50 protein-coding genes (1 of these 50 cut by a window edge) are annotated in these 57427 nt (G+C 70.7%); 14 read left to right on the top strand and 36 right to left on the bottom strand.

Going from position 1 to position 57427, the window contains the following annotated elements; genetic code table 11:
• The 8 genes from AB0B98_RS20565 to AB0B98_RS20530 all read right to left on the bottom strand — a co-directional run.
• Window positions 1–181 carry the beginning of a methyltransferase gene (locus AB0B98_RS20565; protein ID WP_357364549.1) on the bottom strand. The gene continues 827 nt to the left of window position 1, outside the view, so 181 of the gene's 1008 nt are visible here — the first part of the coding sequence; the start codon lies at window positions 179–181; its stop codon lies off the left edge, out of view.
• Window positions 178–519, bottom strand: coding sequence for a TcmI family type II polyketide cyclase (locus AB0B98_RS20560; protein WP_238671245.1), 342 nt, complete (start codon window positions 517–519; stop codon window positions 178–180). Before AB0B98_RS20560 ends, AB0B98_RS20565 begins: the two co-directional genes overlap by 4 nt.
• A 4-nt stretch (window positions 520–523) precedes the next feature.
• Window positions 524–2146, bottom strand: a complete 1623-nt coding sequence (locus AB0B98_RS20555; protein ID WP_357364548.1) for an FAD-dependent oxidoreductase — start codon at window positions 2144–2146, stop codon at window positions 524–526.
• Window positions 2139–2465: an antibiotic biosynthesis monooxygenase family protein gene (locus AB0B98_RS20550; RefSeq protein ID WP_130406888.1), complete on the bottom strand. Its 327-nt coding sequence runs from the start codon at window positions 2463–2465 to the stop codon at window positions 2139–2141. Before AB0B98_RS20550 ends, AB0B98_RS20555 begins: the two co-directional genes overlap by 8 nt.
• Window positions 2466–2480: 15 nt before the next feature.
• The gene (locus AB0B98_RS20545) at window positions 2481–3539 is read right to left on the bottom strand and encodes a methyltransferase (protein ID WP_357364545.1); all 1059 of its coding nucleotides are present in this window, start codon (window positions 3537–3539) and stop codon (window positions 2481–2483) included.
• Window positions 3536–4756, bottom strand: a complete 1221-nt coding sequence (locus tag AB0B98_RS20540; RefSeq protein WP_357364543.1) for a ketosynthase chain-length factor — start codon at window positions 4754–4756, stop codon at window positions 3536–3538. The genes AB0B98_RS20545 and AB0B98_RS20540 overlap by 4 nt, the downstream gene beginning before the upstream one ends.
• Entirely contained in the window at window positions 4753–6015 is a 1263-nt protein-coding gene (locus AB0B98_RS20535; protein ID WP_238671250.1) for a beta-ketoacyl-[acyl-carrier-protein] synthase family protein, read from the bottom strand. Before AB0B98_RS20535 ends, AB0B98_RS20540 begins: the two co-directional genes overlap by 4 nt.
• A gap of 81 nt (window positions 6016–6096) precedes the next feature.
• The gene (locus AB0B98_RS20530; RefSeq protein WP_091397314.1) at window positions 6097–6885 is read right to left on the bottom strand and encodes an AfsR/SARP family transcriptional regulator; all 789 of its coding nucleotides are present in this window, start codon (window positions 6883–6885) and stop codon (window positions 6097–6099) included.
• 231 nt (window positions 6886–7116) lie between these two features.
• Here AB0B98_RS20530 and metK point away from each other — a divergent pair, with 231 nt between their 5' ends.
• Complete coding sequence (gene metK, locus AB0B98_RS20525; protein ID WP_091394940.1) at window positions 7117–8304, top strand: methionine adenosyltransferase; 1188 nt, start codon at window positions 7117–7119, stop codon at window positions 8302–8304.
• A 16-nt stretch (window positions 8305–8320) separates the two neighbouring features.
• Here metK and AB0B98_RS20520 read toward each other — a convergent pair whose 3' ends face one another.
• The 6 genes from AB0B98_RS20520 to AB0B98_RS20495 all read right to left on the bottom strand — a co-directional run bounded on the left by AB0B98_RS20520 (window position 8321) and on the right by AB0B98_RS20495 (window position 15422).
• Window positions 8321–9019: a response regulator transcription factor gene (locus AB0B98_RS20520; RefSeq protein ID WP_181539555.1), complete on the bottom strand. Its 699-nt coding sequence runs from the start codon at window positions 9017–9019 to the stop codon at window positions 8321–8323.
• Window positions 9020–9148: 129 nt separating this feature from the next.
• Window positions 9149–10270 (bottom strand): ScyD/ScyE family protein, encoded by a 1122-nt coding sequence (locus tag AB0B98_RS20515; RefSeq protein ID WP_238671252.1) that lies wholly within the window; start codon window positions 10268–10270, stop codon window positions 9149–9151.
• Between the two features lie 88 nt (window positions 10271–10358).
• A complete protein-coding gene (locus tag AB0B98_RS20510) occupies window positions 10359–12434 on the bottom strand; it encodes a multicopper oxidase family protein (protein WP_238671253.1) in 2076 nt (691 codons plus the stop codon).
• A 105-nt stretch (window positions 12435–12539) separates the two neighbouring features.
• Complete coding sequence (locus tag AB0B98_RS20505; protein WP_238671254.1) at window positions 12540–13199, bottom strand: response regulator transcription factor; 660 nt, start codon at window positions 13197–13199, stop codon at window positions 12540–12542.
• Window positions 13196–14314, bottom strand: coding sequence for a sensor histidine kinase (locus AB0B98_RS20500; protein ID WP_238671255.1), 1119 nt, complete (start codon window positions 14312–14314; stop codon window positions 13196–13198). Before AB0B98_RS20500 ends, AB0B98_RS20505 begins: the two co-directional genes overlap by 4 nt.
• An 82-nt stretch (window positions 14315–14396) precedes the next feature.
• Window positions 14397–15422 carry a methyltransferase gene (locus AB0B98_RS20495; protein WP_238671256.1) on the bottom strand — a complete coding sequence of 342 codons (1026 nt, stop codon included), beginning with the start codon at window positions 15420–15422 and terminating at the stop codon, window positions 14397–14399.
• 127 nt (window positions 15423–15549) lie between these two features.
• On the opposite strand from AB0B98_RS20495, the gene AB0B98_RS20490 reads away from it, so the two are divergent.
• Both AB0B98_RS20490 and AB0B98_RS20485 read left to right on the top strand, forming a co-directional pair.
• Window positions 15550–17088, top strand: coding sequence for an aminotransferase class III-fold pyridoxal phosphate-dependent enzyme (locus AB0B98_RS20490; protein ID WP_357364539.1), 1539 nt, complete (start codon window positions 15550–15552; stop codon window positions 17086–17088).
• A gap of 162 nt (window positions 17089–17250) precedes the next feature.
• Entirely contained in the window at window positions 17251–18948 is a 1698-nt protein-coding gene (locus tag AB0B98_RS20485) for an MFS transporter (RefSeq protein WP_357364537.1), read from the top strand.
• 52 nt (window positions 18949–19000) lie between these two features.
• On the opposite strand, the gene AB0B98_RS20480 is transcribed toward AB0B98_RS20485, so the two are convergent.
• From AB0B98_RS20480 to AB0B98_RS20470, 3 genes are all read right to left on the bottom strand, one after another.
• Entirely contained in the window at window positions 19001–19567 is a 567-nt protein-coding gene (locus AB0B98_RS20480; RefSeq protein ID WP_112581719.1) for a PadR family transcriptional regulator, read from the bottom strand.
• Window positions 19568–19632: 65 nt separating this feature from the next.
• Window positions 19633–20307 (bottom strand): response regulator transcription factor, encoded by a 675-nt coding sequence (locus tag AB0B98_RS20475; protein ID WP_238671259.1) that lies wholly within the window; start codon window positions 20305–20307, stop codon window positions 19633–19635.
• Complete coding sequence (locus tag AB0B98_RS20470; protein ID WP_357364535.1) at window positions 20304–21380, bottom strand: histidine kinase; 1077 nt, start codon at window positions 21378–21380, stop codon at window positions 20304–20306. Before AB0B98_RS20470 ends, AB0B98_RS20475 begins: the two co-directional genes overlap by 4 nt.
• Before the next feature lie 334 nt (window positions 21381–21714).
• On the opposite strand from AB0B98_RS20470, the gene AB0B98_RS20465 reads away from it, so the two are divergent.
• Both AB0B98_RS20465 and AB0B98_RS20460 read left to right on the top strand, forming a co-directional pair.
• Window positions 21715–23178: a multicopper oxidase domain-containing protein gene (locus AB0B98_RS20465; protein ID WP_357364534.1), complete on the top strand. Its 1464-nt coding sequence runs from the start codon at window positions 21715–21717 to the stop codon at window positions 23176–23178.
• 19 nt (window positions 23179–23197) lie between these two features.
• Entirely contained in the window at window positions 23198–23632 is a 435-nt protein-coding gene (locus tag AB0B98_RS20460) for an SRPBCC family protein (RefSeq protein WP_238671262.1), read from the top strand.
• Window positions 23633–23729: 97 nt separating this feature from the next.
• Here the strand turns inward: AB0B98_RS20460 and AB0B98_RS20455 are convergent, their stop codons facing one another.
• The 8 genes from AB0B98_RS20455 to AB0B98_RS20420 all read right to left on the bottom strand — a co-directional run bounded on the left by AB0B98_RS20455 (window position 23730) and on the right by AB0B98_RS20420 (window position 34287).
• Window positions 23730–25019, bottom strand: a complete 1290-nt coding sequence (locus AB0B98_RS20455) for a cellulose binding domain-containing protein (protein WP_357364532.1) — start codon at window positions 25017–25019, stop codon at window positions 23730–23732.
• Between the two features lie 211 nt (window positions 25020–25230).
• The gene (locus AB0B98_RS20450; protein ID WP_357364530.1) at window positions 25231–26376 is read right to left on the bottom strand and encodes an alanine racemase; all 1146 of its coding nucleotides are present in this window, start codon (window positions 26374–26376) and stop codon (window positions 25231–25233) included.
• Complete coding sequence (locus AB0B98_RS20445; protein ID WP_357364528.1) at window positions 26373–27971, bottom strand: IucA/IucC family protein; 1599 nt, start codon at window positions 27969–27971, stop codon at window positions 26373–26375. The genes AB0B98_RS20450 and AB0B98_RS20445 overlap by 4 nt, the downstream gene beginning before the upstream one ends.
• On the bottom strand, window positions 27968–29596 hold the full coding sequence (locus AB0B98_RS20440) for an IucA/IucC family protein (RefSeq protein WP_357364526.1): 1629 nt from the start codon (window positions 29594–29596) through the stop codon (window positions 27968–27970). Before AB0B98_RS20440 ends, AB0B98_RS20445 begins: the two co-directional genes overlap by 4 nt.
• Window positions 29593–30762, bottom strand: a complete 1170-nt coding sequence (locus AB0B98_RS20435; RefSeq protein ID WP_357364524.1) for a siderophore biosynthesis protein — start codon at window positions 30760–30762, stop codon at window positions 29593–29595. Before AB0B98_RS20435 ends, AB0B98_RS20440 begins: the two co-directional genes overlap by 4 nt.
• A gap of 50 nt (window positions 30763–30812) precedes the next feature.
• Window positions 30813–32312 carry an MFS transporter gene (locus AB0B98_RS20430; protein WP_357364522.1) on the bottom strand — a complete coding sequence of 500 codons (1500 nt, stop codon included), beginning with the start codon at window positions 32310–32312 and terminating at the stop codon, window positions 30813–30815.
• Window positions 32309–33580: an MFS transporter gene (locus AB0B98_RS20425; RefSeq protein WP_357364521.1), complete on the bottom strand. Its 1272-nt coding sequence runs from the start codon at window positions 33578–33580 to the stop codon at window positions 32309–32311. The genes AB0B98_RS20430 and AB0B98_RS20425 overlap by 4 nt, the downstream gene beginning before the upstream one ends.
• The gene (locus tag AB0B98_RS20420; protein ID WP_357364519.1) at window positions 33577–34287 is read right to left on the bottom strand and encodes a siderophore-interacting protein; all 711 of its coding nucleotides are present in this window, start codon (window positions 34285–34287) and stop codon (window positions 33577–33579) included. Before AB0B98_RS20420 ends, AB0B98_RS20425 begins: the two co-directional genes overlap by 4 nt.
• 81 nt (window positions 34288–34368) lie before the next feature.
• Here AB0B98_RS20420 and AB0B98_RS20415 point away from each other — a divergent pair, with 81 nt between their 5' ends.
• Window positions 34369–34929, top strand: coding sequence for a GNAT family N-acetyltransferase (locus tag AB0B98_RS20415; protein WP_357364517.1), 561 nt, complete (start codon window positions 34369–34371; stop codon window positions 34927–34929).
• Between the two features lie 53 nt (window positions 34930–34982).
• On the opposite strand, the gene AB0B98_RS20410 is transcribed toward AB0B98_RS20415, so the two are convergent.
• Window positions 34983–35663: a DUF305 domain-containing protein gene (locus tag AB0B98_RS20410; protein WP_357364514.1), complete on the bottom strand. Its 681-nt coding sequence runs from the start codon at window positions 35661–35663 to the stop codon at window positions 34983–34985.
• Window positions 35660–37540 carry a sigma-70 family RNA polymerase sigma factor gene (locus AB0B98_RS20405; RefSeq protein ID WP_357364512.1) on the bottom strand — a complete coding sequence of 627 codons (1881 nt, stop codon included), beginning with the start codon at window positions 37538–37540 and terminating at the stop codon, window positions 35660–35662. The genes AB0B98_RS20410 and AB0B98_RS20405 overlap by 4 nt, the downstream gene beginning before the upstream one ends.
• A gap of 319 nt (window positions 37541–37859) precedes the next feature.
• On the opposite strand from AB0B98_RS20405, the gene AB0B98_RS20400 reads away from it, so the two are divergent.
• A complete protein-coding gene (locus AB0B98_RS20400; RefSeq protein WP_357364510.1) occupies window positions 37860–38045 on the top strand; it encodes a hypothetical protein in 186 nt (61 codons plus the stop codon).
• A 231-nt stretch (window positions 38046–38276) separates the two neighbouring features.
• Window positions 38277–39083 (top strand): SigB/SigF/SigG family RNA polymerase sigma factor, encoded by an 807-nt coding sequence (locus AB0B98_RS20395; RefSeq protein WP_357364508.1) that lies wholly within the window; start codon window positions 38277–38279, stop codon window positions 39081–39083.
• A gap of 6 nt (window positions 39084–39089) precedes the next feature.
• On the opposite strand, the gene AB0B98_RS20390 is transcribed toward AB0B98_RS20395, so the two are convergent.
• The 6 genes from AB0B98_RS20390 to AB0B98_RS20365 form a co-directional block, all read right to left on the bottom strand.
• Window positions 39090–40157: a DUF2855 family protein gene (locus AB0B98_RS20390; protein WP_357364506.1), complete on the bottom strand. Its 1068-nt coding sequence runs from the start codon at window positions 40155–40157 to the stop codon at window positions 39090–39092.
• A gap of 97 nt (window positions 40158–40254) precedes the next feature.
• The gene (locus AB0B98_RS20385) at window positions 40255–41469 is read right to left on the bottom strand and encodes a PP2C family protein-serine/threonine phosphatase (RefSeq protein ID WP_357364505.1); all 1215 of its coding nucleotides are present in this window, start codon (window positions 41467–41469) and stop codon (window positions 40255–40257) included.
• Window positions 41470–41626: 157 nt separating this feature from the next.
• Complete coding sequence (locus AB0B98_RS20380) at window positions 41627–41800, bottom strand: hypothetical protein (protein ID WP_238671278.1); 174 nt, start codon at window positions 41798–41800, stop codon at window positions 41627–41629.
• A 288-nt stretch (window positions 41801–42088) separates the two neighbouring features.
• Complete coding sequence (locus AB0B98_RS20375) at window positions 42089–43117, bottom strand: medium chain dehydrogenase/reductase family protein (RefSeq protein WP_357364504.1); 1029 nt, start codon at window positions 43115–43117, stop codon at window positions 42089–42091.
• Between the two features lie 87 nt (window positions 43118–43204).
• Complete coding sequence (locus AB0B98_RS20370; RefSeq protein WP_238671280.1) at window positions 43205–43747, bottom strand: TetR family transcriptional regulator; 543 nt, start codon at window positions 43745–43747, stop codon at window positions 43205–43207.
• A 51-nt stretch (window positions 43748–43798) separates the two neighbouring features.
• Complete coding sequence (locus tag AB0B98_RS20365) at window positions 43799–44131, bottom strand: nuclear transport factor 2 family protein (RefSeq protein ID WP_357364501.1); 333 nt, start codon at window positions 44129–44131, stop codon at window positions 43799–43801.
• A gap of 144 nt (window positions 44132–44275) precedes the next feature.
• On the opposite strand from AB0B98_RS20365, the gene AB0B98_RS20360 reads away from it, so the two are divergent.
• Window positions 44276–44767 carry a helix-turn-helix domain-containing protein gene (locus AB0B98_RS20360; protein WP_238671282.1) on the top strand — a complete coding sequence of 164 codons (492 nt, stop codon included), beginning with the start codon at window positions 44276–44278 and terminating at the stop codon, window positions 44765–44767.
• Between the two features lie 5 nt (window positions 44768–44772).
• Here AB0B98_RS20360 and AB0B98_RS20355 read toward each other — a convergent pair whose 3' ends face one another.
• Window positions 44773–45654: a helix-turn-helix transcriptional regulator gene (locus tag AB0B98_RS20355; protein WP_357364499.1), complete on the bottom strand. Its 882-nt coding sequence runs from the start codon at window positions 45652–45654 to the stop codon at window positions 44773–44775.
• A gap of 154 nt (window positions 45655–45808) precedes the next feature.
• Between AB0B98_RS20355 and AB0B98_RS20350 the strand changes: the two genes are divergently transcribed.
• Entirely contained in the window at window positions 45809–46675 is an 867-nt protein-coding gene (locus AB0B98_RS20350; RefSeq protein ID WP_238671284.1) for an oxidoreductase, read from the top strand.
• Here AB0B98_RS20350 and AB0B98_RS20345 read toward each other — a convergent pair whose 3' ends face one another.
• Window positions 46676–48268 carry an MFS transporter gene (locus AB0B98_RS20345; protein WP_357364497.1) on the bottom strand — a complete coding sequence of 531 codons (1593 nt, stop codon included), beginning with the start codon at window positions 48266–48268 and terminating at the stop codon, window positions 46676–46678. It abuts the gene before it with no gap.
• 103 nt (window positions 48269–48371) lie between these two features.
• On the opposite strand from AB0B98_RS20345, the gene AB0B98_RS20340 reads away from it, so the two are divergent.
• Complete coding sequence (locus AB0B98_RS20340; RefSeq protein ID WP_357364495.1) at window positions 48372–48851, top strand: helix-turn-helix domain-containing protein; 480 nt, start codon at window positions 48372–48374, stop codon at window positions 48849–48851.
• Window positions 48852–49065: 214 nt separating this feature from the next.
• Window positions 49066–50316, top strand: coding sequence for a DUF222 domain-containing protein (locus AB0B98_RS20335; protein WP_357364493.1), 1251 nt, complete (start codon window positions 49066–49068; stop codon window positions 50314–50316).
• Window positions 50317–50644: 328 nt separating this feature from the next.
• On the opposite strand, the gene AB0B98_RS20330 is transcribed toward AB0B98_RS20335, so the two are convergent.
• Window positions 50645–51466, bottom strand: a complete 822-nt coding sequence (locus AB0B98_RS20330; RefSeq protein WP_357364491.1) for a serine/threonine protein kinase — start codon at window positions 51464–51466, stop codon at window positions 50645–50647.
• A 171-nt stretch (window positions 51467–51637) separates the two neighbouring features.
• Between AB0B98_RS20330 and AB0B98_RS20325 the strand changes: the two genes are divergently transcribed.
• Window positions 51638–54715: a S8 family serine peptidase gene (locus AB0B98_RS20325; RefSeq protein ID WP_357364489.1), complete on the top strand. Its 3078-nt coding sequence runs from the start codon at window positions 51638–51640 to the stop codon at window positions 54713–54715.
• Window positions 54716–54812: 97 nt separating this feature from the next.
• Window positions 54813–57323, top strand: coding sequence for an AAA family ATPase (locus tag AB0B98_RS20320; protein WP_357364488.1), 2511 nt, complete (start codon window positions 54813–54815; stop codon window positions 57321–57323).
• Window positions 57324–57427: the final 104 nt, after the last annotated feature.

Here is a 57427-nt window from a genome sequence, read left to right as displayed (position 1 = left end):
GCGCGTCGAGCAGGATGCGCGCACCCCGGGGGTGGATGCCGAGCTTCGGGGCGAGCCCGCTGGCAGTGGCCGGGCCCTCGGCGAGCGCGTCGAACACGCCCAGCTCGACAGCGGTACGCAGCAGGCTCGTCTTCTTGTATGCCTGCATCATGTCGTTGATGTCGCGGCGGGTCAGCGTCACGTGATGCTCCCTGTCTCGGGGCTCCAGGTGTAGAAGGGCGTGGCCTTCGAGTCCTGCAACTCGGTCATGCTGTCCGGCGCGTAGCGCTGCAGGTAGGCCGAGAGGCGCCTGTTGACCTCCTGGAAGTCCGCGCGGGCTCGGGCCGCGAGGAGCTTGTCGAAGACGTCGGTGTCGGCCTCCAGCAGGTGCATGTAGAGGTCCTGGTAGCGGAAGAGCGTGCGCCGCGAGATGCCGACGACGTAGGGCATGTCGCCCTTGTCGTGCTCGGTGAAGAGTTCGGCGACCGCGTCGGCGTGGCCGGGGGCCATCCGCATGACCATGAGGGCGCGGTAGGACATGTGCTCACGCTCCCCGCAGGATCGTGGCCAGGGCAGCGGTCAGGGTCTGGGCCTGGTCGTCGACCGGGCCGGCGCTGCGCCAGGCGACAATGCCGTCGGGGCGTACCAGCAGCGCCCCGCCGGGGCCGACTCCGCAGCTCGCGAGCCACGAACCGTCGTCGGCGAGGTCACCGTCGGGTCCGGCGGTCAGCGCCTTGATCGGAAGCCCGGTCTCCGCCGAGACCGCCTCGGCCGCGGCGAGCCAGGCGTCGTCGCCCGGAGCCGTGGCCAACGTCCAGCCCTCGGTCAGCACATCGATCGTGGAGACCCGAGCGCCGTCGTGGTCGACCCAGCCGTGCGGGGCACGCGATCCGGGTTGGCCGGTGAAGGTCAGCTCGCGGGGCAGCAGCTCGGTGTCGGCGGGCGCGCCGACTATCGCGTTGGAGGTGTACCGGTAGCCCATCGTGACGATGACGAAGTCGCGGTAGGCGGCCTTGTCCTCGTCGGCGAGCTGACCCCGGGTGCGGAAGAGCATCCACGCCTGGTCGGCGGTCGCGGCGCCGACCGGACGACGCTCGGCTTCGTAGGAGTCGAGCAGGCTCTCGTCGGCCCGCCCCTGAAGCACGTCGGCGAGCTTCCAGGCCAGGTTGTGCGCGTCCTGGATGCCGGCGTTGACGCCGAAGCCTCCGGCCGGCGGGTGGGCGTGACAGGCGTCGCCGGCCAGGAAGACCCTCCCCGACTGGTACGCGTCGGCGACCATGTGCCGCGCGTCCCAGGGCTGGGCCGACTCGACCTCGACCTCCAGCTCGGGGTCGCCGGCAGCGATCCGGGCCAGTTCGACGCAGCGTTCCGGTGTGAAGTCGGCAGGCGACTGCCCGCGCTCGGGGTAGTAGTTGACGCCGAACATCCACCGTCCCGGCTCGATGAAGAGCAGCAGACCCTGGGCCAGCTGGTTCATCAGGTAGATCAGCGTGAACCGGGGTGCCGACTCGGGCAGGTCGACCTTGGCGCGGAAGATGATGCTGACGAAGTTCCCGGCGACGCCGTTGCTGCGGTTTCCGACCTGGAGCAGTTCGCGCACGGGACTCTTCACACCGTCGGCGGCGACGACGTAGCGCGCCCGGATCGTGCGTGTCGTGCCGTTGTCGTTGACGGTCGCCGTCACGCCGTCCTGGTCCTGGGTCAGCCCGACCAGCTCGTTCTGGAAGCGGATCTCCGCGCCCGCCTCGACCGCGGCGTCGTAGAGCAGCGGCTCGTAGTGGTCCTGGCCGCACCAGATCGGCCAGCTCGGCGTGAACTTGTCGTAGTCGACGTCGTGCGCCTCCATCACGAACGACTTGTGGAGGTCGGCCAGGGACTGGGCGCCGAGCATGACCAGTGGCGTGGCGCGGCCGGCGCGGACCAGGTCGAGTTCGGCGCCCGGTCCGACGATCTTCATGCCGGCCTGCTGCACCGCGGGCTCCAGGCCGACGGTGCGGAAGATCTCCACAGTGCGGGCGTGCAGACCGGTGGCGCGGGGGATCGTCGACAGCCGGGGCCGACGTTCGACAAGGATCGGCCGGATCCCCTTGCGGGCCAGGAAGAGCGCGGTCGACAAGCCGACCGGGCCGCCGCCGACGATCAGGACGTCGGTGCTTCCGTCAGACATGAGCGTCCTCCGTGTAGACGACTTTGTAGAGGTGGCGTTCCGGCGTGGCGATCGCGCGTACCTCGCCGAAGTGGGGGTGGACCTCGGGGTTCTTGAGCATCGCCGTGAAGTGCTCTTCGCTCTTCCACTGCGCGTAGTTGACGACCCGGGTCCCGTCGAGGCTGGCGTGGATGTTCGCCGACACGAACCCGTCCACCTTGGACATCACCGCGTCGGTCGCCTCGATCAGGATGTCGACGAGCTTCTGCTGGTTGGCCGGCTCGACGGTGAAGACGTTGACCATCGTCACGACCGGCTGGTCGATGCCGATGTGTGCCATTGCGGGCTTCCTTTCCTAGATCGGACGCGCTTCGAGCAGGGCCCAGCCGCGGGACGCGGGGGTGTTGACCAGCTCGAAACCGGACGCGGTGAACAGCGCCTGCCATTCGGTGAGGTCGCGCTCCTTGCCGCCGAAGAGCACCAGCATGTCGATGTCGATGATCTTGGCGTGGTCCCACTGGTTGCGCGGCGGCACGATCTGGTCGATCGCGATGAGCCGGGAGTCGGCGTCGCCGATCGCCGCCCGGATCCGACGCAGCAACGTGACACAGGTGTCGTCCGGCCAGTTGTGGACGATCGACTTCAGGATGTACGCGTCGGCACCGACCGGCAGCTCGTCGGTGAAGAAGTCGCCGCCCCGCACCTCGACCCGCTCGGTGACACCGTGCTCCTTGAGCAGTGGCTCGGCGTCGGCCACCACCTCGGGCAGGTCGAAGAGGACACCGGTGCCATCGGGGTGACGCTGGAGCATCTTGGCCAGGAAGTAGCCGTTGCTGCCGCCGATGTCGGCGATTCGGCCGAACCGCTCGGGTGCCAACTCCGCGGCGAACCGGTCGGCGAGCCGCCGGCTCCAGTGGGCCATGAAACCCTCGAAGAACCGGTTGGCCTCCGGGTGGGCCTGGAGATAGTCGTAGAAGCCCATGCCGAAGACCTTGTTGAAGGCCGGCTCGCCGGTACGGACGCTGTGCAGGATCTCCGCGTACGGGAGGCGGTTGAAGTCGGCGCCGCTGAACTGCACCATCGGCCGCAGCCCGCCGATGCGGGCCGACGTCAGCCCCTCGCCGAGCGGGGTGAGCGCGAACGACCCGTCCTCCTGCTCGTCGAAGATGCCGACGGCTGAGGCCGCGCGCAGGATCCGCCGCAGCGCGTCCTCGTGCGACTCGGTCGCCGCCGCCAGTCGGGCGACCGGCACTGGTCCGTCGACGAGCAGGTCGGCGATGCCGAGCTCGGTCACCACGTAGATCACGTTGGCGATCTGTTTGGCGCTTCCCAGCACCGCGATCTGCCGTTCACGCAGGTCGAGTGCCTGCTGCTCGTCGAAGTTCGCGACGGCGGCGAGGCTGGCGTCGGTCATCGTCCATTCCTTTCGTCGGTCACGACCATTGCCGCGTTGAACCCGCCGTAGCCCCTGGCGAGTACGAGCGCCGCGCGTACCGGTGTCTCCCGCGCGACGTCACGCACCAGGTCGAGGTGCAGGCCCTCGGCCGGCTGGCGGATGTTGGTGGTGGGTGGGATGACGCCGTGCCGGATCGACAGCAGCGCGGAGACGAGGTCGAGCGCCGCCCCGCCCGAGTAGAGCCGGCCGGTCATCGTCTTGGGTGCGGTCACCGGCACCCCACGTGGGCCGAAGACCGCTGTGATCGCCTCGGCCTCGACGCGGTCGAGCTGCGCGACACCGGCGCCGTCGGCGAAGACGACGTCGATGTCGGCCGGTGTGAGACCGGCGTCGGACACTGCCATCTCGGCCGCCCGACGCAGACCCGGCGGGCGGCCGGAGCCGGGCCGGGGGTCGAACGTCGCGCCGTATCCGGCGATCACCCCGTAGACGGCGGCCCCGCGCCGGGCAGCGGCGTGTTTGTCCTCCAACACGAGGATCGCCCCGCCCTCGCCCGGCACGTAACCCGACGCGTTGGCGTCGAACGGCAGGAACGCCGTGGCCGGATCCCGCCCGGTACTGAGCAGGCCGTTGGCGAGCTGGGCCGTCCAGCCCCACGGGCAGAGCGACGCGTCGACACCGCCGGTCATCACGAGTTGCACGCCCTTGCGCACCTGGCGCCGGGCCTGCGCCACCGCGTCGAGCCCACCCGCCTGCTCGGTGACGAGCACGCCGGTCGGCCCACGCATCCCGTGGCGGATCGAGATCTGGCCGGTGTTGACAGCGTAGAACCAGGCGAACGACTGGTAGGCGCTGACGTGCTCAGAGCCCTTGCTCCAGAGTTTCTCCAGCTCACGGTGGCCGAACTCGAAGCCGCCCGACGCGCTGGCGGTGACGACACCCATGCCGAACTCGGGCAGCGCCGAAGGGTCGACCGACGCATCGGCCAGCGCCCACTGCGCCGCCGTCAACGACAGCCGGGTCATGTGGTCGGTCTGCGCCATCAGCCGGCTCGGAATGTGATCGGCCGCCTCGTATCCGGGAACCTCGCCGGCCAACTGGGCGGGGTAACCCGAGCTGTCGAAACGGCTGATCGGCCCGATGCCGCCCACCCCGGCGACGGTGGCCGCCCAGAAGGCGTCGCGGCCCAACCCGTTGGGCGCTGCCACTCCGACACCGGTGACGACAGTGGTCATGCCACACGCGCCAGGAGCATCGCGCTCTGGAAGCCGCCGAACCCGCTACCCACGCTCAACACGACGTCGGTCTGCTGCTCGCGGGCGGTCAGCGGAACGTAGTCGAGGTCGCACTCCGGGTCGCGTTCGTGCAGGTTGGCCGTCGGCGGCACCGCCCCGTGCTTGATCGCCAGGGCCGACGCCGCGATCTCGATCGAACCGATGGCGCCGAGCGAGTGACCGATCATCGACTTGATCGAGCTGACCGGGGTGCGGTACGCATGGTCGCCGAGACTCCGCTTGAACGCCGCTGTCTCGTGCCTGTCGTTCTGCTTCGTACCCGAGCCGTGCGCGTTGATGTAGTCGACGGCGTCGCCGGGCAACCGGGCGTCGGCGAGCGCGACCCGGATCGCCTCGGCCATCTCCCGCCCGTCGGGCCGCAGACCGGTCATGTGAAACGCGTTGGAGCGCGAGGCGAACCCGACCAGTTCGGCGTAGATCTGCGCGCCGCGTCGGCGGGCGTGCTCAAGCTCTTCGAGGACGAACATCGCCGAACCCTCACCGAGGACGAACCCGTCGCGACTGTTGTCGAACGGCCGCGAGGCGTGCGTCGGATCGTCGTTGCGGGCCGTGGTCGCCTTGATCGCGTCGAAGCAGGCCACCGTGATCGGCGAGATCGGGGCGTCGGTCGCGCCGGCGATCATCACGTCGGCCGAGCCCTCCCGGATCAGCTCCCGGGCGTGGCCGACCGAGTCGAGGCCCGACGTGCAGCCGGTGGAGACCACCGTCGCCGGGCCCTCTGCCCCGACCGACCACGCCACCTCGCGGGCGAACGAGCTCGGCACCAGATAGTCGTAGAGGTGCGGGGTGGCGTACCGGTGGTCGGTCAGCCAGTTCCGGCCGCCGTCGCTGACCACGACGTACTCCTCTTCGAGGCTCATCGTGGCCCCGACCGCCGTGCCGACGCTCACGCCGACCCGGGTCGGGTCGGCGACCTCGAAGCCGCTGTCGGCCAGCGCCTCCCGGGTGCAGACCACCGCCATCTGGGCCGCCCGGTCCATCCGGCGGACCTCCTGCGGCGACAGGCCCTCGGCGACCGGGTCGAAGTCGGCCTCCGCGGCCACCCGTGACCGGAAGGGGGTGGCGTCGAAGAACGACAGGCTACGGGTGGCCGTGCGGCCAGCGGTCAACAGTTCCCAGAACGCCTTGGTGCCCAGTCCACCGGGGGCGATGACGCCAATCCCGGTGATGACCACCCGACGGTCGGATGTGCTCGTCATGGAAGACCTCCTGGCCGCGATGTCCGTGTGAAAGCTAGGGACGGCCGGTCGAACGGCGCTGGAGCGTCGGTCGAGGGCCTGTCACGAGGCCCTGGCAAGCCCCGGGCGCAGTGGCCCGCCGGCGGCCAACACCTCCCGCTGGAGCCGCTGGAGGTCAGGCGAAGGGTCCAGGCCCAACTCCTCACTGAGCACCCGGCGCAGGTGGTGGTACGCCTGCAACGCCTCGCCACGGCGTCCCGAGCGGCTGAGCGCCACGATGAGCTGGCGGTGGAACCACTCGTTGAGCGGGTACGTGCCCACGAGATAGCGCAGCTCGCCGATCAACTCGCGGTGGCGGCCGAGCGTGATGTCGGCCTGGATGCGCAGCTCCAGTGCGCGGATCCACTGCTCCTGGAGGTGGATCGCGTGCGCCTCCAACGCCGGCCCGAACGTCACGTTGGCGCCCACCGGCCCCGTCCACATGGCCAGCGCCCGCCGCAGCACCTCGGCGCCCTCCTCGGGCCGGTCCGACTCGATGTGCGAGCGGCCCTGGTCGAGCATCGTCTCGAACACCTCGGCGTCGAGCTGACCCGGCTCCACCCGCAGCAGGTAACCGCGGGCACGGCTCTCCAGCACGGTCCGGTCCGGGGTCTCTATGCCCTCCTTCGCGAAGAGCTTGCGCAGGTGGTAGATGTAGGTCTGGACAGTGGTGACGGCGCTGCGCGCCGGATCGTCACCCCACAGCTCCCGGATTATCGAGTCGACCAGGACGACCCGATTGGCCCGCATCACCAGCAGCGCCAACACGGTCCGCACCTTCGGCGGCGTCGGCGTGCAGATCCGGCCCTCGTGGATCACTTCCAGCGACCCGAGGATCTCGTACCTGACCACAGTGGTCCCCCATTCCCCATAGCACTCGTCGAGACGCTCTCAAGCTATGGATGAGCGGGGCGTGTCGGAACGACCGCAGGTAGCGACATCGCGGGTTCTTCCGAGGATCGATGTGTGTCGAAAGTTGTACGGCGGATACCCCTTTGATCGCTCGATGCTTCCTCCAGGCAACCTCCACCAGGGGCGGGAAGACTCGCCGGGCCCCCACGCCCCTCGGGTTAGGAGTCACACATGTCGCGCCGCCTCTTCACCTCCGAGTCGGTCACCGAAGGTCATCCCGACAAGATCGCCGATCAGATCAGCGATGGGATCCTCGACGCGCTACTGGCGCAGGACCCGCACAGCCGGGTCGCCGTCGAAAGCCTGATCACCACCGGCCAGGTCCACGTCGCGGGCGAGGTCACCACGCAGGCCTACGCCGACATCCCACGCATCGTGCGGGAAACGGTCCTGGGCATCGGGTACGACTCGTCGAAGAAGGGCTTCGACGGCGCGTCCTGCGGCGTCAGCATCTCGATCGGCGCTCAGTCGCCCGACATCGCGCAGGGCGTCGACACGGCGATCGAGCTGCGCGACGGTTCGTCCGGTGGTGGGCTCGACGCCCAGGGTGCCGGTGACCAGGGCATGATGTTCGGCTTCGCCTGCTCGGAGACGCCGGAGCTGATGCCGCTGCCGATCGCGTTGGCCCACCGGCTGGCTCGTCGTCTGGCCGCCGTCCGCAAGGACGGCACGGTGCCCTACCTTCGGCCGGACGGCAAAACCCAGGTCACCGTCGAGTACGACGGCCTCCGCCCGGTCCGGCTCGACACCGTCGTGGTCTCCACGCAGCACGCCGCCCACATCTCCCTCGACGAACTGCTCGCCCCCGACATCCGGGACCACGTGATCACGCCGGAGCTGGAGGCGCTCGACCTCGACACCGAGGGTTACCGGCTGTTGGTCAACCCGACCGGCCGGTTCGAGATCGGTGGTCCGATGGGCGACGCCGGCCTGACCGGACGGAAGATCATCGTCGACACCTACGGCGGGTACGCCCGGCACGGTGGTGGCGCGTTCTCGGGCAAGGACCCGTCGAAGGTCGACCGTTCGGCGGCGTACGCGATGCGGTGGGTGGCGAAGAACGTGGTCGCCGCGGGCCTGGCCGAGCGGTGTGAGGCGCAGGTGGCCTACGCGATCGGCAAGGCCCACCCGGTGAGCCTGTTCGTGGAGACGTTCGGGACGGAGACGGTGCCGCTCGACCGGATCGAGAAGGCGATCGGTGAGGTCTTCGACCTGCGCCCGGCGGCGATCATCCGCGACCTGGACCTCCTGCGTCCGATCTACCAGCAGACGGCCGCCTACGGCCACTTCGGCCGTGAACTCCCGGACCTGACCTGGGAGCGCACCGACCGCGCCGCCGATCTCAAGGCCGCTTGTTGAGGAACGTCGCCGGTCGCTAGAACGGCGGGCGACGCGGGCGTGGCACCAACCGGTCGTGTGGCAGCGTCACCAGTGACGCTGCCACCGCCTTGTTGACGGCGTCGATGCGGGAGACCGCGCCGAGCTTCGCGAAGATGCGACGCAGGTGGCTCTTCACAGTGGCCTCGGTCAGGTCGAGTCGCCGTGCGATCTGGGCATTGGTCATCGCCTCGGCCGCGAGTTGCAGGATCTCCAGCTCGACGGGGGACAGAATGGCGGACTCCGCGTTCTGCACCTGCACCAGGCTCTGGCCGGAGACCGAGAGCAGCACCGAACCGCTGCCGTCGCGCGCCTTGCGGATCGCGGCGACCAGCTCCTCCCGACCCACGCTCTTCAGCAGATAGGCGCGCACCCCGGCGGCGATCAGACGGCGCAGCAGGTCGGGGCTGTCATACATGCTGAGGATGACCACCGCGCTGTCGGGCGACACCTCACGGATGCGGCGCACCGTGACCACCGGGTCGTCGCCGGGAATCTCGACGTCGAGCAACACCACGTCGGGACGCTCCGACGCCGCCTTGGCGACAGCGGTCGCCGAGTCGCCCGCCTCGTCGACCACGTCGAGGTCGGCGTGCACCTCGAGCACCCAGCGCAGCCCCTCGCGGACGAGAGCGTGGTCGTCGACTATGAGGATGGTGGTGGCGCCGGCGGGAGACCCGCCGTCGGACCGCGTCAACCTAACCCCCAGACCCCATCCCCCGCCGCCAGCGTGCACACGATTGGCACCGTATCGCGGACGTGTGACGCCACGGCTATCGTGGCGTCCTCCCGACACGAAGAACGCCACGATCGCCGCGCGACTCTGTCAGTCTCGTGTGGACAGACGAACCAACTCGCCGATGCCGAGCCCCTTGTTGGCGATGTAGAAGCTGCCGTCGGAGGCGATGGCGAACGACATCGGGGAGTCCAGGCCGGTGCTCGCCAGCTCCCGGTGGCTCCCGTCGCGCTCCACCCGGATCAACGCACCAGTGGAATCCCCGGAGCTGAGCCCGTTCTTCGCGATCTCCAGCACGACCAGTCGACCCCGCTTGTCGAAGGCGATGTCGATGATGTTGGTGAAGCCGGTCGCGAAGATCGTCGGCTCCTGCCCGGGCACCAGCCGCCACACCCGGGCGCCGCCGTTCGGGAAGGGGTGCCCGGTCAGCTGTCCGATGTAGAGAGCGCCGTCCGGCCCGCGGGTGATGGTGACCGGCACGAACTGGATCGGCGTCGTCGAGCCGGGCGGCAGACCCCACTCCGGCGGTGCCGGAACTTGCTCCTGCGGCCAGACGTGTTCGGCAGTGACCACGCCACGACGGTCGATCCGGAGCACGTCGTTGGCGGCCGCGTCGAGCGCGTAGACGTCGCGCCCGTCGGCGACCACGGCGTACGGCTGGCTCTCCGGAATCACCCCGTCGGGGTTGTTCTGCCCCTCGAATGCGGAAAGGTCGCCGACGACAGACCAGCGGCGCTTCCCCTCGACCCGGAGGATGGTTCCCATCGTGGCCCCGGCCGCACCGAGCAGGTCGCGCGAGACCGGGTCCGTGCTGTAGCCCATCGCCACCAGGAGCTTGCCCTGCCGATCGAAGGCCAGGTCGTGGGCGCCGTAGACGGAGAAGCCGGCGCCGGTGCTCCGCAACGACGGCAGACCCGTCACGACTCGCTTCTGCCAGCCGTGACGGACCGCCGTGATCGCACCGGTCGAGCCGTAGCAGAGGTTGGTGCCGAACGTGCCGGGGATGCACACGTCGTCGCCGCCGAGCCCGGCCTCGGCGACGTAGACGATGCCGGCCCGGTCGATGGCGACACCGCGAGGGTTGTCGAGGTTGCGGGCGACAACGGTCAGTCGCCCAGTGGTCGAGGTGGCCGCAGTGGCGGGCGCGGCAATGCCGGCCACCAGTACCAGCGGCACAGCCAGCGACAACGTTCGTCGCATCGCGTCGAGCATGGGTTCTCCTCAGCAAGCGGGGTTCGGATGCGAACGACGCTGCCGGCGTTGCCTCGAGGCCCGGTGGAGGAAGGCTCGACAGGTCCCCCTACTCCGGCTGGTTGGGAGTGCCGCGCCCCAGCTCATAGGGGGATGTCACGCCCTCGTAGGCGAGGTGCATCACCATGCCGTTGGCCGCGTGGTCGAGGTTGTGACAGTGGTCCATCCAGAGCCCCGGATTATCCGCCTTGAAGCCGATTTCGTAGATCTCACCGGGGATCACGTCGAGGCTGTCGATCCACCACGGTGACCCGGTCGCGCGGACCCCGTTGCGGGACAGCACCAACGCGTGATGGCCGTGCAGATGCATCGGGTGGTTCTGGTGGCTGCGGTTGACGATCCGCACCTTGACCACGTCGTCCATTCGAACCATGAGCGTCGGCGTGTGGGGGAAGCTGTGCCCGTTGATGATCGGCACCAGGTGGAGCCCTCCGTTGTAGAAGGACAGCCGGTCGTCGAGGAGCTGGGTGAACGAGCGGTCGTACGACGAGCCGGCGTCGAAGGGCCGGGATCCGCCGGAGCCGTACGAGAGCGGGTCGAAGTGGTCACCGTCGTCGACGATCTTCGGCGTCGAGGCGTCACCCGGTGGCGCCAGGACCAGCCCGCCGTCGCGGTTGGCGAGGTCGGTCAGGCGCACCGGGCCTGCCGGCATCGTGAACGTCACGTCGTAGCGTCCACCGGTCGCCAACCCGAACCGCGGATCGGTCAGCGGGGTCGGACCGTTGACGTCGACACCGTCGATCGCCGCCACCCGCACCGGCGTGCCGTTGACAGTCAGGGCCCGCGGACGACTGTCGCCTGCCGGGTTGTTGTCGGTGTTGATCAGACGCAGCCGCACCGGCGTGCCCGGGGCGACCTCCTGGCGTTGCAGTGTGTCACTCGTGCCGAACGAGACGATGTTGTCGTCAGGCGTACGCCACTCGTGGGCCTGCACGACGAAGTCCCGCTCGCCGGGGGGCGGGCCGTCGCGCGGCTCGACGATCAGCGCGCCGAACAGACCCCGCCGGATCGCCTCGAGCGGGTTCTGGTGGGTGTGGTACCAGAAGGTGCCGACCTGCTCGGCGATGAACCGGTAGGTGAAGCTGCCGCCCGGCTCCACCGCGTTCTGCGTCGCGCCGGCCACGCCGTCCTCACCGTTGGGAACGTCGAGGCCGTGCCAGTGGATTGTCACGTTCTCGTCGGGAATCTCGTTGTGCAGTGTCACCTCGACGAGGTCTCCCTCGCGGACCCGCAGCTCCGGCCCGGGCGACTGACCGTTGTACGTCAGCGCCTTGATCTCGGCACCCGACGACAGCCGTACCGTTGCGTTCTTCGCGGTCAGCGTGAAGGCCTTGTTGGGCTTGCCGGTCCGCGGTCCGCGCAGGTCGTCGACGGAGACCCCGCCGTGGCCGCCGTGACCGAACGAGGGGCCGCCGCCGTAGTCGACGTTGTCGTGGGACGTCATGGTCATGCGGTCGGGCAGCCTGCTGCTCCGGGCCACGTAGGTGATGCCGGCGGCGACGACCAGCACCACGACGGCGGCCTGAGCGGTGGCGCGCAGGGCGCTGGCACGCCGGCCACGGCGTGCGAAGTCGGTCGCGGTGACGGCCCGCAGGCGACGCCCCTGCCAGAACCACAGCACCAGCACCGACAGCAGGATCGGCGCGGCGTGGGTCGCGATGTCGTCGAGGTAGGACGGAACCGGACGGGACACGTACGCGAAGTAGACGCCAACCACAGTCGCCACCGCCGTCACCTGGACCGGCACGACGAATCGGGGATCGGCGGCGGCGGAGCGCGTCTCGACGTCGACCGGCGCGTCGGCTCTGTTGGCCAGGGCGCGCAGGCCCGGCACCGTCCAGATGACGACGGCCAGCATCGGCAGCAGCAGAAGCGGCATCTGCACGATCACGCGGTTGTCGGCGAAGATCCAGTCGACGGCGAGCATCAGCCCGATCGCGACGCACTTGATGACAAGCACCACCAGCGCGGCCACGAGCAGACGCAGCAACCGACGGGCGCTCTTGCGCAGCGCCTCGGGCGTCGGCCGCCAGGCCAGCCGCGTGGCGAGGATCGCCGCGGACAGCCAGATCAGGAACAGGACCCCGGCCAGGATCCCATCGGCGTTCTCTCCGACCTCAAACATGACGCCAACATACGAAGGATGCGCACCGCACGGCATCCGTTGAGGAACGGCCGGAGCGTACGGCGATCGCCGTAGCCGACACCGCCTGCGAAACAAGGGCCGTAGTCAGTTGCCGGGCGCGACGAGCCCCGTCTGGTAGGCGAGGACGACGAGTTGCGCACGGTCGCGGACGCGGAGCTTGACCATGGCTCGGTGGACGTGGGTACGGGCCGTGGCCGGGCTCATCGACAGCCGGCGCCCGATCTCCTCGTTGGTCAGCCCGCTGGCCACCAGGCTCATCACCTCGCGCTCGCGGTCGGTCAACACCGCCAGCCGGCCGCCGTCGACAGGCGTCGGCGCGACCTTGCTGACGAACGCGCTCACCAGCCGGCTCGTCACCCGAGGCGAGATCAACATGTCGCCGCCGGCAACCACCCGCACCGCCTGGCGCAGTTCGTCGGGCTCGATGTCCTTGAGCAGGAACCCGCTCGCGCCGGCGCGCAGCGCCTCGAAGACGTACTCGTCGAGCTCGAAGGTGGTCAGGACGATGACCCGCACGGCCGGGAACCGCTCGACGATCGCGGCAGTGGCCCGCACGCCGTCGAGCACCGGCATTCGCACGTCCATCAGCACGATGTCCGGCCGGGTCGCGGCGACCATCTCGACGGCCTGGGCGCCGTTGGACGCCTCACCGACCACCTCCAGGTCGTCGCTGTGGTCGAGCAGGCCCCGGAAGCCGGCCCGCACGAGTGTCTGGTCGTCCGCCAGCACCATCCGGATCGTCACGCTGTCTCCTCCACCTCGACCGGCAGCCGCGCGGCCACTCGGAACCCCCCACCCTGCGGTCGGGGCCCGGCCTCGAGCGACCCGCCAGCGGCCGTGGCCCGCTCCCGCATGCCGGCCACCCCGTGCCCCCGCCGGCTCGCCCCGGACCCGACCCCGTCGTCCACGATCTCCACGGTGACGGCGTCACCCGCGTAGGCGATGGTGACGTCGACTGTCGTCGCTTCGGCGTGTTTGACCGTGTTGGTGATCGACTCCTGCACGATCCGGTAGACCGAGAGCGCCACCTCCGGCGGGATCGGGCGCGGGGTGCCGGCGATCCCCGACCGCACCTTCACGCCAGCCTGTTCCGCGACAGCGAAGACCCGGGCCAGATCGGGCACCTCCCCGGCGTCGCGGAGCATGCCGATCGCCGAGCGGACCTCGTGCATGGCGTCACGTGCCGCGCCCCGGATGCTCCGCAGCGCGGCCCGCGCCTCCGCCGGCTTGCTGTCGAAGATGTCGTCGGCGAGGCTCGCCTGCACACTGATCGCGGCGATCGTGTGACCGAGGACGTCGTGGACCTCGCGGGCGATGCGGAGCCGCTCCTGGGCGACCTCGTGTTGACGCTCCTGGCGCATCACGGCGAGACGCTGCTGTGCCTCGGCCAGCCGGTCCCGGCGGGTGCGGATCGTCTCGGCGAGCAGCACCACTGCCGCGAGCAGCGAGCCCTCCTCGAGGGTGGCCGAGAGGGCGGGGAAGAAACCCTCGCCGAGCAGCGTGTACCGCATGATCAGCTCAAGGACGACGAAGAACCCGGCGACGACGAGCGCCCAGGTGAACCGGCCGGCGGCCGCGACGGAGAAGAGGGCGGCGGCCAGCGGGAGGGCGGGCGGGATGCCCGGGTACTCGAGCGCGTAGTAGATCATCAGCGCGGCGACCGAGCCGACGAGCACCAGCAGCGGCCAGCGGCGCCGGAAGACCAGCAGCAGCCCGATCACCGCGCCGATCGCGTAGGCGCGCGCGTCCGGCGGCCGGGCGCCGGGCTCGTCGGCGACCCGGATCGCCACCGCCACGACGGCCGCGACGACGACCGCGATGACGGCGTCGATCGCGACTCGTCTGATGGCCGGGTTCATGTCCGCAACGGTACGACGCGCGCACGGTCCGTTAGCGAGGGCCCCTTCCCAACCGGAAACCGTCAGCAAGGGGCCCGTCGGCTCAGCCGCGGCGGAGCGAGAGCAGTGTCTGCCCGGTGGGGATCACCGTGCTGCCGTCCACCTGGAGCCCGGCCTTCTCGCCCAGTTCGGCGTACTCGCGCCAGGTCCTCGCCTTGCCCGCCATGAGCGAGAGCAGGCGCAGGTCCATCTGGGTGATGAACATCAGCCGGGCCGGGTCGTCGGGGAAGTTGTCGTTCTCGTCCTTCACGAGGATCTGCACGATCAGCACCTTCCCGGTGGTGCCGATCGCGTCCGCCGCCCGCTGGAGGATCTTCTCGGCGGCGCTGTCGTTCCAGTCGTGCAGAACGTTCGACAGGATGTAGACGTCGGCGCCGGCCGGGAGCGGGTCGAAGATGCTCCCGCTGACCACCTCGGCGCGGTCGGCGATGCCCGCCGCCTCGAACCGGGCCCGCCCCTGCTCGACGACGCCCGCCAGGTCGACCACTGTGCCGCGCAGGTGCGGCTGGGCCTTGAGGATCTCGGTGAGCAGGGCGCCGGTGCCGCCGCCGACGTCGATGACGTGGTTGACGGTGCTCCAGTCGTAGCCCTGGACGACCTGGTCGAAGTAGCTCGCGTGGGTGGCCATCAGCGCGCCGAACGACGTGGCCCGGTCGGGGTTGGTGGCCAGGTCGTCCCAGAACTCGATGCCGTAACGCACGGGGTACGCCGCGTCGCCGGTGCGGATCGAGTGGGTCAGCGAGCTGAACGTGCCCTCGATCCGGCCGGCCATCGAGTCGACGTCGAGCCAGGGACGTTGGGCGGCGGGGTGGTCGGTCTTGAGGAACTCGGCGGCTTCCGTCAGGGCGTACACCCGCGGCTCGGTTTCCGTGAAGACGCCGCGGACCGAGAGGTAGCGCAGCAGCCGGTGCAGCGCGTCGGGATTGGCCTTCGTCGCCGCGGCGAGCTCGTCGAGCGTGGTGGTGCCCGCGGCGATCAGGTCGGCGAGGCCGAGCGTTGCCGCGGCCCGCACTGCCCACGGCGTGATCGTGTCGGTCAGCGAGTAGAGATTGACCCGATTTTCCGTCATGGCGGCGAGCTTCGACGACGGCGCTCGAGACCGGCTCGAAGCCGCGTCGATCGACCGGTTCTCCAGCCGGGTTCGAGTGGGCGGGCGCAGGCTGCGCCTGTCACGGCCGCCATGCGAAGGGGACACGATGGGCGCCAGCCACCAGGAGCGCGGAGCGATCGAGGTCATTCAGGACCTCATGCAGCAGAAGTGGGTCTACGAGCTGTTCGGCGAGATCGGCGCGCGCCAGGGTGCCTCGGCCGCGCACGTCGAGCAACTGAGGGCGGTCGACGCCGCCGCGCACGTGTTCTGGCCGTTCCAGGCACCGCCATTTCCGGTGATCGCGGCCACCGCCAGCGGATCGACGTTGACCGACATCGACGGCAACGACTACCTCGACTGCCACATGGGATACGGCGCTCAGGCGCTGCACGGGCACAACCCGGCGCCAGTGGTCGACTTCGTCCGCGAGCACCTCGGCAAGGGCACCGGCAACGGCTACACCAACGCGTTGGAGCTGGAGCTGGCGACGCTGCTGCGGGAGATCGTCCCGCACAACGAGAAGTTCGCCTTCCAACACTCGGGCACGGGCGCCACCCAGTCGGCGATCCGGCTCTGCCGTGCCCACACCGGGCGGCGGATGGTCGCCAAGTTCGAGGGCACCCTGCACGGGTCCCACGACCTGGCCGTCCACAACACGGCGCCCTGGTACCACGGGCATCCCGCGGTGCCGTTCCCGGAGATCGGCAAGGACGGCATTCCGCTGGTCTCGGCGTTCGCCGGCGTCACCCCGGCCGAGCCGCGCGACCTGCTGATCCTGCCCAACGACACAACGCTCGCCGTCGAGTTGATCGAACGCCACGCGGGTGAGTTGGCCTGCATCCTGGCCGAGCCGGCCGCCTCGTCGTTCCCGTTCGAGGAGACGACGATCCCGATGATCCGCGAGGTGGCGGTGGCCGCCCGGCGGCTCGGGGTGCCGTTCATCCTCGACGAGGTGCTGACGGGGTTCCGTTCGGGGCTCGGCGGCGCCGCGCAGAAGTTCGACATCCCGACCGACCTGGTCACCTACGGCAAGGTGATCAGCGGGCTCGGGCTGCCGCTGTCGGCGATCGGCGGTCGGGCCGACATCCTCGACATCTCGCAGACCAGTGGGCAGTCCTGGACCGACTTCGGCCAGAAGACCGGCCTGCAGGGCAGCCACACGGGCAACTACCTGTCGGTGGCGGCGTCGCTGGCCACGCTCCAACTGCTCCGCGACAAGGGGCCCTCCTACTACACCGACCTGCGGGCCAAGGTCGACCGGGTCCAGGCGCGGCTGGCCGCGTTCCGGGCGGCCGAGGGGATCCCGCTGCGCATGGTGGGGTTCGGCGACTACATCGGGTGCTTCCAGTTCCTTCCGGAAGACTCCTACACCGACTACCGGGTCTACTCGCGGGCGCTCAACCCGGCGACGTTCATCCTCACGCTGCTGCTGCGCAAGCGCGGCATCTACACGCTCGGGATGCCGATGTTCTTCGCCGGCGGCGCTCACAGCGACGCCGACGTCGACCGGCTGACCGACGCCGTGCTGGAGAGCACGCTGGAGCTTCGCGCCAACGACTTCCCCTTCGACCTGGCGTGGCCGGCGACATCCGCGTGGGGCGCCGGTTCCTCCGAGTGGGGTTCGGGTTCCTCCGACTGGTCGTAGCCACCTCTGCGTCACCGGGCCCGGGTCAGCTGCTGACCCGGGCCCTCCTCATGTGCCGTACAGGTCATACGCAAATAGCCGTACTTGACTAATCGTACGCGGCGGCGTGTAGTCGGAGGGTGGGTCCGCTGTCGACCCCCGTCCGACTTCAGGAGGAACGCGATGACGGAGAGCTGGACCGACGAACGCAGCGCCGCCCCACCCAACCCGCGCCGATGGCTGATCCTGGCCGTCATCCTGGCCGGGGCATTCATGATTCTGCTGGCTACGACGATCGTCAATGTGGCTGTCGCGCCGATCCAACGCGACCTCCAGTCGACCTACACGGCCATGGAGTGGGTCATCGCCGGCTACGCGCTCGGCTACGGCCTGTTGCTCATCCCCGCCGGTCGGATCGGCGACCGCTTCGGCCACCGCAAGCTGTTCCTCATCGGCGTCGCGGGGTTCACACTCGCGTCGGCGGCGTCGGCGCTCGCGGACACACCCGGCCAGCTGATCGCGTTCCAGGTGGTGCAGGGCATGATGGCCGGCATCCTCAACCCGCCGGTGCTGGCGCTGATCCAGACCACGTTCCCGGCGAAGGAGACCGGCAAGGCGTACGGGATCTACGGCGCGATCGGCGGCATCGCGACCGCCAGCGGCCCCCTCCTCGGCGGCCTGCTTATCGCGTGGGACCTCAACGGCTGGGACTGGCGGCCGGTGTTCCTGCTCAACGTGCCGATCGGCCTGGCCACGTTCGTCGCCGCGCTGATCCTGGTGCCCGAGTCACGCGGCCGCCGCGGTGGTCTCGACGTGATCGGCATGCTGCTCGTCTCGGCCGCCGTCCTGCTGCTGGCCGTCCCCCTGGTCGAGGGTCAGCGCCTGGGTTGGCCGGCATGGACGTTCGTCTCGATGGCAGCGGCGCTGCCCGCGCTGGCCGTCTTCGCGGTGTGGGAGCTGCGCCGCGCCCGACGCGCCCAGGTCCCGCTGGTGAGCATGCGCCTCTTCGCGCACCGCTCCTTCTCCGCCGGCGTCGGCATCAGTCTCTGCTACTTCGCGGGCTTCATCGGCCTGCTCTTCGCGCTCTCGCTGCACCTGCAGATCGGCCTGGAGAAATCCGCCCTGACGACGGGCCTGATCCTGCTGCCGTTCTCGTTCGGCACACTGGTCGGCGCGGCCATCTCCGACAACGTCGCCCGGGCGCTCGGTCGTGGCGTCCTGATGCTCGGCGCGGGCATCGTGATCGTCGGCATGGTGGGCATCATCGCCACGATCCACTGGTGGGGTTCCGGCCTGGAGCTACTGCCTGCCTTGCTCTTCGCCGGCTTCGGCTCGGGCCTGGTGATCGCGCCGAGCGTCGAGATCGTGCTGGCCGGCGTGCCCTGGCAGGACGCGGGTGCGGCCAGCGGTGTGCTCGGCACCGCCCAGCGTCTCGGCCAGGCGATCGGCGTCGCGGTGGCCGGCGTTGTCCTCTTCGGAACGCTCGGCTCCTACTCGGGGACGGCCGCCGAGAAGGCGAGCCCGGAGCTCCAGGCATCGCTCGTGGCGGCCGGCCTACCGCCGGCCGAGGCGAGCGCGGCGACGACCACCTTCGCCGACTGTTTCATCCGCCAGTCGCGCGCGTCGGATCCGACGGCCACGCCGCCGGGCTGCGCGGACTCGGCACCGGGTCCGGTGGGCGCGGCCTTCGACAACGCCGCCACGTCGGCGCTGGAGACCAACTTCAACCGGGCGGTCCAGTGGACCGTCGGCGCCGTCCTGATCGGCGTGATCCTCACGTTCCTTCTCGTCTACCTGCTGCCCCGCCGGCCCGAAGAGCCCTGGGCCGAGGCGAGCAAGCCCGATTGGAACGTGACCACCCAGCCCGAGCCCGCTCAGTGACATGCCGCCAGCCCCGGCCCCGGAGATGCCACCGGGGTCGGGGCTGGCACCGTCAGGAAGTCGTCATCGAGGTCGGTTGGTTGGCCATCAGCTTGGGCAACTGGTCGAGCAGCTCGTCGTGCCAGGCGAGCTCGGTACGGAGTCGGAGCTCGGTATGACGGAAGGTCGTCCACTCCAGACCACGGATGTGCGGTGCCGCCAGCTCTCGGAGCGCGAGCCACGAGTCGAGCTGCTCGGCGAGTGCCTTCCGGCGCGCCACGATGATGGCGCGCAGCGCGTCTTCTCCGAGGTCGATCACGTTCTGCAGGGCCAGGTCGACCGGGTCGTGACGGAGCTTGGTGTCACGCAACGCCTCGTCGCGGTGGTCGATCAGCTCGGCCGCGCCCGCCGAGGTGAGCGCGTAGATCGTGCGGGCGGGCCGGTTGCCCTCCTGCTCGGTCCGGACCGCCTCGATGACGCCCTCGACCTGCATTCGGTGCAGCGCGCCGTAGAGCGAGCCCGGTTTGACGTCGCTCCACAGCTCGGTACGGTCGACCTGCGCCGCCCGGCGGATCTGGTGCCCATGCATGGGGCCCCCACGCGCGAGCGCTCCGAGTACGAACAGGCGAGTGCTATTCACGGCATTAGTCCAACACGAGTGCCCGTTTGCGGGCAAGTTACCCAGAGCAATCCTTGACCAGCCTGCTATCCGTGAAACGTCGGATCGCAGAGCCTCGGCAGGACGATCAGCGAGGCCGCTATGGCCCTGTTGACAGCGTCGATCCGGGACACCGCGCCGAGTTTGGCGAAGATGTTGCGCAGGTGGCGTTTGACCGTCGCCTCCGACAGGCAGAGCCGGCCGGCGATCTGGGCGTTGCTCATCGCCTGACCGACCAACTGCAGGACCTCGCGCTCACGGTCCGACAGCGTGCTGTGCACCGGCCCCTGCACCTGGGTCAGGCTCTCCCGCGACACCGCCAGCATCACCGGCGCGTCATCGGCGCGGGCGCTGCGGATCGCCGCCACCAACTCCTGACGCGTCGAGTTCTTCAGCAGGTAGCCGCAGATGCCAAGGGTCAACAACTCACGCAACAGCGTCGGACCGTCGAACATGCTGAGGATGATGACCCGGCTCGACGGCGCGACGTCCCGGATCCGGCGGACCGTGGTGGTCACCCCGTCGCCGGGGATCTGCACGTCGAGCAGCACGATGTCGGGCTGGCGGATTCGGATCTCGTTGATCGCGGCGCCGCTGTCGCCGGCCTCGCCGACGACAACGAGGTCACGCTGGGCGTCGAGGATCTCCCGGAGGCCGTCGCGCACCACCACATGGTCGTCGACAAGCACGATGCGGGTCGGCTCGATCATCGTGACGGTCACCGGCCGGCCCCCGCCCCGACGGCCAGCAGCGGCACGACGAGCTCGACCGAAGCGCCCTGGTGGCCCGACGCGCGCACGGCGAGACGACCGCCGACGACGGCCGCGCGCTCAGCCATCGCCCGCAGGCCGGAGCCGTCGCGCACCGCCGCGAGGTCGAAGCCCACCCCGTCGTCGGCGACGGTCGCCCGCAGCTCGTGCGGGGTGATGTCGATGACCGCGTGGATCACCCGAGCGCCGGCATGGGCCACCGCGTTGCGCAACGCTTCGCGGACGACCAGGAACACCTCGTCGAGCACCTCGGGCGGCACCCACGACTCGTCGCCGTTGATCTCGGTGTGCAGACGGGTCTCGCCCGTCTCGACAGTCGACAGGAAGTTGGCCAGCGCCTCGTCGAGTGACCCGAGCGGCTGAGAGAGCCGGAGGTCGGCGATGAGCACACGCAGATAGCCGACCGCGTCGTGGAGCGACTCCCGGGCGATGACCACCCGGCGGTCCACGTCGTCGTGGCGTCGCTCCTGGGCGAGCTCGTGGGCCTCCAGGTTGCGGTACGCCGCGCTGAGGCTGTGGCCCAGCCGGTCGTGCAGCTCGCGCGCGATCAAGGAACGCTCGGCGATCTGCGCCTGGTGGACCTCGTTCATCAGGCCGGCGGCATAGCGTGAACTCGCGTCGACCAGCCGGGTCAGTGTCGTACGGGTGAGCGCGTCGGCGACCAGCGCCAGGATCGCGCCCTCGTCGGGCTGGCCGGCCAACTGCTCCAGCGCGTCGGCCAACACGATGTCGGCCAGCGCGACGACAGCGCGAAAGCACTCGCGTGGGTGCAGCTCGACGTCCTCGGTGGACACTGCCGGCGGCGGTGTCGACAGCGGGTCGGTCGCCTCACGGCGAATCTCGGCCGCCGTGTCCCGGAGCAGGACCTCGGCCTGCGCCGTGTAGTTGTCGATCAGGCCAGCGGCCCCTTCGAAGTCGTCACTCGCAGCGGCAAGACGTTGACGGTAGGCGGCAAGAATCGGTTGATGCCTGCGTTCGAGAACCTCGGCAGCGGTCCTCCGCAGCGCATCGTTTCCAACAACCATTGCGGATCCCCCGGTGTGTGCCCTATTGCTCCCCAGGTGCGGGCACGAACGGCTCTCCCCAGCGCCGGCTGCCCGCCGTGTCGCCGACTCCCCCCGTCGTGGGCGACAAAAGCACTCAGATCGGATCGGCCTTCTACGAGTTGTCACGGCCGACTACTCGCACGAGTCTACGGTCTCACCGCGCGTCGTTGGAAGCATCGAAGCTTAGCTTTTGGTAGTCACACCAAAACTTAAGGTGAAATCCATATTTGGCCGCGACCAGTTTTCGACGACGCGTCGAGGGGCCTCCCCGACAGTTCACCCGAGACCTCGACCACCAGGAGTGGAGCGACCAATGGTGAGCAGACGCAACGTCATGAAGGCAGGCGCCACCGCGGGAGCAGCCGCGCTGGTCACGACCACCGCGGCGGCAGCAGCCCGCGGGTCCACCCCGTCCGCGACACCGGCCCACGGCGCCCACACCGGCCACGGAAAGACGGCACACGTCGCGGCCGTCACCGCCCCGTTCGCTGTCCGGATGCCGATACCTCCCGTGCAGCAGCCGATCGCCTCGGTAGCCAACACCGACTTCTACGTCGTTTCCACCCGTAAGGCTCAAGTGGAGATCCTGCCCGGGACGCGTACCGAGGTGTTGACCTATGACGGGCTCTTTCCCGGCCCGACGTTCCGGGTGAAGACGGGCCGGCTCGCGGTCATCGCCCACAGCAACCACCTCGACATGCCGACCGCGGTGCACGTGCACGGAGGCCACACACCGTCGAGCAGCGACGGGTTCCCGACCGACGTGCTGGACCCGGGTAAGAGCCGGATCTACAGCTATCCGAACAAGCAGCGGGCGGCCACGCTCTGGTACCACGACCATGCCCATCACATGGAGGCCGAGCACGTGTTCCGCGGGCTCGCCGGCTTCTACCTGATCGACGACCCAGCCCAGGCCGAACTGCGGCTGCCCAGCGGCAACCACGACATCCCGATCATGTTGCGCGACGCGCGGTTCGCCGACGACGCGAGCCTGGTCTTCGAACACGACGACTTCCAGTTCCGCAACACGATCCTGGTCAACGGCAAGCCGCAGCCCTACTTCCCGGTGGCCGCCCGCAAGTACCGGCTGCGCTTCGCCAACGCGTCCAACCTCCGCACTTTCACCCTGCGGCTCGGCAACGACGCCGAGGTCGCCCAGATCGCGAGTGACGGCGGGCTGCTCGCCGGACCGACGCCGATCCGCTCGTGGAGCCTGACGCCCGGCGAGCGGATCGAGATCGTCGTCGACTTCGGCGCGTTCCCGGTCGGCAGCCAGATCTTCCTCGACGACGCGGTGGCCGGGCCGGTGCTGCGCTTCGACGTCAACCGGGCCACCGCCGACGCCAGTCGGGTGCCCGACCGGCTGAGCACCATCCCCGCGCTGCCGGCGGCCACGAAGGAGCGGGCATTCACGCTCAACTTCAACCCGTCGACCGGCCAGTTCCTCATCAACGGGCAGCAGTTCGACGCCGGACGGGTGGACACCGAGATCAAACGCAACACGACCGAGGTGTGGACGGTGACGAACGGCGACACGCTCTTCGGCATCCCGCACAACTTCCACCCCCACCTGGTCCAGTTCCGGGTGCTGGACCGCAACGGTCAGCCGCCGGCGCCGGGCGAGGCCGGGGTGAAGGACACCATCGCGGTGGGACCGGGCGAGACGGTCCGACTCCAGGCGACATTCGGGCCGTACCTTGGCCGATATGTCTACCATTGCCACATGATCGACCACTCCGCGAGTGGGATGATGGCACAGATGAAGATCGTTCCCTGACCCCTGAGAAAGGTTTCTTGTGCCCTCGGCAGAGAAGACTGTGCAGATCGGACGGACCCCTGAGGACGTCTTCGCCTTTCTCGCCCGCGGCGAGAACGACGCCCGCTGGCGTCCCAACGTGCTCGACGTCGCGCGCGTCTCCGGCGAGGGGGTCGGCGCTCGCTACAAACAGGGACTCAAGGGCCCCGGTGGGAGCCGCATCCCGGCCGACTACGAGGTGACCGGGTTCGAGCCGGGTCGACGTCTGGCGTTCCAGGCAACCGGCAGCGTCGTACGCACCCAGGGCGAATACACGCTCACCCCGGCCGACGGCGGCGGGACCCGGCTGACGCTGAAGCTGGCGTGGCAGCCGAGCGGGCTGTCGCGCTTCCTCGGCCCGGTCGTGGGCAAGACGTTCGAGGAGGAGATCGCCGCCCTCGACGCCCTCCGCGACCTGCTGGAGAACGAAGCTTGAGCGCAGTGTGAGCCGGTGGCGCTGGCGGCAACCGCCGCCAGTGGACGTCACCGGAGGGCCCGGAGCCAACTGGCTCCGGGCCCTCCTGTTGCCGAACTCAGGGGCTGGTGCAGGTGACGTTGCTGGGTGCGGTGGCACCGTTGCCGGTTGCGGTGAAACCGAAGGTGGTCGAGGCGTTCGGGCCGACAGTGCCGTTGTAGGCGGCGTTCCTGACCGTGACACTGCCGGTGGTGCCCGTGTTGGTGCCGCTCCAGAGGCTGCTGATGGCCTGACCACTGGCCAGGGTCAGGCCCACGGTCCAGCCGTTCAGGGGTGCTGTGGAGTTGTTGGCCACTGTCACCTCGGCCTGGAAGCCCCCGGGCCAGGTGTTGAGCGTCCGGTAGGTGGCGGCGCAGGTGCCGGGCTCCCCGGTCGGCGGCGGGGTGGTCGGCGGCGGATCGGTGGGCGGCGGGGTGGTCGGCGGCGGGGTCGTCGGAGGCGTTGTCGACTCGAACTGGCTGAAGAACCTCCAGATCTCACCCGAGGTCCAGGTCCGCGAGTCGTTGGGGCTGCCCGACCCGTCCACCGGACTGGGGGTGTGATCCCCGTCGAACGCCGCCCACTGCACCGGGTAGCCGGCCCGGCAACCCGAGTAGGCGGTGGTGATGTGGGTGAGGCTGCCCCGGCTCGGCTCGCGCGGGCTCTGCGCGGTGCAGCCGTTGTTGCGTACGAACGTGTCGCGCAGCTGCCGACCCTGGGAGATGTTCAGCACGCTGTCGTAGATGCCGTGGATGCCGAAGTAGGCGACCGGCTGCGTGCCCCCGTTGCATCCGCTGAGGTTGGCGCCGGAGAGGACGCTGACCGCGCGGATGACAGTGGGCCGGGCGCAGGCCACCGCGTAGCTCATGGCCCCGCCGTAGCTCCAGCCCAGGGCGAAGCGCTGGGTGGTGTCGACGCAGAGGTCGTTCTCGATCTGCCGGGAGATGTCGTCGAAGAGGGTCAGGTCCCGACCGTTGGTGTTGGCCCAGCCGGCGTTGAGACCCTGTGGAGCGACGAAGATCGTGCTGTTGTTCGACAGCGGCTGGAGCCCGTAGTAGCCGGCCGACGTGACGTTGTTGGCCGAGCCGTTCAACCAGTGGAAGCCGAAGATCAGCCGGTAGGGGCGGTTCCGGTCGTATCCGTCCGGGATCCGCAGGTTGTACGTACGACTCTGGCCGCTGCTCTGAATCGTCCGCGTCCCGCTGGCGAGTGTGGGGGCCTTGCCGCAGCCGGCGGTCGCCGCGAGGGTGCCGTTGGTGGCGGCCACCGCCGTCGCACCGAAGCCGCCACTCAACGCGCCGCCGGTGGTGGCCGCGAGGAGAAGCGCCGCGGCCGCGATGGATGGGAGGAAGAACCTACGTCTCAGCATTGTTTGGGCTCCTTGCCGTTCGGCGACGATCAGTGGTCGCCTGGCATCGACGGGGGCCCGGACTGGTCACCGACCGGGAAGGCGGCGGGAGGGACGGGGCCCTCGGCGCGTCTTCTCCGACTGGCTCAGGTGACCGGGAGCGTGCCCTTCACTCCCGGGTGAAAGATAGCATGTTATCGATAACACACCGAGTCGGTCGAACCTCCCGGGCTCACGTCCCGAGCGGCCGGGCCGCCCACTCGGCGGCCACTTTGTGCAGGTCACCGGTGCGGAAATGCGGGGGCTCGTGCAGCAGGAAGTCACGGTGGCTGATGTTCCAGGCGTACGCCCCGGCCATGGCGAAGGCCAGCACGTCGCCCACGCCGATCGGCCCCGCGGTGGCCGAGAAGGACAGCACGTCCTTCGGGGTGCAGAGCTGCCCGACCACTGTGACCGGCCCGCCGTCGGTACGAGGGCCGCCGGCACCCTGGCGCGGGTGCACCGTGAACGGCTGCGCGTGCCCCTTCGCCGCCGGGGTCCGCAGGTGGTGCGTCCCGCCGGCCACCACCACGAACCACTCGCCGTAGGAGCGCTTCACGTCGACGACCTCGGTGAGGTACGCCCCGCAGTAGGCGGTGACCGACCGGCCCGGCTCGATGCGCAGCCGCACGCCCGGGTGCCTGTCGAGGACGTCCGCCAGGGCCTGGCCGTAGCCGTCCCAGTCGAACCGCGCGTCCGGATCGGTGTAGTCGACTGTCATGCCACCGCCGACGTCGACCTCCGCCGCGTCGACAGCGGCCGCAGCCCAGCCGACCACGGCGGCAGCGACAGTCGCGGCGAGCGGCGCGTCCAGCCCGCTCGCGAGGTGCGCGTGGATCCCGCGTACGTCGATGCCGGCGGGCGGGCGGCGGGCGCACTCGACCGCGTCGGCCGGGTCCATGCCGAACGGGCTGGGCCCGCCGCCCATGACCAGGCTCGCGCCCGGCGCGTCGACCGGCAGGTTCACCCGCAGCAGCACCTGGGCCGACCGGCCCGCCGCGGTGGCCAGCGCGCCGAGTCGCACCAGCTCGGTGGGTGACTCGACGTGGATGCGGTGCACCCCGGCGGCGAGAGCGGCGGCGAGGTCCGCGTCGGTCTTGCCCGGCCCTGCGTACGCGGCCGGCGCCCGTCCCGGCAGCACCTCGGCCAACCTGCGCAGCTCCCCCTGGCTGGCGGCCTCGAACCCGTCGACGATCGGGGCGAGGGTTCGCAGCACACCGGCGTCCGGGTTGGCCTTGACCGCGTAGAGCAGCTCGACCGGCTGGGGCAGCGCCGCCCGGATGGCTCGGGCCTGCCCGGCCAGCGCGTCGAGGTCGTGGACGTAGATCGGTCGGGTCATCGTGGCTCACCCATCGGGTTCGGCACCGGCACGAACGGTGCGGCCCGGTCGGCGTCGCGCCGCCAGCGGACCAGCAGGTTCGCCTTGGCCAGAAGCGGCTCTCCGGTCAGCAGTGCGCGCAGCTCCGCCGGCTCACCGAGGTCGGCGGACACCGCCTCGACGACGGCGCGCAGCTCCTGCCACAGCCGCCGTTCGATTCCCGGCCGCGCGTCGGCGAGGGCCCCGCTGATCCCACCGAGGTGGTTGACGAACAGGCAGTAGACGACCCGGCGGTGGGCGGCCCGGGGACCGTAGCGGACCTGGGCGGGGACGCCGTCCGGCCAGGTGCCCCACCGCTCGGCGTCCAGCTTCACCCCCTCCAGGTCGCGCAGCAGCATGCGTACCGGAAGGTGATCACGGTCGAGCACGACGACCACGTTCTGCAGGTGCGCCTCGTGCACCACGCCGTGGCTGAGCCAGTTGCGCAGCACCGCCGGCACCAGCAGACCGACGTACGCGCCCCACCAGGCCACCGGATCCGGTGTCACCAGCGGTGTTGCGGCCAGCGCCGCCGCCAGCACCGGTGTGTCGCCCTGACGCAGGTGCGGGCGCAGCCCGCCGCGCAGGATCGTGCCGTACGCCTCGTCCGGGCCGGGGACGTCGACAGTGCGGTAGGCGGGCTCGGCGAGCAGCCCCACCCCGTCCGGCAGCGGCACCCGGGCCAGCAGGTCGGTCAGCGCCACCGCGCCGGTGAGTTCGTAACGGGCGTTCTTGCGCAGGCAGTTGGTGATCCGCACGTGGAGGCTGGTCTTCACGAACAGGTCGGCCTCGGGGGCGTAGAGGGTACGGACGCTCGCGGTGGGTCGTACCGGCACACCGGCCGCCCCCAGGTTGCGCAGCCGGGGGTGGGTGGGCGGGATCAGCGACAGCTGCCAGGGGTGCACCGGTAGGACGCGGTGCCCGCGCGGGGGTCGTGGCGGGTCGAGGGCGGCCACCAGTGGATCGAACGGCCCGGCGTCGGCGATCAGGTCGTCCGGTACGGCCAGCCAGTGCAGCCGGAACGCGGTGCGCAGCTCCGGCGCGTACGCCCGCCAACTGTCCGGGTCACCGCTGCGCCACTTCGGGGTGGGGTGGTGCGGGTGGCCGAAGACCAGCGACTGCTCGGAGTCGACGTACGCGTCGATGGCGGGTTCACCGGTGGGGGTCGGATCCTCGGCCGGCCGGTCGGCCAGCAGCCGGGCCACTGTGTCCCGGCTGGACCTGACCTGCTCGGCGAACTCGTCGTTCACCAGGCCGGTACGGGTGGTGAGTTCCGCGGCGACCAGGGCGGCCAACCCGTCCGCGTCCAGGTCTTCCCACCGCCCACTGCCGGACCTGCGTTGGACCGGGCCGGTGTAGCGGTGCGCGCCGAGCGGCGAGGTTCGCGCGACCTCGCAGCGCACTGTGACGTCTAGGTGCCGCAGCAGCAGCCGTACGGTTCCGTCGACCACTGTCGGGGTGTCGTCGGCCGGGGCCAGCTCGCGCAGCAGGCAGCCGAAGACGGCGTGGGCTGCGGCCAGGTCGGCGCTCTGACCGGTGTCGCTGGCCGGCCGGAAGCGCAACTGGGCGCTCGTCATCGTGTCTCCCGCAGGTAGTTCGGGCCGGTACGCAGGTAGTACTTGTTGATGTCGGCGCAGCCGAGCCGCTGTTTGGGCAGCAGGGTGCCGGCGGTGAGCATCGCCTTGATGGGCAGCTCGGTGGCGTGCAGGACCCGCTCGGTGAAGATCCGCACCGCCGGTCCGTCGCCCCAGCGGTCGCGGGCGGCGGCGAGCCGGGGCACCAGCGCCTCGGCGGGTGTCGGCACGGGCAGTCCTCTGGCGGCCAGGGCGACCAGGGGCGCGGCGGCGGCCAGGTGCAGGGTGATGGTGATGAACACGTCGGCCAACTCGTGCGGGTCGCGCGCCCACATCCGGTCGTCGTGCAGGGCGAGCCCGTTCGTGCCGCCGTGCCGCCTGTCGAGCCGGGCGCCGTCGTTGTCCTTGTAGAGCAGGCCGACAGTGCCGTCCGAGTGCACCAGCAGGTGGATGTTCTGCGGGTGCGCCTCCAGTGCGATTCCGTGGCGTAGCCAGAGGAAGACGTGCCAGCCGAGCAGCAGGTCCAGGTAGGACTCCAGCAGCGCGACGGGCCGCTGCGGGCTGATCCGTTCGAGGACCGTGCCCGCCACCGGGTCGGCGGCGGCGAGGGCCGCTACCGGCACCACCTGCACGCCGGCCAGGTCGCGCGGAAATCGGCGCAGCAGGAAACCGCGGCGCTCGTCGCCGTCGACGTGCGCCCAGGTGCTCTCGTCGGCGTGCCGGATCCGACCGGCGAAGCTGGGTTCGGCGGTGGCGATCCGGTCGAGCAGTGCGGCGACGGCCGCGCCGTCGGCGAGCGAGCCGGGTTGCAGCGTGCGTCGGTTGCGCGCGCCGAGACTCGCGGTCGGCAGCGGCAGTTTGAGATGCAGGTACGGGTCGTGGTCGAGCGCCACAGTCCGCATGGAGAGGGTGGGTCGCACCGGGGTCACCGGCAGGTCGAGCACCGGGAGCGCGTGGCGGGCCACTGTGATCGGATGCGCCGGCAGCAGCAGCTGACCCGGTCGCGGCGCGCTCGGCCACCACGCTGGCAGCTCGCCAGCGAGTCGGACGTCGTCGACCGGGGCGGCGTACCAGCGCAGCGCGAAACGTGGAGCGTGCTCCGGGGCGTACCGGAGCAGTTCGTCGTCGCGCAGACCGTGCCGGCACCGGTCGGTGGGGTAGACGGGGTGGCCGTGGTGGGCGGCGAGCACGTCATCCAGGAGGGCCGCCGGCAGGCCGGTCGGGGCGAGCGCGCGTTCGGCCGCAACCTCGGTGAGCACCAGTGCCCGATCGCGTGCGGCGAGCCGTCGGGCCCGCAGGTCGGCGCGGCACTCGACGCCGAGGTCGCGCCAGCCGGCCTCGGCCTCGGCGTTGTCGTGCGGGGCGAGCAGCGTCAACAGTCCGTCCAGCGTCTCCGTACGCCGCACGTCGCCGGCGCGGGTCACCAGCAGCACCATCGGCGCGGCGCTGCGGACTGCCTGCTGGAACCCGTCGGCGCGGATCGGAATGCGCAGCAGGCCAGCGGGGTGTGGCACCTGCCACCAGTCGGGCCCGTCCGGTCGGCCGGCGCTGCTCAGACCGAGGTGATCCTCGCGCAGCAGGGCGTCGAGCACCCGGGCGAAGACTTCCCGCTCACAGTCGTCGCTCACTCGACGATGGTCCACTGGAGGCCGTTGCGGAGGGCGGCCAGCGCCTGCCGGACGGTGCCCTCGTCGGGGCCGATTCCGTGCAGCACGGCGAGGTAGTCGCGGTTCGTGCCGGTGTGCTCGGCGGTGCGGCCCACCTCGCGCAGCGGACGGCAGCCCAGCCGGACGTCGCCGTGGACGGTGTCGAGTGGGCCCGGTGCGGCGACGAGACGGCCGGACCGGTCCGCGCAGACGTACTCGACCCGGGCGTGGCGGTCGACAGTGTCGGGCAGGCCGAGGGCGGCCAGCGGCTCGCCGAGGTGCAGCCGGATGACGTACTCGAACAACGGCACACCGAGCAGTTCGGCGAGGATCAGGTCCATCCGGTCGCCGATGAGGCGGTAGTTCACCTCGATCAGCCGGACCCGGCCGTCGGAGATGACGTACTCGGTGTGGCAGGCGCCGAAGCCGACTCCGAGCGCGTCGAGCCGCGTCCGCAGCTGGGTGCGCGCCCGCTCCGCCGGGGGCGACCAGGCGAGGCTCTCCTCGGTGAAGGTCGGCGGCGGGCCGAGGCCGGTGCGCCATCCGCCCAGGGAGGCCAGCTCGGTGCCGTCGCCGAGGGTCTCGAAGGTCCGCAGCTCACCGGCGAGGTACTCCTCGACCACCAACGCCACGTCCGGCCGCCGGCCACGGATCTCGGCGACCCGGGCGACCAGCTCGGCGTGGTCGGTCACCAGGTACGCGTCCTCGCTGGCCACCCCCTCGCGAGGTTTGACCACCGCCGGGAACATCAGGGTCGGCACGTCCGGCGTGACGCCGGGGTCGATGGTGCCGGTGCGTACCAGATCGAGGCCCGCGGCGGCGATAGCCCGGCGGGCCGCAGCCTTGTCCTTGCAGAGACGGGCGGCGTCCGGGTCCTTGCCGGGCAGGCCGAGCTTTCGGGCGGCGATCGCTGTGGCCTCCTGGAGGTGGTCGCTGTTGGACAGTAGCGCCACCGCGCGGTCGGGTGCCGCCGCCGCGACCACAGCGGCCGGGTCGCGGACCGCGCAGCGCGCCACCCGCACGTCCGCCGGCCATTCGGCCGGCCGGTCGGTCAGCACCGTGGCCGACAGCCCGAGTGACGCCGCCGCCGGGAGGAACCCGTCCAGGACGGCGTCGGTGGGGTTGAGCGCGGTGATGTAAAGCCGCATACCGCCTCCGTCGACTACCACGATGTGACTATTAGGGTAGCCTATCCTTATTATGCGGTTTTGGGGTGATCCGCCCGGTGCAGCAATCCGGCGGCAACCAGTCCACCGATCAACACAGCAGCCGCGCCCACCAACTGCCCCGTCTCCAACGCCGAGGCGAAGGCGACAGTCACTGCCTCCCGTTCGGCCCCTTCACCTGCGGCGGCGAGAGCCGCCGGAAACGACCCGGCGCCCGCCAGGGCCGCCGGCAGCAGCGCCGCGAACCGGGCGTTCAACACGGCACCCAGCACCGCGATGCCGAGGCTGCCGCCAACCTCGGTCATGGTGCCGTCGACGCCCGCACCCGCGCCGGCCTTCGCCGCCGGGATCGCGCTCATCACCGCCTCGACGATGGCCGGATTGGCCAACGCGCAACCGACACCCATGACGAGCAACCCGACAAGCAGCACCCCGTACCCGTCGGACGGAACGAGGGTGACCAGCGCGAGACCGGCCGCGAGCAGCGTCATGCCAACGGCGATGGCGACAGCCAGGCCGAGCCGACGGATCACACTCGCGACGACGCCACTGACGTTGAGCAGCACGATGGACAGCGCGAAGGGCGCCATCCGCAGACCAGCCTCCCAGGCGGGGTAACCCCTGACGAACTGGAGATGCTGGGTGAGCAGGAAGAGCGCGCCGGTGGCACCGAACGTGATCAGCACGACGCCGGAGATCGCACCGACGAAGCGCCGGTCCCGGAAGAAGCGCATGTCCAACATCGGGTAGGTGATGCGTCGCTCCCACCGCACGAAGATCCCGAGCAGGAGTACGCCGACAGCCCCCGCGCCGGTCACCTCGGTCGACGCCCACCCGCGCTCCGGCCCGGCGATGATCGCCCAGACGACCGCTGTCAGGCCGGCGGTGGAGAGCACGGCGCCGAGCACGTCGAGTCGGCCGCCGGCCGTCCCGCGGGACTCGGGAACCAGCGCGCGACCGACGAGCAGGCAGACCAGCACGATCGGCACGTTCATCAGGAAGATCGCGCCCCACGGCAGATGCGCGAGGATCGTGCCGCCGATCGGTGGCCCGATGGCGAAGCCCAACGCGCTGGTGGCGGCCCAGATGCCGATCGCCCGGGACCGCTCGGCGGCGTCGAAGACCTGCATCGCCACGGCGAGCGTCGCGGTGACCAGCAGCGCGCCACCGACGCCCATCCCGGCCCGTGCGGCGATCAACTGCCCGCTGGTGCTGGCCAGACCGGCGGCCAGCGAGCCGACCCCGAACAGGGCCAGCCCGGCGAGCAGCATCCGACGGCGGCCGTACCGGTCGGCGGCGCTACCGGCGGTGAGCAGCAACCCGGACAGCACCAACGCGTACGCGTTGATCATCCACTGCACCTCGGCGGTGCTGGCACCCAACTCGGTGGTGAGCACCGGCACCGCCACGGTCAGCACCGTGTTGTCCAACACCACCACCAGTTGCGCGACGCACAGCACGGCCAGGATGAGCCATCGCTGTGGCAGTAGTGCCGATGTCGCTGTGTCGGTGGCCGGCTGGACGCTGGTCACGCCACCGCCTTGACGCCGTCCAGCGCTTGCGGCTCGGTGGGCTGTCCGGCCGCCGGGTCGACGGCGGGGCCCTGCCGGTGCGGGAATCGCCGCTGGTGGGAGAGGCCGAGGACGACCCCGGCGGCCACCAGCACGATGGCCGCGACCGCTACCGCCGGATAGCCGACCCGGTCGGCCGCCGCGAGACCGATGGACGCCGCCACGAACGAGCAGACCAGGCCGAACGACGACAGCACCGTGAAATCGGTGCCGCCGGTGTCGGGCCGGGAGTAGTCCATGTTGACCGTGTAGAGCACGACGTTGGCGATGGTGTAGGCCACCATGAAGCAGCAGAGCGCGGCGACCGTCCCGCCCAGCGGAGCGCGGCCGTTCATCAGCGGCAGCAGCAGCAACGTCGACACCGTGAGCGCCACGCCGCCGACCACGAGCACGCCACCGCGCCCGAACCGCCCGATCCCGAGCCCGGCGACCAGGCCCGCCACGATGGCCGGGGCGCTGGTCACCACACCGGTGACGACGCCGATCCGACCCAAGGACCATCCGGCGTCGACAAGCGCCGGGGTGACCAGGGCGTACGCCATTCCCGCGCCGACGTAGACCAGTGGCACCACACCGAAGGTCCACCACCGGCAGCCCGGCTGGCCGAACACCGACAGCAACGCCCGGTACGCCGCGCCGACCCGTTCCACCCGATCGGTACGGGGAGGCTCCCGGAACCGCCACACCACGAGCAGGCCGACCGCCGTCATCCCGGCCAGCAGGCCGATCGCCGGCACCCAGCCGAACTGGTCGTAGACCAGGACGCAGGCGCCACCGCCGAGCAGGTTGCCGAGGTAGCTCGCGGCGACCTGGATGCCGTTGCCGGTGCCCCGGGCCGAGTCGGCCAGCATCCGGACCGCGACGGCGTCCACTGCGATGTCCTGGGTGGCCGAGAAGAAGACGTACGCGGCGCAGATCGCGATGATCGGGCCGAGCGCGTCGGCCGGGCTGGCGAACGGCAGCAGCGCCAGCAGGGCGAGCACCAGGGCGGTCTGGAGCACGAGCAGCCAGGAGCGGTAGTGGCCGCGGTGCTTCGAACCGTACCGGTCGAGGATCGGCGCCCAGAGGAACTTGATGGGCCAGATCAGGCCGACGATCTGCAACAGCGCCAGCGTGTCCAGCGAGGTGCCGCCGTCGCGCAGGATGGCGGTGAGCCCGACGGTGATGAAGCCGACGCCAAGGTACTGGGTGACGTAGAGCGCGGTAAGGGTGCCGAGCCGGCCCTTCATGCCGCTTTCCAGTAGCCGAGGGAGGTCAACCGGTCCTTGTCGACGCCCAGCGTCTTGCGGAGGTGTCGGGTGATGCCCCGGGTGGTGGCCGCCTCGCAGGCCACCCAGTAGTGGCCCGCGTCGCTGGTCGGCAGGGCCGCGCAGACCGTGTCGACGAGATGCTGACCCGCGTCGCGCCGGGGCACCCAGGTGACGTCGTGGTGCGCCCGGGCCCGCAGCGCGAGTGCCTTCTCGCCCTCGTGGGCGTACTCCAGCCAGATCGTCGCCGGGATGTCGGCACCGGCGTCGAGCAGGCTGTTCACCGCGGGCAGCGAGGCCGCGTCGCCGATCAGGTAGAGGTGCTCGGGCGCGGGGTCGGGCAGCTCGAAGGCGCTGCCCTGCACTGTCGCGCTGATGGTGTCGCCGACAGTGGCGGTGGTGGCCCAGCGGGCCGCGCACCCGTCGTGGATGGCGAATTCGAGTGTGAATCGGCCGGTGGCCGGGTCCGGGTCGACCAGCGTGTACGCGCGCTGGTGGGCCCGGCCGTCGTTGTCGAACCACAGCCGGATCCACATCGTGGGGTGCACCCCGCACGTCTCCAGCAGACCGCCCCCGTCCAGGAGGAGTCGCTGGTAGTGCCCGTCGATCGACTCGGTGCTCAGGACGGTCAACCGAAAGTCCCGCCCTCCCATGGCCTTGAGGACCAGGGCCTCCCAGTTCCGTTTCACGCACCCCTCCAGGTAAGGTCATCCTTGGTTAGGGGAGGTTAACCTAAGTTGCGCCCCGGATGGAACAGAGGACAGCGCCCGATGACGTACCAGGAGAAGATCGCCGGTCTCGGCGAGCTGTCGTTGGTGACAGTGGACCCGGACCGGGACGCCGCACTCCTGCACGAATGGGTGACCCTGCCCCGCAACTCCTTCTGGGGCATGGGTTCGCACACTGTCGAAGAGGTCCGCGAGACATACGCCTTTGTGGACGGCCTCTCCACGCACCACGCGTACCTGATCACTGTCGACGGGGAGCCGGTCGGCCTCTTCCAGAGCTATCAGCCCGAGGCGGACCCGGTCGGCGAGCGCTACCCCGTCCAGCCCGGCGACGTGGGGATGCACCTGCTGCTCAGCCCCGACCGACGCCTCGCCCGCAGCCTCACCAACGCGGCTGGCCCGGCCGTCGCCCGCTTCCTGTTCCGCGACCCGGCGGCCCAGCGGATCGTGGTGGAGCCGGACGTCCGCAACCACCTCGCCCTGCGTCGGCTGGAGATCGAGGGCTTCACCTTCGACTCGGAGATCGACATGCCGGACAAGCGGGCCCAACTCGCGTTCCTGACCCGCGCCCGGTTTGCGGAGAGGCACCCGACGCCGGCCTGACCACCACGCGACCGGCACCGGCGCTACCGTGCCGCGCTGCGGGTCCGGTGCGCTCATCCGCCCGGTGCGGCAGTGGGCGCGCCGGGCCGGTTGTCCAGCATGTTCAGCTCGGCGGCCCGCGCCTGCTGGATCCGGCCGGCGAGCGCCTTCACCTCCGGGCTTCCCCCGGCGGTCTGCTCGCCCTGGCACAGCACCACTGTCTGCGCGAGGTGCGCCCGGATCAGGCCAGTCGCCCGGGACGACACCTCCGCGTCGGACGTGGCACGTAGCTCGGCGAGGCTGGCCTCGGTGACCATGCCGGGCATCTGATGCCCCTCGTGGATGTTCAGCTCCGGTGTGTTGCCCGCGGCCAACAGCCCACGCAGGTCCCGCAACTCCGCCTGATGGGCCTTCCGGACCTCGCCGAGAAGGGTCCGCAGCGACGGATCCGCCGGGCGGGTGTCGAGCTGATCGATCAGCGCGAGCGCGCCCTCGTTCATCGGGATCAGCAGTTGGATGAAGGCGTCGTCGGTGCCGTTGAGCGCCACCGGCACGGCCGGCACCGCGGCGGCTGACGACGCTGCCACCGACGACGCTGCTGGTGCCTGGTTGGTGCGACCCCAGCCCTGACTGAGCCCGACGGCCACCGCCGTGGCGACCACTGTCGCGACGACGCCGACCAGCCGCCCGGCAGATACGCGAGGCCCTCTGCGCTCCGCCATGCCCTGTTCGTCCATCAGTTCGCCAGTGCTCACCGGGCGGCTTGGAACGCGCGGCCGACCACTGTCGCGCCGGTCCCGTCGCTGAACAACCCGGACCGGTCCTTGTCCGTGGCGGGTAGTCCGAACCAGGCGTAACGCTGGAGGTAGGGGAGTTGACCGAGCATGGCGGTGGCCGCCGTGAGGAAGGCCGCCTGCTGCTGCTGACTGGGAAACTGCGAACCGCCCCCGGCGAAGCGGATCAGCGCGAACTCGGTCAGCCAGATCGGTTTCCGGTACCGCTGGTAGACGGCCTGGAGGTACTGCCGGAGTTGGGCCACAGCGGTGGCGGTCGTGAAGTCGGCGCCGAACCAGTGCAGCGCGATGAAGTCCACCCGGTGGCCGCGGGCCTCTGCGCCGGTCATGAACCTGTCCAGCCAACCCTGCGGGTCCGGCGCGCCCCAGGCGACCGCCGGGCTGCCCAGTTTGCTGCCCGTCGCCATCAGCTGCGGCCACAGGTCCAACGCCTGCTCGACCGTCATGTTCGCCTGCTCGGGCAGGTCCGGCTCGTTGAAGGTGAGTAGGTACGGTCCGGCGGCCCTGGCCCGCGCCAGCTCCGCGGCGGTGACGTTCTCCGCGCTGCGGATCATCGGCACGAACGTCGCACCACGCGGGGTGCTGATCCCCGCGTGCTGGGTGCCCCAGGTGTAGTACCAGCTGGCAGTGGAGTTCGCCAGCGCCTGACTCGCTCCGGCGAAGTTCCACACCCCGACGCCCTTGCGGGCGGAGCTGACCGCCGGCGCGACCGGAGCTTTCGACGAGGGCCGCGCGCTCGGTGAGGGCGCGACGCTCGGGGTGGCGACGGCGGTGGGCGCGGCAGACGGCGGCGCCGCCCACGAGGGCGCGGACGGATCGTCCGGCAGGATCACCACAGCCATGGTGATGGCCAGGACGGCGGCGGCCACACCGGCGGCGAGGGACGGCACGAGGCCACGGGGCCGGTTCACCGCGAGGTCGACGACGCTCGGGCCGCCGCCCGCATCGGCGGACACCGCGCCGGGTGGGGTCGGCCCGGCGGCGGGTCCGGCCGCCGGGGCCGGGGGTACGACGGCCTGCGCGGCGGCAGGGGCCGCCGCGCCCGGCAGGTGGGCGCCGAGACCCGCCGGGAGCGGCAGCAGCGGCATACCGGCCAGCAGCCGGTCGATCGGCAGGAGGGTGGTTCCCAGCCGTCCGCAGAACGCGCAGTCGCGGACGTGTCGAGCCAGTCGCTTGCGCCACAGCGAGCTGGGCGTGCCGTCCCACTCGGCGGTCACGGCGCCCAGGTCCGGGCAGCCAGGGCGGGCGCGGAGCGCGCGGACGACGCCACGGGCGCTCTGGATCTGCTCCTTCATCCGGTGGATCCGCACCGCGACGTGCCCGGGTGACAACCCGAGCGCGTCGGCGACCTCGTTGCGGGTGATCTCGCCGGTCTCCTCCAGCCACCACAGCGAGAGCAGTTCCTGGTCGTCCGGGTCGAGCCAGCGGGTCGCCTCGGCCACCTCGCGTCGTTGGTCGGTGAGGCCGAGCCGGAGGATGGTCATCCCCGCGAAGTCGGAGGCCGGGTCGGGCACGTTGTGGATCGCGTCCAGCCCGGCGTCGCGGTTGAGCGCGACGCGGCGACGCGTCTCCCAGTCACGCACCTGGCGGATGGCGATCGCCACCAGCCAGGACCGGTATGCCGCCGGGTCGTTGAGCGCGGGCAGGTACCGGATCACCCGTACCAACGTCTCCTGGACCACGTCGTCGACGTCGGCGTGCCCGCGCAGCGCACGCCCGACGATGTTGTAGACCAGCGGGAGCGAGGCCGCGACGACGTCGTCGAGAGCGCGCTGGTCACCCTGCCGGGCCGCGACGACCAACCCGACATCGGGCAGTGCTCGACCGGCTGACGACATGGGTCCACTCCTTGGGTGCTCATCCGCGCGGCAGCCACGCTGGGTGTGCTGACCGCCCTCAAGATCGGAGACTCGCGGCAGCGGGTGGGATTACAGAATTCCTGGGCGGCCGGTTCGTCACAAGCGAGGCGGGTCCGTCGGCGGCGCATATGTGGCGGCAGCGCCGGGTATGGTGCGGGGTGTCGGTGTCGCCGGGCGCTCGCCCGTGCACAGGACACCAGCATTCGGGCGCCAACGTGTGCGCCGAAGCGTCACCGGGTCGCACGGCCGACGTTGCCGAGGCCCGGACGCACCCCTTTCGTAGAGACAGGATCCCTGCATGACATCGAACGACAACGGTCGACCCGCCCTGTTCCTCGCCACGTCGCACGGTGACGTGCTGGACGGACCGGCGGTGACCTTCGACAGCAGCGAGGAGGCCATGCGGCAACTGCGTCACCCGTTCGCGGTGCAGCCGGCCCAGCCGACGCCCGGCGCTGTCGACCCCTCGGATCAGCGCGGCTGATCCCCGCTTGCTCCCTCTCCAAACGCCTAGCCTCATACTTTCGGCTAGAAAATAGTCGGTCTTTCGGGTAGTGTCCGGGTCATCAAGTGAACGACATGACGCGGTGGCGAGGCCCGTGCTCGTGGCCTTGCGACAGCGCACCTTCGCCCGTACGTGCGCCCCGGCGTCAGCCGGTTCGGAGATCCTTCCGGTCGACCCGATCGACGGGCATGTGCGGGAGGGGACCACCACATGTCCACAATCGTCGAGAACGCGACCAGCACCCGTGTCAGCCAGCGCAGCAGCGACCAGAGCCCGGATGAGCTGCTCGCCACCCTGGCGGCGACCCCGGCGGACGATCCCCGCCGCCCAGCACTGCGGGACCGCGCCATCGAGGCGTGGCTACCGCTGGCCCGGCACCTGGCGCGCCGCTACGGCGGACGCGGCGCACCCGACGACGACCTGGCCCAGACCGCCTTCGTCGGGCTCATCAAGGCAGTGGACAACTTCGACCACGACCGAGGCGTCGACTTCAGCGGGTACGCCATTCCCACGATCATCGGCGAGATCAAGCGGTACTTCCGGGACCGCACCTGGGCGGTGCGCGTGCCCCGCCGCCTCCAGGAGCTGCGCCTGTCGATCAGCGCGGCGAACAGCGCCCTGACCCAGACCCTCGGCCGCTCGCCGACAGTCGCCGACATCGCGTCCCACCTCGACGTGTCCGAGGAGACGGTCCTGGAAGGGCTGGAGGGTGCGCGTGCCTACCGGGCCACGTCGCTGTCCACTCCGACCGGGGCCGACGGCAGCCGCGAACTCGGGGACACCCTCGGCGAGGACGACCACGAGTTCGATCTCGTCGAGATCCGCGTCGCCCTCGGCCCGGCCCTCGCCACGCTGCCGGCACGCGAGCGCCAGATTCTGAGCCTGCGCTTCCACGGCAACCTGACCCAGGCCCAGATCGCCGACCGGATCGGCGTCTCGCAGATGCACGTGTCCCGACTGATCACCCGCTCGCTGGCCGCGCTGCGCCACCAGCTCAACCCGGACATCGCAGCCTGAGCCTGATCAGAGTTGGACGACGTGGCCCACCCGTGGCGGCGTACGACCGGCGAGAACGTCCAGCCACGCGTGTTGCAGCGCCGCCGGCCCGGCACCCACCCGAACGTCGAGCCACCCGCTCACTACGGCGGCGAAGCGTTGCCAGGCCTCGGTGAACCGCTGGTCGAGGCCGTCGCGGCCCCAGTCGTGGCTGCGCTTGCGCATCTGCACCGGCGCGAAGAACACCTCCTCGGCGGCGTCGGCGTTCGGCGTCTGGTTGGTGAGCCCGACCGCGATGTCCCGGACCAGACGGTCGCCGAGGCGACGACGCACCGCGGCACGGGTCGAGGGCGCGCCGGACAGGTCGAGGTAGACGGTCGGGGCCACGTCAAGGGCGTCGATGTCGTCGTACGACACGACCTCGTCGTAGCAGCCGAGCGACCTGGTGAACGCCAGGTTGCCCGGTGAGGTGAGACCGACCAGGCGCGGCCCTCGCCGGTGCAGCTCGAACGCGGCGGCGTACGCGGTCTTGCTCGACGCCGACGACACCAGCAGCGCCTCGGCACCGTAGAAGTCGTTGTCGACCACCTGGTCGGCCAGCATGAACGAGGTGAAGAACAGCGGCCGGAACAGGATCAGCAGATCCTCCTGGTCGCGCTGGTACGCGGGGTCGCCGACGGTGGACCGGTACGCGTTGTACGGCGACGGCAACTCGGCCCGGTGCGGGCTCGCCTCGCGGAAGCCGGTCGCGTCGACCCGGTCCGGTCGCACCACGAGGTGACCGGCGGGCGGCAGGTAGCCGTAGATCCGATGCCCCACCTCGACCCCGGCCACCGCCGAGGCGACCACCTCGGCGAAGCCCCAGAGCGGTGGCAGGCCCCACTGCGGCCCGAGGCCCTGGGCTGCCGGCGGAAAGAACTGCCAGTAGCGCATCGCGTCGCCGAGCACCGCGTAGGTCACGTTGTTGGCGGTGAGGCCGACGCGGTCCACACGCAGCAGCGCCTCGCCGTCGGCCAGGGCAGGGGTCAAGCCATCGACGAGCGTGGTCTGCCCGAGGTCGTCACGCGCCACGGCGAAGGTCCATGAGTCAGCCATGATGTGACGCTAGACAGCCCCGCAATCGGAGACAAGTGCACTGAGAGTGCAAAATCCCACTGCACAAGCTGAGGGTCGGGGGCGCTGCGGCGCGCGGTCAGTGTCGGAGCGCGGCGAGGTCGCGGAGGTGCGCGAGCGGCAGGTGCGGAGGCCGCCACTCCACGAAGAGGGCCGTCGCGTCGTCCTCGAGCTGGTCGTCCTGGTAGCCGACGACGGCGCGGACCAGGCGACGCATCGTCTCCGGGCTGGGCAACCCGTCGTTCAGGGCACGGTTGACGAAGTCGACGAGCCGGTCCAGCCCGAACTGCTCCCCCTCGGCGCTGCGCGCGTCGGTGATGCCGTCGGTGTAGGCGAGGATGCGGTCGCCCGGGTGCAGGTCCTCGACGTGTACCCGCGGTCGACGAGGTGACAGGTGGCCCAGGCCGAGCGGCAACACTGTCGGCCCGGGAAGTTCCCGAACGGCCTTGCCGTCGCGCAGCAACATCGCACCGGGGTGACCCGCGTTGATCATGCTGAGTCGGCCGGTCTGTCGGTCCAACTCGATGAGCAACCCGGTAGCGAAGAAGTTCGGGTGCTCGGACCGCACCCAGCGGTCGATGCTGATCGCCGTGTCGACCAGGTCGAGGCCGCACCGACGGGCGTTGCGGTACGCGCTGACCACCAGCGAGGCCAGGGTGCTCGCCTTTATGCCGTGCCCACAGGTGTCGAAGAGCCCGACACTGAGCACGTCGTCGTTCAACGCGTAGTCGAAGATGTCGCCGCCGACGTCGTAGCACGGTTCGAGGATGGCGGTGACCACAAGGTCGTCGGTGGCGAAGGTCAGCGGTGGGAGCAGGCCCCACACGATCTCGGCCGCGACCTGCATCGGCATTCGCCGCCGCATCCGCTCGACCACGTCACCGTAGAGCCGGCGGTTGACCAGGATCTGGGCGATGTTGACCGCCACCTCCCAGGCCGGAGCATCCATCGTCTCGTCGGCGGCGGCCGGCGAGACGATCTCCAGTACGCCCATCCGCTCACACCCGAGCAGCAGTGGCACCCACACCCGGTCCGGGTTGTCGGGCGCGCGCTGGATGTCGAGGGTGGTGAAGGCACGGCCGGCGAGCGTCGTCTCGATAGGCAACTGGCCCCGGTCGAGACCCGCGCCGAGCAGCGGCACGAGGAGGGTCTGCGTGTAGTCGGCCAGATAGATCACCATCTCGCTGGCGTCGATCGCGGGCGCCGCACGGGAGACCAGTTGCGACACCTCGTCCGGGCCGCCCCGGGGCGCGTTGAGCTGCAACCAACGCACCACCTCGCCAACGTCGGCCATGCTCCACCTCCCCCTGTCCTCCCGGATCGCGGGAGCACGTAGCGCGAGCGGTGAGGCTACCTCGCCCGCCGCGCACCCGGCGCCTACCGAGTCGCCTCCACGCCAGGGCGCGCCGCGATCATCACACCGCCGGCGGCCGGCCCGAGCCGCGCCACCCTCACGAGGATGGCGCCTCGGCGAGGTCAGCCGGGTTGAGGTCCAGGGTGGCGAGCAGCCCGGAGTGCTTGGCCGGGTCCACCCACTCGGGCAGTTCACGCTCGACCCAGGCGGCCCGAGCCAGTTGACCCCGGTCGCGAAGTGCGGCGACGATTCGGTCCCTGGCGATCCTCATCTGGTACTCCCCTAGTTGAGCGTCGAAACAATGTGCACTGAGGATGAACTCGAGTGCGCGTCGGGCAACCGACCGCCGGACGCCGACGACGCGCCGACCTGTCGGTCGGGACGCGGTCCGCGGTCAGCCGACACGGCCGGTACGTCGCGGCGACGGAGAAGATGAGCGCTAACACCCTGGTGGGCTGGTGGCGACGGCGTCTGGCGGCCACCGGGGTCCCCCGGGCGACATGTTCACCGTACGCCCTCACGGCGGCCAGCCGCACCAGCGCCCTGGACGGGCCGGAGGTCAGGGCTCCAGCACCACCTTGCCGGCCCGGCTGCGGTTCTCGGCGAACACCAGTGCCGCGGAGACCTCGCTGAGCGGGTAGCGGGCGGCGATCTGCGGCACTATCACCCCTTGCCGCAGCAGGTCGAGCACGATGCCGAGGTCGGTACGCAGGCGACGGCGGAACGCGGCGCGGCGGGTGAGCTGGCCGGACCAGAAGTTGTAGAAGCCGGCCCGGTGACCGTTGGGCAGCGCGTTCCAGGTGTAGAGGCGGGTCAGCAGCTTCACGAAGACCCACACGACCGACTGCCCGGTGCCGACGGCGGCGGCGTTGCCGTAGACGACAAGCTTGCCGCCGGGGGCGAGTAGGGCGTACGAGGTGCGTACGCCCGAGCCGCCGACCGGGTCGAAGACGGCGTCGACGCCACCCGGCGACAGCTCGCGGACCCGCGCCGCCATTTCCGGGTCGCGGTAGTCAAGGGGTTCGACGCCGAGTTCGCGCAGCCCGGCGTGGTGCCGTTCGGCGGCGGTGCCGATGACCCGCAGGCCGAGGTGTCGGCCGAGTTGGACGAGCACGCTCCCGACGCCGCCGTTCGCACCGTGCACGAGGATGGTCTGTCCGGCCGTCAGGTCGGCGTCCCGCAGCATCTGCCAGGCGGTCACCCCGTTGACGACGACGGTCTCGGCCTCCGCGGGGTCCAGACCCGCAGGCACCGGGGTCAGGGCGTCGATGTCGACAAGCGCGTGCGTGGCCCAGGCGCCGGTCTTGGTGACCGCCGCCACCCGCGTGCCGACCAGTGCGTCGTCGCCGTCGGGGCCGACCTCCCGGACGGTGCCGACGAGGTCGTAGCCGGGCACGAACGGAAACCTCGGCTGGCCGGGGTACAGCGCGTGGCGCATCTGCTGTTCGGCGAACGAGATGCCGGTGGCCTCGACCTGGACCAGCGCCTGCCCCCGGGCGGGCACTGGCATCGCGCGTCGGTGCAGCAGGAGTCCGTCGGGCTCCACCACGCCGGGCAGCACCACTTCGGTGATCGTGTCGGTGGTCATTGGCTTCTCCCTTGTTTGTAAGTGCGTACTCACACACTTGTCGGGTCAAAAGAGCGGGCCGCCGAAGCGGCCCAGCATCGGGGTCGGTCAGGGGTGGCGAATGCCGGCGGTCAGGGCGCGAGCCCAGGGCTCCGGGACCTGCTCCAGGCCGGCCGTCACGATCAGGTGGCACAACTGGCCGTACGCGAAGAACTGCTGCACCTGCGCGTCGCTGGCCCCTGCCCGACTCTGCACGAAGGTCGCGACCCGTCGGTAGCCGGCCCGCACCGCCTCGGCGATCTCCGGGATGTCAGTGACGGCCTGCGCCTGCACCTGGAAGAGCAGCAGGTCGCGATCGGCGATCAACTCCGCGTAAGCACCGCCCATGGCGTCGAGGATCTCCTGCGGGCTGTCACCCTCGGCGCGCTCCGCACCCGCCTCGATCGCGTCAGCGATCCGGTCGAAACACACCCCGGCCGCCGCCACGAACAAGCCGAGCTTTCCGGAGAAGAGCCGAAAGACGTACGCCTCGGAGATGCCGGCGGCGGCGGCCACGGCGGTGACCGGGGTGGCGTGGAAGCCAGCGCGTGCGAACACCGATACGGCGGTGTTCAGGACGGTGACCCGGCGGGCCTCGGCGGTGGATCGCATGTTTGTAAGTGTGCACTCACAAACAATCGCCGTCAAGCCTGGCGCGGACTTTCAGGGTGCGATCCGCAGCCGCCGGATCGTTGTGTCGTCGTAGTCGCTGAAGCGGTAACGAAGGCCGGCGAACGGGCTGCCGGGGAAGTCGCCCGTGATCGTCGCGGTCACGACGGTGCCGGCGGGGGTGTCCTCGACGTCGGTGATCTCGTACGACACGAGCGGCACGGCACGACGCCACGCGCGGATGGCCTCGATGCCCCGCCACTCGGTCGACTCGTCCTCGACCACGGCGTCCTCGGCGAAGAGGGCGAAGTAGTCCTCGGAGTCGGGCCGGCCGGCGAGCTCGAAGTAGCGGCGGATGATGGCCGGTGCGGCCTGGTTGACAGTCACGGTTGGAGACCCTTCCGGACGTCGCTGGGCAGCAGGAGGCGCATGCCACCAGGACGTCGTACAGTTACTTCTGAAATAGCACCTACTAACTTCGACACTAGCACCTACTCGGGAGAGGGCACAGTTGTGGCCGGGAAGATCCGCTTGGAGGACCGCGAATGCCCACTGTCCAGCGCGCTGGGCCATGTCGGCGAGTGGTGGACGCTGTTGATCCTGCACGACGCCTTCGACGGCTACACCCGGTTCGACCAGTTCCAGGCCAACCTGGGCGTCTCGTCCAGCATCCTGACCAGCCGGCTCAAGACCCTCACCGGTCAGGGGTTGCTCGAACGTCGCCGTTACCAGACCAGGCCCGACCGCTACGAGTACGTCCTCACCGACCTCGGCCGCAGCCTGCGGCCCGTCGTCGTCGCCCTCGCCGCCTGGGGTAACTCACGCCTCGATCCGAGCGAGCGCAGCATGATCCTCGTCGACCGGACCACCGGACTGGAGGCCGACCCGGTGATCGTGGACCGCAACAGCGGTCGCCCGCTCGACGACGCCGACTTCGTGTTCGCCGCCGGCCCGGCCGCCAGCGAGACCATGCGCAAACGCTACGAGCACATCCCCACCCAGGCGACCCCGCAGCGGCCCTGACCTGGTCATTCCAGCGGATAGAGGCGGGCCGGGTCGCCGGGTCGGAGGCTGTCCGGCAGGTCGTCGGTGCTGCTGGCGGTGATCGAGCCGAGCAGCGCCAACGAGCGGGCGGACTCCGTACCGGGCTCGGCGTGGTAGATCACCAGGAGTTGCCCGTCGGCGCCCGCCACCGCGAGCTTGTCGCAGTACAGGTCGAGGTCGCCCACCTCGGGGTGGTGCAGCCGGCTGACCACGCCCTCCCGCCGACGCACCTCGTGTCGCGCCCAGAGTTGCCGAAAGCAATCGCTCTTGAGTGACAACTCCCCCACCAGTGCCGTCAACCGTGGGTCGTCGGTGGCCCCGCCCGAGTCGGCACGCATCTGCCCCACCACGCTCTGCATCGCCTGCCGCCAGTCGCGGAACAGCTCCCGCTCGGCCGGGTCCAGGAACACCGCGCGGAGTCGGTTGGCGCCCGGGGCGAGATTCGGCGACAGCGCCCTCGCCATCGGGTTCGACGCCAGGATGTCGAGGTAGCGATTCTGCACGAAGGCCGGCATGGAGAGCTGCCGCAGCAGGTGCAGGATGCTGGCCGGGACCCGCTCGGCGGCCGGTCGGGCCGCCCGGCGCGACCGCGCCCGGCTCAACCCGATCATGTACGCGGTCGCCTCCGGATCCAGCCGGAGCACCCCGGCGAGGGCATCGAGGACCTGCACCGAAGGGTGCCGCTCGCGACCCTGCTCCAACCGGAGGTAGTAGTCGGCGCTGATGCCGGCCAGCATCGCCACCTCCTCACGCCGCAGCCCCGGCACCCGGCGCAGGCCAACGCCCGGGCCGAGCCCGACGTCCTCGGGCCGGGTCTGCTCCCGACGGGCGCGCAGGAAGTCACCGAGCGGGTTCGTTGCGTCCATGCCACCGACGGTAGATCGCCGGGCGGCCCGGTGACTGGCTGTGTCACTACCAGGAACAGCTCGCCCTGCCGGCCGGGCGAATGCCGACGCACAGTCGTCGGAGGGCCGGTTCCAAGCGGCCCAGATGTCACCACGACAACGAGCAGAGGATGAGATGAGCGAGAACCTTCCCGGTGGTGCCCTCACCCCCGCTGACGGCCTCACCCTGAGCCGGATGGGCTACGGGGCGATGCAGTTGGCCGGCCCGGGTGTCTTCGGCCCGCCCCGCGACCGCGAGCAGGCGCTCGCCGTCCTCCGCGAGGCCGTCGACCTGGGCGTCCGGCACATCGACACCAGCGACTTCTACGGGCCCGTGGTGGTCAACGAGCTGATCCGCGAGGCGCTCCACCCGTACCCCCAGGGTTTGCACCTGGTCACCAAGGTCGGCGCGCGGCGCGGCGCCGACCGCTCCTGGATCCCGGCCCTGGAGCCGGACGACCTCAAGGCCCAGGTCCGGGAGAACCTGGACCACCTCGGCCTGGACGTGCTCGACGTGGTCAACCTGCGGGTAGGCGTGGCGGAGGGCACGGGCGACGCGCCGCTCGGCGCGCAGTTCGCCGCCCTGGCGGAGCTGCGGCAGGAGGGCCTGATCCGGCACCTCGGCCTCAGCAACGTGACGCTCGACCAGCTCGACGAGGCCCAGGCCATCGCGCCGGTGGTCACCGTGCAGAACCTCTACAACGTGGCCAACCGGCAGGACGACGCCCTGGTCGACCGGTGCGCGGCGGAGAACATCGCGTTCGCGGCGTTCTTCCCGCTCGGCGGGTTCACGCCCTTGCAGTCCGACACGCTCGACGGCGTGGCCGCCCGACTGGGTGCCTCACCGCAGCAGGTCGCCCTCGCCTGGCTTCTCCAGCGCTCCCCCACCACAGTGCTGATCCCCGGCACCTCCAGCGTGGCGCACCTGCGGGAGAACATGGCGGCGGCCGACCTGAAACTGCCGACCGACGCCATCGAGGAACTGGACGCGCTGGCTTCCTAGCTAGTGCTGGTGCGGCCGGTTGCGGATCAGGGTGAGCGCCAGCGCGGCGGTGACCAGGAAGACGATGCCGTTGATCCGCAACCCGGCCTGGACACCGGAGGTCAGTGCCTCCGCGATCGCCGCTCGGACCGGGTCGGGCAGGGGTTGGCTGCCGTTGACGCCGGAGGCCACCGCTGCCTGCACTGCGGTTCGAGTGGGTTCGCCGATCTGGTGCGCGGCGAGCCGGTCCGGCAGGTCGGCCACCATCGTGGTGGTGAGGAGCGTGCCGAGCAATGACGAGCCGAGCACCGAGCCGACCTGGCGGGCGGCGTTGACCGCGCCGGAGGCCATGCCTGCCTGGGCGGGCGCGACGCTGGCCAACGCCGCCGCCGTCGCCGGGGCCACCACCAGACCGCTGGCCGCGCCGAACAACACGAACAGCGCCCAGCGGTCACCGAACGACGTGGTCGGCCTCTGGTTGGCCAGCGCGAAGCTGGCCACCGCACCGAGGACCAGGCCGAGGGTCAACGGCGCCTTGAATCCGGTACGACGAATCGCGCGCCCGGCACCGAAGGCGACCAGCACGTACGCGCCGAAGAGCACCAGCATCCGCCAGCCGGTGTCCAGCGGGCTGAGCGCCTGGGCACGTTCGTGGAAGAGGACCAGCAGGATCGCCACGCCGGTGAAACCGAACAGCGACACCGCGCCGACGACCATGACGGCGCTGAACGACGCGGACCGGAACAGCCGCACGTCGAGCATTGGCGCGCTGGTCCGCAGCTCGACCAGCACGAGCGCGACAAGTGCGACGACCGCGACGACCCAGGCCGTCGACACCACCGGGTTGGTGTAGCCGACCTTGCCGCCCTGGATCAGCGCGTAGACGGCGGCCGCGATGGCGACGGTTCCCAGCAGGAGGCCGGGCACGTCGAGTCGGGCGGCGTTCGGCCGGGACTCGGCCACCCCGACGATGGCGACGACGAGGGTGACCAGCCCCAGCGCGATCGTCGACAGGTAGACGCTGTGCCACTGGTAGTGCCGCAACAGGAAGCCGGCGATGAGCGGGCCGATCGCGAGGCCGATGCCGGACGCCGCCGACCACGCGGTGATGACCTCGGTCCGTCGGTGCGGATCGGTGAAGGTCGCGCCGAGGATCGCCAGACTGTTCGGCAGGATCAGGGCCCCGCCGAGGCCGGCGACCAACTGCCCCACGATCACCCACCCGACGGTCGGAGCCTCAGCCACGACGGCTGCGCCGACGATCATCGCGACGACCCCGGCGCCGAACATGCGCTTACGCCCGTATCGGCTGCCCAGGGTGGCCGCGGACAGCACGACGCTCGCCACCATCAGGGTGTAGGCGCTGGGGATCCAGACCAGAGTGGTGGGGTCGACCCGCAGGTCCTGCTGGATAGTGGTCAACGCGGAGACCGTCGCGGTGATCTGCAGGAACGTGATCATCGCGCCCAGGCACATGGCGATCAGGGTCACCGGGCGCGAGCCGCGCACTGACGCGCGGGCACGGACGGCCGGCCCGGGCGCCGCCGGTCCTGGTGGGGTCTTCCCGGGTGCTGTCGCTCCGGGTGGGGTCGGAGCCGTGGCGCTGGTGGTCACTGAAGATCCTTCACACTGGTGGTCTGACTTGCGTATGCTGAAGTCAGCTCGACCCAGTGAAGCACCTGGCTAGCTTCCATGCAAGTCAGGTACGCTGGGGGGCATGGAGGACCTACGAGGCGATCGCGATTCCTGGACGAGCGAAAACTGCTCAGTGGCCCGGGCGATGGACATCGTGGGCAGCCGGTCGACGGTCCTGATCATGCGCGAGGCCCTGCTCGGCACGCGCCGCTTCGACGACTTCGTCCGCCGGGTCGGCGTCGGCGAGCCCGCCATGGCCGCCCGCCTCAAGGAAATGGTCGCCGCCGAACTGCTCGAACGGATCCCCTACCGGGAGCCCGGGCAGCGCACCCGCCACGAGTACCAACTCACCCGCAAGGGCCGCGAACTCCTGCCCGTCATCACCGCACTGCGCAACTGGGGCGACACCTGGGCCGCCACCGACACCGGCCCGTCCGTCGTCGCCACCCACCACGACTGCGGGGAGCCGATCCGCGCCGTACTCCGCTGCGCCGCCGGCCACGAGATCGCCGACGGCGACATCGACATCATCGCCGGCCCGGGCCTCGTCCGCCGCGACTGAACCGGCCGGCCGTGGCCGGACCACCGCACTGCCGGCAACTAGGTCCCGCGGCAACGCCCCGGTCCGGCAGCTCTTCCTGGCCGCGAACCCTGCGCCGCTGCGGAACTGACGGCATTGGTTCACAACAAGCGCGGCCGGCAACGCCACGGCAGGTGCCGTCATTCAATCGATCATGGTGACTAAAGTTGTCGTACACCTGTTCTAGTGTCGGGTCATGCTCAAGGAGTTGGCGCTGGCAGACGACGCTGTCGTCGCCTGCGTCGACGCCCCTGCCTGGCCGCTCCCGGAACGGGAACTGATCGCCGCGCTCGACGCCGCACACCGCCTTCAGCAACGCCTCGCCGCCGTCACCCTCACCCTGATTCGTGAGATCGACGGTCGTGGCACGGCCCGCAGTCAAGGAGCCTCCTCCACCGCAGTCTGGCTCCGCGAACGACTGCGGCTGACAGTTCCCGCCGCCCGCCGCCTGATCGACCTCGCCACCGCGCTGGACGCAGGCAATCCCGGCATCCGACAAGCGCTGGCTGATGGCACCATCAGCCTGGACCAGGCCCGGGTCATCGCCGACACCGTCGACACCGTGCAGGCCACCGCCGGCCCCGAGGCCGCCGACAAGGCCGTCAGCCTCCTCACCGACTGGGCCGGCCAGTTCGACCCCTCCCTGCTGCGCAAACTCGGCAACCGCATCCTCGACCACGTCGCTCCTGACCTCGCCGACGCCGCCGCCGAAGCTGCCCTGGAGGCCGAGGCGGCCCGTGCCGCCCGCGACCGTCACCTCACGCTGTCGGAACAGACCGACGGCCGACTCCGGCTCACCGGCATCCTCGACGCCGAAACCGCCGGTCTGCTCCGCGCGGCCATCGACCCATTGACCACGCCATCAGGCCCCGACGATCAGCGCTCCCCCGGGCAACGCCGGCATGACGCGCTCACCGACGTCTGCCGACTCAGCCTGCGCACGAGCGAACTACCCGAACACGGCAACGACCCCGCCCAGATCGTCGTCATCACCGCCTACGACGCGCTCACGGCAAAGCTCGGCGCCGGCACCCTCGACACCGGACTCAGCCTCACCCCGCAAGCGGCGCGCCGGCTCGCCTGCGACGCCGGCATCCTGCCCGCCGTCCTCGGCGGCGCTGGCCAAATCCTCGACGTCGGGCGGCAACGCCGCCTCATCACCGGGCCTCTGCGACGCGCCCTCGTGCTCCGCGACAGGGGTTGCGCGTTCCCCGGCTGCGACCGACCACCCCGCTGGTGCGACGCCCACCACATCGAGCACTGGGCCGACGGCGGCCTAACCAGCCTGGCCAACGCCGTGCTGCTCTGCGGCCACCACCACCGACACATTCACCACAGCGACTGGAGTGTCCGACTCGGCAGCGACGGCCACCCCGAATTCACCCCGCCCGCCTGGCTCGATCCCGAGCAGGTCCCCCGCCGCAACCACTACCACCGACGGACGTAGGAGCAGCCGGCCGACCGGGCGGCCCGTCAAGCCGGGCGACCAATCCGCGGGTAGGTTCCGCACGTGGTTCGGGGCAAGGGGGCCTGCTTCCCGGTGGCCGGCCCCGGGCTGGGCGCGCTTCGCCGGCCCGACGGCACAGGCGCTGCTCCGTCATCTGCGTGACGACGCGAACGCACGCTTCGCCTGCTCATTGATGGGCATCGCCCTGCTTGCTCGACGACGCACGCACGACCCTGCGCGCGCTAGACAACGCACGCGCGACCCTCCGCGCGCTGGACAACGCACACGACCCTTCCGGCGCTAGACGACGAAGGCAGCACCTCGGCGCCTAGATGACGAATGCGCCACCCTCCACGGGTGTCGCCAGCCGCCAGGCGCGGACCAGTGCTGACACGCCTGGGTACCGTGCGTCCGGCGGCTGCCTCGTCGCGCGTTCCACGACCCGGCGCTGGTCGCTGCTGCCCCGCCAAGCCTGTGGTGAGCTCCGCCGGTCGTCCTGAGGACACCGCAGGTCCGCTGGCGAGTCGAGTAGGTGGTGCAGGGCGCGGCCGAGATTGTGCACCGTGGTCCGCTCGTCGATGATCGCGCCACGGGTGAACTCCTCTGGTGCCATGTAGCGACGTGAACCTGGCAGCCGATCCGCCGCGAGCACGAACGGGCCGCGGCGGTACTCGTCGAGGTCGATCAGCCGCATCCGGTTGGCGGCGAAGTCGTACAGGAAGCAGCCGTCGTAGAGGTCGACAGCGACGAGGCCGGCGGCGCTGACGGCGAGGTGGGCGTCGAGGATCGCGTCGAGCGCCACCTCGACCTGCGGGACCGGCAGGCACTGGAACCGGGTCAGCGCGCTGCGGTCCGTGCCGTGCGCTGTGGCGTGGTTCAGGACGGTGCCGTCGTACCAGGGGTAGACGAGGGTTGGTCCAGCGGTGCCGTGGATCGTCCAGGTGGGACGGACGATGGCCGGGTGGCTGACTGCGGCGTGCACCGCGACGGCCCGGTCGAGGGATGCTCGGCCCTCGACGGTGGTGGCCGTCTTGACGAGCCAGCGGCGGCCCGCCTCCTCGACGCCGTAGGAGAGGCATCCGGAGTCCTGCGCGTCGAAGACCACGAAGGCCGACTCGACCGGCGGCACGGGCATCCGACCAAATGCCATGGATCCCCCATGTCGGCGCTCCCAAATGACGCGCAAAGTACCCGTTGTGTTACGAGCTTGTTTCCAAGATGACAGCGAGGTTACGGGTGCTTCTCGATGATCGGTACCGATCCTAGGTTTCGGCCACCGTCATCAGTCGTGGCGGCCGGCACCGAACGTGGAGGCAACGACGTGCCACAACCGAACGCACATCGGACCGGACGGGCCAGGTACGGGGTCAGCATGCTGGCCGCCGTGGCGCTGACCGCAGCCGGCCTGACCGGCCTGCCTGCCAGCGCCACCGCCGCGCCGGCGGGCAGTGGGCCGACCGCCCGCTACCTCGTCCAGCTCGCCGAGGAGCCGCTGGCCACCTACACCGGCGGGGTTCCCGGGATCGCGGCGACCAAGCCGGCCGACGGGGCCAAGCTGAACCGCACGTCCGGGAACGCCAACGCGTACCGGGATCACCTGCGCCAGCAGCGCAAGTCGGTGCTGGACCACGTCGGTGTGCCGGCCGAGCGCACCCGCGTCACCATGGAGACCGCGTTCAACGGCTTCGCCGCCGACCTGACCGGGCCGCAGGCCGCCCGGCTGCGCGCCACCAACGGCGTCCGAGCGGTCTACGAGAGCCAGAAGGTGCACGCCGCCACCTCACACACCCCCGACTACCTGGGCCTGACCGGCAAGGGCGGGGTGTGGAACAAGGAGTTCGGCTCAGACTCCCACGCCGGTGAGGGCGTCATCATCGGGGTCATCGACAGCGGTTACTGGCCGGAGAGCGCGAGCTTCGCGCCGCTGCCCAGCCCGCGCCCTGACCAGGCCATCATCGACGCCAAGTGGAAGGGCACCTGTGACGTCGGCGTCGAAGCGCCAGTCACCTGCAACAACAAGGTGATCGGGGCGCGCTGGTACAACGACAGCGGCATCGCCGAGGCGTTCCCGGACGACTACTCCTCGCCGCGCGACCGCAACGGCCACGGCACCCACACCGCCAGCACCGCGGCCGGCATCCACGGCGTGCGGGCCACGTCGGGTACCCAGGACCTGGGCATGATCTCCGGCATGGCGCCGGCCGCGCGGTTGGCCATCTACAAGGCGTTGTACGACAACGGCGCTGGTGGCGCGACAGGTACCGACATCGACATCGTGCACGCCATCGACGACGCGGTCGCGGATGGCGTCGACGTCATCAACTACTCGATCGGTGACGACACCGAGCGGTTCGGGGCTGTCGACGCGACGTTCTTCAACGCGGCCGCAGCCGGGGTGTTCGTCGCCGCCGCCGCCGGCAACTCCGGCCCGTTCGCCAACACCGTCGACAACTCGACGCCCTGGCTGACCACCGTGGCCGCGAGCACCACCGACCGGCAGAACACCCGGAAGCTCACCCTCGGCGACGGCACCGCCATCGCCGGTGTGGGCATGGGCGAGACCGGTGTCGGGCCGGCCCCACTGGTCTTCGCGAAGGACAGCGCGATCGACCCGGACGGCGCCTACGGTGCCGGCCTCTGCGCCGACGACACGTTGGATCCGGCCAAGGTCAAGGGCGCGATAGTGCTCTGCCTGCGTGGCGAGATCCCGCGTACCGACAAGAGCATCGAGGTGGCGCGGGCCGGCGGCGTCGGCATGGTGCTGTACAACGACGAGCTGAACTCCTTGAACGCCGATGTGCAGGCAGTGCCGACAGTGCACATCAACGAGGTCGACCTGGCCACTGTCACCGCGTACGTCGCCACTGGCAACGCCACTGCGACCATCTCACCGAGCAGGCTGGAGACGGTCGAGGCGCCCGCTGTCGCCGCGTTCTCCTCGGCAGGCCCGTCGAACCTGAACGCCGGTGAGCTGCTCAAGCCGGACATCAGCGCGCCCGGTCAGGACATCGTCGCAGCGTTCTCCCCGTCCATCGGCGGCAACGACTTCGCCCTGGAGTCGGGCACCTCGATGGCGGCGCCGCACATCGCCGGCATCGCCGCCCTGCTGCTTGCCAAGCACCCCGGCTGGTCGCCGGCGGCGGTCCGCTCGGCACTGATGACCAGCGCGGTGGACAAGACCGACAAGGGCAACCCGATCAAGATCGGCACGTACGACGCGACCCCGCTGAACTACGGCGCCGGCCAGGTCGAGCCGGGCAGCGCCTTCGACCCGGGCCTGGTCTACGACTCCAACCAGCAGGACTGGATCCAGTACCTGTGTGGGGTTTCCGCCGACCGTGGCGGCGACTACGGGCTCGGCGGCCTGGACGGCTGCGACACGATCGGTGCGATCGACACGGCCCAGCTCAACTACCCGTCCATCTCGCTCGGCCGGATGGTGGGCAAGCAGACCGTGACCCGTACGGTCACCAACGTCAGCGACAAGACCAGCACCTACTCCTCGTCGGTGCAGGCCCCGCCGGGCTACCAGGTCAAAGTCACCCCGAAGAAGCTGCAGATCCGCCCGGGCAAGAGCGCCCGCTTCACTGTTGAGGTCACCAACACCGGTGGCGCCTTCGACACCTGGGCCGACGGCTCGCTGACCTGGCGCGACCAGTTCAAGCACGCGGTACGCAGCCCGCTGGTGGTGCGCAACTCCGGGCTGGTCGCCCCCGACGCCATCACCGGCAAGGGCACCTTCGGCAGCGTCCGGATCGCCGCCGAGGTCGGCTACCAGGGTCAGCTGATCTCCCAGCTCTCCGGGCTCACCTCGGGCACCAGCAACGTGGTCACCCTCAAGGGCGACGGGCCGAGCTGGGACTGGAGCACGTCGAACAACCTGCCGGTGCCGCTGCCCGCGTCGATCAGCAGGACCACACTGCACGTGCCGGCCGGGACCCGCAGCCCACTCGTCCAGGTGACGTCGGAGCGGCCCACCTGCTCCCACATCGACTGGGACGACGAGGAGGGCGTGATGGAGTGCACCGAGTTCAGCCTCAACGTCTACGACAAGTCCGGGAAGTTCGTCACCGCCACAGCCAGCGGCCGGGACGGCGCCAAGGTGACACTGCCGGACGGTGCCGGTGACTACATCGTGGTCGTCGAGCAGGAGTTCACCGAGAACATCAAGGACGGCGCGAACGCGTACACGGTCACCAGCTACCTGCCGGGCACGCCGGGTACCTCCACCGGCCGGTTCACCATCGACCCGAAGCAGCGCAGCGTGCGGCCGGGCGCGACGGCGAACCTGACAGTGCGCTGGTTCGGTCTCGCTCCGGGCCAGCGCTACCTCGGGGTGTTGGAGTTCCGCAACGGTGACGGCTCGCTGAAGACGGTGCCGGTCACCATCCAGTCCTGACCCTTCCCCCAACCCGGCGGATCGGCGTGTGACCCAGGTCACCGCCGGTCCGCCGGCCCGCCGTCGCGCCGCGCAGAGATGATCTGCTCGGCCCACGGTGATCGACGGCGGCGAGGACAAGACACGGGGCGGCGGGAGCCCAACTCCCGTCCGCCCCGAACGTCTGCGCGGACCCGTCGAGTTCGTCGGCCGGGCGGCGGAGCTGGCCCAGCTCCGCCGGATCGTCGGCACCCCGCCCTGCCTGATCCTGCTGGAGGGTGAGCCCGGGATCGGCAAGAGTCGACTCGTCGCCGAACTGCTCGCCGAACTCCCCGGGCGGCACCTCATCGGCGAGTGCGACGACGTGCCCGAGCCCTTCCCACTCGGCGTGCTGCTGGACGCGATCCGGGGCGGTGCCGACCGACTCGGTCCGCTCAGCCCGGTGGCCGGCGCCCTCGCGCCGCTGCTGCCCGAACTGGCCGACGTGCTACCTGACGCGCCGCCCCCGTTGACCGACCCGGCGGCCGAGCGACATCGCCTGCTCCGCGCCGTCGCGGCGGTGCTCGCCGCGCTGAGTCCGGCCACGCTGTTGCTGGAGGATCTGCACTGGGCGGACCCGGCGACCTGCGAACTCCTCGCCTACCTGAGCACCCACCCGGTGGAGGGGCTGTCAGTGGTGCTGACAGCGCGCACTGCGACGCCGGGAAGTAGTACGCCGATTCACGACGCCCTGGCGCGGACTCCCCCGTGGAGCGTCACGCGCGTTGCGCTCGGCCCGCTGGACGCCGACGACGTACGCAGGCTGGCGGCCCGCACCCTGCGCCTCGATGATCCGCCGCAGCAGCTCACCGCCACCCTGCTCGACCGCACCGCCGGCATCCCGTTCGTGGTCGAGGAGGTGCTGCGGACGCTCGCCGAGCGCGGCGGCGACCCGTTGGCCGACGACAGTGTCCCGTTCGTCCTGCGTGACGTGCTGCTCTGGCGGCTGCGCCCGCTCGACGAGGCGACCCGGGAGGTGCTCGGCGCGACTGCCGTACTGGGGATGACGCCCGATCAGCGCATCCTCGCCTCGGTGCTCAGCCTGGACCGGGTGGCGATCGGCGCGGCGTTGACCGCCGCGCACCGGGCGGGTCTGCTGCACGACGCCGGTGACGGCCTGCGGTTCCGGCACGACCTGGCCCGCCAGGTGGTGTACGACCTGGTGCCCCGGGAGAGCCGGGAGTGGCTGCACCTGCGGGTGGCGCGGGTGTTGGAACAGGAGTTGCCGAGGCCGGTGGCCCAACTGGCGCACCACTACCGCCGGGCCGGCAGCGGGGCCGACTTCGTCCGCAACGCCGAGGCGGCAGCCGACCTTGCCACCGAGCGCGGCGACGACGCGACAGCGGCAAGCTTCCTGCTCCAGACGATGGACATCGCCGAACTGCCCCGACCGGTACGGGTTCGGCTCGCCGCCAAGTTGGGCCGGTCGGCCATCGACGGGCTCAGCCAGGCCGAGGCGATCCCGGTGCTGGAACGGCTGCTCGCCGACCGACGGCTGCCGCCAGGCGCCCGCGGTGAGCTGGGTCTGGTGCTCGGACGGATGCTGCGACAGCAGGGCGAGGCGCTGCGCGGGTACACCGAGATCGAGCGTGCCGTGCCGTACCTGCGCGCGCCGCGCCGCAAGGCCCAGGCGCTCGCGGTGCTGGCGGCCCCTGACACGGTCGTCGACCGGCACGTCGACGACCACCTGGCCCGCTGCGCGGAGGCGGAGACCGCCGCAGCGGCCAGCGGGGATCCGGCGGCGGACCTCGCGGTTCGCATCGCCCGCGCCTCGCTGTTGCTGGAGCTGGGCGACCCCGCGGCCTGGGCAATCATCTCCGAGCTACGGGCGTCCGCCGAACTGGCCGACCGGCCCCGCGAGCATGCGCGAGCCTGCCTGAACTGGGCGCAGGGCGCGTTGCACGCCGGTCACCCGGAGCAGGCCGAAGCGTTGCTGGCGGCCGGTCGGGCGCTGGTCGACGAGACCGGGTACGAGCGGCTGGCGTCCCTGGTGGAGGCGACCGAGCTGTCGCTGGACCGGGCCGCCGGCCGGCTGGACGGGCTCGCCGAGCGGCTCAGCCGGTTGGTTGCCAGCGCCGAGCGGATGCCGGTCACACTGCTGGACGCGCGGGCCGAACTGGCGACAGTGCTGGCGCTCATCGCCACCGCCCAACGAGCTGGCAGCACCGGGGAACACGGCAGCCCCGTCAGCCGCACCGACGGATGCGCCGGACGTGAAGACAGCAACAGAGGCCGCGACGCTGTGGAGTCGGCCGAGCGGGCGCTGCGCGAGGTCGTCGCCGACGCCCGGCGGGTGGGCGCGATCTGGCCGCTGGTGCAGGCACTCTCGGCGCTGGCCCGACTGATGGTGGCCGGGCGACCGGACGAGGCGGTCCGGCACGCGGCGGAGGCGCTGTCAGTCGTACGCGGAAAGGGCATCCTGGCGTGGGCCGCCGACGCGGTGTTGGTGCTGGCCGAGGCGGAAGCCGCAGCCGGTGATCCGGGGCGGGCCGCGGGAGCGGTGGCCGAGCTGGAGGCCGGGATCGCGGGCCGGGACGCGCCGCTGGCCCAGGCCGCCCTACGCCGATGCCGGGCACTCGTGCCGGCCTGAGCCAGGCTGGCGGTGTGGGGGGGGGGGGGGGCGTAGAGCGCCCCCCCAGCCGCGCGAGAGTGGGAGCGAGACGCCCGGTGAGCCGGAACCACCGACACACCCCA

The sequence above is a fragment of the Micromonospora sp. NPDC048947 genome (genome assembly GCF_040649495.1).
Classification (GTDB): Bacteria; Actinomycetota; Actinomycetes; order Mycobacteriales; family Micromonosporaceae; genus Micromonospora; species Micromonospora alfalfae.
This window is presented reverse-complemented; position numbering and strand designations above follow the sequence as displayed.

What these genes read in the sequence shown, in the direction of transcription:
- AB0B98_RS20560 (WP_238671245.1), bottom strand. Translation starts at nt 519, where the DNA reads ATGTCCTACCGCGCCCTCATGGTCATGCGGATGGCCCCCGGCCACGCC.
- AB0B98_RS20555 (WP_357364548.1), bottom strand. Translation starts at nt 2,146, where the DNA reads ATGTCTGACGGAAGCACCGACGTCCTGATCGTCGGCGGCGGCCCGGTC.
- AB0B98_RS20550 (WP_130406888.1), bottom strand. Translation starts at nt 2,465, where the DNA reads ATGGCACACATCGGCATCGACCAGCCGGTCGTGACGATGGTCAACGTC.
- AB0B98_RS20545 (WP_357364545.1), bottom strand. Translation starts at nt 3,539, where the DNA reads ATGACCGACGCCAGCCTCGCCGCCGTCGCGAACTTCGACGAGCAGCAG.
- AB0B98_RS20540 (WP_357364543.1), bottom strand. Translation starts at nt 4,756, where the DNA reads ATGACCACTGTCGTCACCGGTGTCGGAGTGGCAGCGCCCAACGGGTTG.
- AB0B98_RS20535 (WP_238671250.1), bottom strand. Translation starts at nt 6,015, where the DNA reads ATGACGAGCACATCCGACCGTCGGGTGGTCATCACCGGGATTGGCGTC.
- metK (WP_091394940.1), top strand. Translation starts at nt 7,117, where the DNA reads ATGTCGCGCCGCCTCTTCACCTCCGAGTCGGTCACCGAAGGTCATCCC.
- AB0B98_RS20515 (WP_238671252.1), bottom strand. Translation starts at nt 10,270, where the DNA reads ATGCTCGACGCGATGCGACGAACGTTGTCGCTGGCTGTGCCGCTGGTA.
- AB0B98_RS20510 (WP_238671253.1), bottom strand. Translation starts at nt 12,434, where the DNA reads ATGTTTGAGGTCGGAGAGAACGCCGATGGGATCCTGGCCGGGGTCCTG.
- AB0B98_RS20500 (WP_238671255.1), bottom strand. Translation starts at nt 14,314, where the DNA reads ATGAACCCGGCCATCAGACGAGTCGCGATCGACGCCGTCATCGCGGTC.
- AB0B98_RS20495 (WP_238671256.1), bottom strand. Translation starts at nt 15,422, where the DNA reads ATGACGGAAAATCGGGTCAATCTCTACTCGCTGACCGACACGATCACG.
- AB0B98_RS20490 (WP_357364539.1), top strand. Translation starts at nt 15,550, where the DNA reads ATGGGCGCCAGCCACCAGGAGCGCGGAGCGATCGAGGTCATTCAGGAC.
- AB0B98_RS20485 (WP_357364537.1), top strand. Translation starts at nt 17,251, where the DNA reads ATGACGGAGAGCTGGACCGACGAACGCAGCGCCGCCCCACCCAACCCG.
- AB0B98_RS20470 (WP_357364535.1), bottom strand. Translation starts at nt 21,380, where the DNA reads ATGGTTGTTGGAAACGATGCGCTGCGGAGGACCGCTGCCGAGGTTCTC.
- AB0B98_RS20465 (WP_357364534.1), top strand. Translation starts at nt 21,715, where the DNA reads ATGGTGAGCAGACGCAACGTCATGAAGGCAGGCGCCACCGCGGGAGCA.
- AB0B98_RS20455 (WP_357364532.1), bottom strand. Translation starts at nt 25,019, where the DNA reads ATGCTGAGACGTAGGTTCTTCCTCCCATCCATCGCGGCCGCGGCGCTT.
- AB0B98_RS20450 (WP_357364530.1), bottom strand. Translation starts at nt 26,376, where the DNA reads ATGACCCGACCGATCTACGTCCACGACCTCGACGCGCTGGCCGGGCAG.
- AB0B98_RS20445 (WP_357364528.1), bottom strand. Translation starts at nt 27,971, where the DNA reads ATGACGAGCGCCCAGTTGCGCTTCCGGCCGGCCAGCGACACCGGTCAG.
- AB0B98_RS20435 (WP_357364524.1), bottom strand. Translation starts at nt 30,762, where the DNA reads ATGCGGCTTTACATCACCGCGCTCAACCCCACCGACGCCGTCCTGGAC.
- AB0B98_RS20425 (WP_357364521.1), bottom strand. Translation starts at nt 33,580, where the DNA reads ATGAAGGGCCGGCTCGGCACCCTTACCGCGCTCTACGTCACCCAGTAC.
- AB0B98_RS20415 (WP_357364517.1), top strand. Translation starts at nt 34,369, where the DNA reads ATGACGTACCAGGAGAAGATCGCCGGTCTCGGCGAGCTGTCGTTGGTG.
- AB0B98_RS20405 (WP_357364512.1), bottom strand. Translation starts at nt 37,540, where the DNA reads ATGTCGTCAGCCGGTCGAGCACTGCCCGATGTCGGGTTGGTCGTCGCG.
- AB0B98_RS20400 (WP_357364510.1), top strand. Translation starts at nt 37,860, where the DNA reads ATGACATCGAACGACAACGGTCGACCCGCCCTGTTCCTCGCCACGTCG.
- AB0B98_RS20395 (WP_357364508.1), top strand. Translation starts at nt 38,277, where the DNA reads ATGTCCACAATCGTCGAGAACGCGACCAGCACCCGTGTCAGCCAGCGC.
- AB0B98_RS20390 (WP_357364506.1), bottom strand. Translation starts at nt 40,157, where the DNA reads ATGGCTGACTCATGGACCTTCGCCGTGGCGCGTGACGACCTCGGGCAG.
- AB0B98_RS20385 (WP_357364505.1), bottom strand. Translation starts at nt 41,469, where the DNA reads ATGGCCGACGTTGGCGAGGTGGTGCGTTGGTTGCAGCTCAACGCGCCC.
- AB0B98_RS20380 (WP_238671278.1), bottom strand. Translation starts at nt 41,800, where the DNA reads ATGAGGATCGCCAGGGACCGAATCGTCGCCGCACTTCGCGACCGGGGT.
- AB0B98_RS20375 (WP_357364504.1), bottom strand. Translation starts at nt 43,117, where the DNA reads ATGACCACCGACACGATCACCGAAGTGGTGCTGCCCGGCGTGGTGGAG.
- AB0B98_RS20370 (WP_238671280.1), bottom strand. Translation starts at nt 43,747, where the DNA reads ATGCGATCCACCGCCGAGGCCCGCCGGGTCACCGTCCTGAACACCGCC.
- AB0B98_RS20355 (WP_357364499.1), bottom strand. Translation starts at nt 45,654, where the DNA reads ATGGACGCAACGAACCCGCTCGGTGACTTCCTGCGCGCCCGTCGGGAG.
- AB0B98_RS20350 (WP_238671284.1), top strand. Translation starts at nt 45,809, where the DNA reads ATGAGCGAGAACCTTCCCGGTGGTGCCCTCACCCCCGCTGACGGCCTC.
- AB0B98_RS20340 (WP_357364495.1), top strand. Translation starts at nt 48,372, where the DNA reads ATGGAGGACCTACGAGGCGATCGCGATTCCTGGACGAGCGAAAACTGC.
- AB0B98_RS20335 (WP_357364493.1), top strand. Translation starts at nt 49,066, where the DNA reads ATGCTCAAGGAGTTGGCGCTGGCAGACGACGCTGTCGTCGCCTGCGTC.
- AB0B98_RS20330 (WP_357364491.1), bottom strand. Translation starts at nt 51,466, where the DNA reads ATGGCATTTGGTCGGATGCCCGTGCCGCCGGTCGAGTCGGCCTTCGTG.